Raw genomic sequence first — 55,206 nt, forward strand, 5'->3', positions numbered from 1 at the left:
AGACCGGCGCCGCCATTCGCGGCGTCAACCTGCTCGACGGGACCACCCGGGTCAACCTGTACCGGCCGAGCGGCGTCATCGAGCCCGACCAGAGCCTCCAGCGCGCCTATCGCCTGACCACAATCCTCGGCCCGACCACTGACTGGCCCTCGGTCAACCCGCTCGATCTCGCCGCGGCCGAGCGGTTCGACCCCTACGACGGCAGATTCGCCCTCTATTCCGGCGGAAACGCCGCGACCCCCGGCGGCGCCCCGTCCGGCGAACTCGACATGGGCGCCTCGAACAACGTCTTCCACGCCAGCCTGAACAGCCACGGCGTGACTCACCGCTATTGCACCGGCCCCGGCGCCCACACCTGGGACTTCTTCCGCAACGACTTCACCGACTTCCTGGAATACGCCTACGGCGCACCGCCCGCGACCTGCACCGCCAACACCGACTGGACCAGCAGGCCGACTGTGCCGTGAGCGGGCCGGAACCAGTTCGGCCGGGGCGACATCGAGTCGACCTGCTGGGGAAACAATGGGAATGCTGAGGGGCATCGAGTGAGTGAACCGATTTTCGGGTTCGACGGCGCGCGGACCGAAGGAGAACTGGAGCGGTGGGCGGCGGCCGTGGCCGCGAAAGCCGAGCGTTACCAGGATTTGCAGCAGCAGGTCACCGCTGTCACGGCGACTGAGTCGTCCCGGGACGGGGTCGCCACCGTCACCGTCGACTCCTCGGGCGCCGTGCTGGACTTGCGGATCACCGACCGGGCACGGGATATGTCCGGCGCCGAGGTCGCCACGCTTGTGCTGAGCACGATGCGGAGGGCACAGGCCCGGATCGCCGACGAAGTGGCGCGGATAACGCGGCGCACGGTAGGCGACGACCCGGAGACCGCCGACGCGATCGTGTCGTCCTACCGGCAGCGTTTCCCCGAGCCAGAGCCGGACGCGCCGCAGGGCTACCGCCCCGACCAGGAGCGGCGCATCGGCTATCTCGACGAGGACGAGGAGTGGTGAAATGCCTGACGGATACGACGTTCTGCCGGATGAATTGCGGGCGCACGCCGACCGGTTGGACGGATTGCGCGACCGGTTGGGCACCGCGCTCGACGCCGCCAACCAGGTCGCGCTCGGCGACCAGGCGTACGGCGTGATCTGCCAGTTCTTCGTGCCGATCGTGCACGCGGTGAGCGACCCCGGCGTCGCGGCGCTGCGGCAGGCCACGACCGCCCTGGGCGAGACCGCGGGCGGCGTGCGCGGCTCGGCGACCGACTACGACAACGTCGAGCAGGCCAATACCCGGCCCTTCAGCGGAAGGGGCTGAGCGATGCCGGACGGAAACCCGCTTGTCGCGCCACGGCAGGACTCGACCACCGCGTACAGCGGCATCGGGATCGCCGAGTCCGCCATGGACGTCTACCACGGCGTCGAGAACAAGTCGTGGCTCGAAGGCGGCCTCGGAGTCGTGGGCACCGGCCTGGAGACCCTGTCGCTCGCGCTCGACCCGGTGGGGACACTGCTGCAGTACGCGGTGTCGTGGCTGATGGAACACGTCAAACCGCTGTCCGACGCGCTGGACTGGCTGGCCGGTGACGGCGACCAGATCGCGGCGTACGCGCGGACGTGGAAGAACGTCGGACAGGCCACGAACGTCGTCGCGGGCGACTTCGCCGCCGAGGTGACGAACGGGACCTCGGGCTGGGAAGGGCCCGCGGCCGATGCGTACCGGACATGGGCGAAGGGCCAGCAGGAGCAGATCACGGCTGCGGCCACCGGCGCGAACACCATCGGCACGGTTGTCGAGGTGGTCGGCATGCTGGTCGGTGCCGTCCGCGAGATCGTCCGCGACCTGGTCGCCGAGTGCGTCGCCACCCTCATCGCCCGGATTCCGCAGTGGATCGCCGAGATCGGCGGCACCCTCGGCATCGCCACGCCACACGTGGTGAGCGCGGCGTGCGCGCTGATCGCCAAATGGGTCAACCGAATCAAGGACTTCATCGTCAAGCTCACCCGGTCGCTGGAGAGACTCCGGCCGATCATGCGCAGGCTCGGCGAGATCTGGGACGCGATCCGCAAGGGGCTGTCCAAGGCGCCCGATGGCGCCCCGAGCTCGCCCGATGGGGCGCGACCGGTCAAGTCCACCGACGTCGCCCCGTCGCCGGGAACCGCGAGCCCGAACAGCACGAGCCCGAACAGCACGAGCCCCAGCGGCACGAGCCCGTCCGGCACCACGTCTGTGGACCCGGTCAAGTCCAGCCCGTCAGGCGGGACGAGCCCGGACACGACCAGCCCGGACGTTCCCGGTGGCGCCCCGTCGGTCCGGCCCCCGGGCCAGGGCGGCTGGGGCGGTGGTGGCTACGTGCGCCCGCAGGACTCCACGCCCGAGGCGATGGCCGCCTACGAACGGATCCGGAACTCGCCGCAGGACGTGGCCCGCATCGCCGAGAACACCGGCCTTGACCCGCGGATTCTGGAGGAGGCGCGGCAGAACCTGTTCGTCCGTGAGCATGACGTCGCCTACGGTCCTGGCCAGGAGAACCTCGAACACGGCCGGTTCACCCCGAGCCAGGATTACTCGGACCTGTGGGACGCGGCCAGGAATGGCACCCTCACGACGGATCAGTACCACCAGTTCCGGTCGCTGATGGCGCACGAGTACGTGGAATCACGGCTGATGCGGGAGGCGAATCTCCCCTACCTGTCGTCGTCCCCGAGCGCATGGGGCGATCTCGGCACTCAGTGGGACCCGGACAACCCCGGCGCCCACCTGCTGGCGCCGCGGTCCCTCCAGGCGAATCCAAACGCGGATCTGCTGGGACACTGGCCGCGCTACGGGCTCACCCCGCCGCCCGGCGGTATCGCGCCCGACCTGTCCAACCTGGACGATGTAGTCCGGGCAGCACGAGAAGGTCTCAACCGATGACGCACACCCAGCGAACGCTGCGCCGACTGCTCGCCGTCGACTGGACCGACGAGCAGGCCGCCTTCGACCGGGTCGGGTCCCGCGGCCACCTGTTCGCCGAGTACCTGCGCCGGACCGCGCTGTGGGTCGAGGCGCTGGGCGCGGGCGACGACTGGCCATTCGCCGACGTCGCCGCGCACGTCGCGCCCGGCCTGCGGGCCGACCCCGCCGTGCTCGCCGAACTGTCGGGTATAGCCACCCACATTTCCTGGCCTCCGGTCCGCAGAACTGTCGAGTCGGCCCTGCACTGGGCCACCGTGCTCGACACCCCCGGCGTGCGGCTGCCGGACCTGCCCGACCCCTACGAGCCGCTGCTGCTGATGTTCGAGCGAGGCGGCGCGTTCACCACCGAGCACGGCTTCGTGGATGTGGGTGCGCAGATGATCCCGGTGAAATCCTGGCCGGAACGGGCCAAACCGGACCCCGTGGTCGCGCTCGACCCGGCGACCTTGGACGCGCTGGACGGCTAGGGCCTGTCCGCTCGTCGTCGCGCCTGGCCCCGGCGCGACGACGAGCGGCCGACCCTGGCGAGATCGGCTCGGTCGTGGCCGGACGTCGGTACGATCATGGGGTGATCCGCAGCGTCCTGTTCGGCTCGTCCGGTCCGCCCGCGGGCTTGGCTGAGGCGCCGGAGCCGGAGCATTTCCGCGACCTCAATCTCGACCAGGTCGCCGTCGCCATCGCCAGGGACAACGCCGATCTCCCGCTGACACCGTACTTCCGCCTGGCGCTGCGCGATGTCGGCTTGGTCCGCGCGCGGCAGCAGGTGTTCCGCGATCTTGAGGACGCCGAGACACGGGCGGTGGTCGAGCGGTTCACCTCGGCCATGAGCCGGATGCGGCGGCGGCTGGAGATGCTGGCCAAGGTGCGGCACGCGCCGCAGCGGCAGCGGTGGTTCCTCGATGTCGTGCTCACCCACGTCGAGACGCTCGACGCGTTCGCCGCCGAGACGCACCGGGTCGCGCTCGCGTCCCCGGCGCTGCGCGGGATGCGCGACGACCTCGACGCCCACACCGCCTCCGAGGCGTTCGGGGCGCTGCGGCGGGCCGCCCGGGATCTGCGCGACCGGCTCGACGCGGTGCGCTACGACATGCTCTTGCGCGACGGGCGGGTCACCGTGGCCCCGCATGCGCCCGCCGCCGCCGACTTCACCACCCGCGTGCTGGACACCTTCGCCCGGTTCGGCGGACGCGCGCCGCGCGACTACCGCAAGGACCTGTCCGCCGACCTGGGCCTGGACGAGGTCGAGGCGAGTGTGCTGGACCTGGTGGTCCGGCTGTTCCCGGAGGTGTTCGGCGACCTCGCCGCGTTCGCGGCCGACCACGCCGACTTCGTGGCCGCCGACGTCGCGCGCCTGGACCGGGAGCTGCGGTTCTGTCTGGCCTACCTGTCCTGTCTCACGCCCCTGCGCGCCGCCGGGCTGCCCACCTGCTACCCGGAAGTCTCCGACACCGACAAAGACCTCATGGCCCACGACGTGTTCGACCTCGCGCTGGCCGTCGACCTCGTCGCCCGGGGCGAGCCGGTGGTGTGCAACGACCTGCGGCTGACCGGCGACGAGCGGGTCCTCGTCGTGTCCGGCCCCAACCAGGGCGGCAAGACGACTCTCTCCCGGGCGTTCGGCCAGCTGCATCACCTGGCCGCGTTAGGCGTTCCCGTGCCCGGCAGCCAGGCGCGGGTGTTCCTGCCGGACCGCGTCCTCACCCACTATGAGCGGGCGGAAAGCCTGGACACCCTGTCCGGCAAGCTGGAGGACGAGCTGCGCAGGCTGCGCGTGCTCATCGACCAGGCCACGCCGGACAGCGTCGTCGTCCTCAACGAGATCTTCGCGTCCACGACCTCGCGGGACGCCCAGGCGCTCAGCAAGGCGGTCCTGGACACCCTGGTCGGCTTGGGCGTGCGGTGCCTGTGGGTGAGCTTCGTGGACGAGCTGGCCCAGCTCAACCCGGCCGCGGTGAGCATGGTCAGCCTCCTGGCGAGCGAGGGCGACCTGACCCGCAGCTACCGGGTCGTGCGCGCGCCCGCCGACGGCCGCGCCTACGCCCACGCCGTGGCCGAGCGGCACGGCCTGACCTACGCCCAGCTCAGCGCCCGGATCGCCAGATGAGACCGCACCTGATGTCCCCCGACGGCGACGTCGAGGCGCCGCCCCCGGCCGACCTGGCGGACCTGGTCGAGGACTTGGAGCTGGAGCGGCTGTGGACGGCCATGGCCCGCGGCGACGAGGTGCTGTTCGCCCTGGCCAGGACCGTGACCCTGACCCCAGTCACCGACCCAGCGGTCATCACCCACCGCCAGCGGGTGCTGGACGACTGCCTGCGCAACACCGCGTCCGTGCGCGCCCTCTACGACCTCGCCCGCGACGCGGTCGCCGCCGAGGGCAGGCTGCTGCGCAGCGCGTTCACCGGCCGCCCGGAGCCGCTGCTCAACCGGTCGGTGCAGGCGCTGGAGCTGTTCGGCGGCTTCCTGCGCGCGCTGCGGCGGCTGGCCGAGGAGCATGCGGCAGGCTTCCACTCCGCTGGTTTCACCGCGCTTTTCCGCGCTGTCGGCGCCGAACTGGACGACGGCTACCTCGGCGAGGTGGACGCGCTGCTCGCCCAGTTGCGCTTCGAGCACGGCATCGTGGCCACCGCGCGGCTCGGCCCGGGGAACAAGGGCGTCGACTTCGTGCTGCGCGAACCGCCGGGCAAGGGCCGAGACTCCTATCCGGCCCTGCGCAAGTCCAAGCTGAGCCACACGGTGACCGGCCGCGACGATTCCGCTTACCGCGCGCTGAGCGAACTACGGAACCGCGCGCTCAACGAGGTCGCCAACGCCGCCGCCCAGTCCTCCGACCACGTGCTCGACTTCTTCCGCGCGCTGCGCGACGAACTCGGCTTCTACCTCGGCTGCGTCAACCTGGCCGAGACCCTGGCCGCGTTGGGGGTGCCGTTCTGCTGGCCCGAGCCCCGGGACCCGGCTGAGCGGGCCTGCTCGGCGCGGCGGCTGTCGGAGCCGTGCCTGGCCCTGCGCCTGGGCGACGCGGTGGTGGGCAGCGACATCGACGCGGACGGCCGCGGCCTGATCATGGTCACCGGCCCCAACCAGGGCGGCAAATCCACGTTCCTGCGCGGCGTCGGCATCGCGCACCTGATGATGCAGTGCGGCATGTTCGTCGCCGCCGACCGGTTCCGCGCCTCGGTCGCCCATGGCGTCTTCACGCACTACAAGCGGGAAGAGGACGCCACCATGGCCAGCGGCAAGCTCGATGAGGAGCTGGCCAGGATGAGCGCCATCGCCGACCGGATCACCCCGGGCGCGCTGCTGCTGTGCAACGAGTCCTTCGCCGCCACCAACGAACGCGAGGGTTCCCAGATCGCCGCCGAGATCATCGCGGCCCTAACCGACGCGGGCGTCCGCGTCGTGTTCGTCACCCACCTCTACGACCTGACCACCCGAATACGCGCCGACTACCCGGACCGCTGCCTGTTCCTCCGCGCCAACCGCCGCCCCGACGGCTCCCGCACCTTCCACCTCACCCCAGGCGAGCCGACCCTCACTGCCCACGGCACCGACCTGTACCGACGGCACTTCAGCTGACCCGGCTACGGACGCGGACGAACCCGGGACCAAGATCGCCGCCCACGGGTACGAGTCGCCGCGACGCAGCGCGCGCACAGAACCAGCGGCCGGTCGGTGGTGTCAGCCAACCAACGGGCATCGGCCCACGACACGTGCGGAAACCGATCAAGCCCCGCCCGATGCAATGACACCCCGCACAGCGCCTCATTACGCCCCGGCAACCAGGCGTGCGTGTCACCCCCGGGCTGACGCACCCCATCCTCATCCCGCCACATGCTCGACGCGGCGACTGCCGGCCCCCGGCTCATGGGACTCCGTGAAATGCGTGCTGAATCAAGACGGCCTCCGAACCGAGGGTGCCCACCTGGGCGGGCGCGGACACCCGCCCAGACCGGGTTTTCCGTGCCGTCAACCGGCTAGCGCAGGTTGTCGTTCCGGTTCGATCTCGTGGGGCGGCGTTTGCGGTGCCGGGTCGAGCGACTGCCGGTCCCCGCTCATGGGACCACGTGGAAGGCGTGCTGGGTAAAGGCGGTCTCCGGGCTGGGGTGCCTGCCGGGGCGGGTGCGGATACTCGCTCAGGTCGGGTTTCCGTGTGGTCAACCGGCTAGTGCGGGTTGTTGTTCCGGTTCGACCACCCGGGGCCGCGTTTGCGCGGGCCGGGTGACTGCCGGTCCCCGGCTCGGGGTCACGTGGAAGGCGTGCTGGGTCAAGGTGATCTCAGGGTCGGGGGTGCCCGCCGGGTGGGTGCGGACACCCCTCCAGGCCGGGTTTCTGTGTGGTCAGCCGGCTAGCGCGGGTTGTCGTTCTGGTTCGACTTCGTGGGGCGGCGTTTGCGGTGCCGGGTCGAGCGACTGCCGGTCCCCGGCTCGCGGGTTTCTGTGGGAAGGTGTGCTGGGTCAAGGGGTCTCCGGGCCGGGGACGCCCGCCTGGGCGGGCGTGGACACCCGTCCAGGCCGGGTTTCCGTGCGGTTAACCGGCTAGCGCGGTTGTTTTTCCTGTTCGGCCACCCGGGGCCGCGTTGCCCCACTGGGCCGAGCGACTGCCGGGTCCCCGGCTCGTGGGGTTTATGTGGAAGGCGTGCTGAGTCAAGGCGACCTCCGGACCGGAGGTGCCCGCGACACCCGTCCAGGCCGGTTTTCCGTGTGGTCAGCTGGCCAGTGCGGGTTGTCGTTCTGGTTCAACCACCCGGGGCGCGTCTGCGCGGCCTAGCGACTGCCGGTCCCCGCTCATGGGGCCGCGTGAAAGGATGCTGAGTCAGGTGGCCTCCGGGCTGGGGTGGGCGTGGACACCCGTCCAGGCCGCAGTTTCCGTGCGGTCAGCCGGCTAGCGCGGGTTCTCGTTCTGGTTCGACCACGTGGGGCCGGGTTTGCGGCACCGGGGCGAGCAGTGGATCGGCTTCGGTCAGCAGCCGTTGGGTGGCGCGCAATTCCGCCGCGATGCGCTCGCGCTGTTCCCGTAGTGCGGCCAGTCGGTCACGGGCCTCGGCGAGGATTCGCCCGACGTGTGCCTTGGCGTCGCTGACCAGGCGCTCGGCGTGTGCCTTCGCGGCGGCTTGCTGTTTGGCCATGGCGGCGGTGGCTTCCGCCCTGCGGGCCGCCATCGCCAAGGCGAAGTCTTCTTGGATCTGCTTGCGTCGCGCCTCGGCCTGTTCATCGAGTTCCCGGCGGCGGCGTTCGGCCTCGGCGGCCTCGGCCCGGATCTGTTCGTCCGCGCGGCGCAGCACTTCCTGGTGCTCGGCTTCCATTTCCTGACGGCGCTTGTCGAGCGCGGCGGCCAACTGCTGGTGCCGCCGCAGCAGCCCGGCGGCGGCTTCGTTCGTCGCGGCCCAGTGGTGCTCGGCCGCGGCCCGCGCCCGCGCGGTGATCTCGGCCGCCTCCTCGTGCGCGAGTTCGGCCATCCGCCGCAGCCGGTCGGTGACCGCGTTCGGGTCGATCGGCGCCCGCGAGATCCGGTCCACCTGCTCCCGCAGATTCTGGACGTCGGACCGCGCCGCGTCGAGCTGCCGCGCCAACTCCCGCACCTGCTCGACCGCCGCGTCCCGATCACTGGCGAGCAGCCGCAGGTCGGCTTCGACGCTCTCGACGTAGCGCCGAACCTGGCCCACGTCGTACCCGCGCCACACCACGTCGAAGTCGGTCCGCATCGGCACCAGATCCCCGCGCGTGTCCACCGCAGTCACCCGCGTTCTCCTTTCCTCGCAACAGTCGAGTCCTCTTCTACTACGAACTCGCGCCGAACGGAGTTCCCTTGGCATCCCATGCCACCCATTTGGCCGCAGCTACCCGTGTCGCCCGGATCCGAGGCCCAGTGTGGTGTTCCTCCACACTGGGCGGCGCTCGCCATCGCCACCCCGTCCGGCAGCGGACCCCGTTCGCCAGCGAAAGCGTTGCGGCGCCTCGACGTCGTGAGTGGACAACGGGTTCCCCACGCGGCCCGCTCAGCGCCCGCCGAACGGTCGCACGCCCGCGTCCCGGACCGCGGGCAGGCCGTCGCACCCGAATCCGCGCGTAGGCTCAACCCTTGAGTTCAACCAGCAATTTCCGGGCTTCGCCACGGCACAGCTCGCTCCACCGAGCGAGATTCCCAGCAGTCCTGATCCGGACGTGCCGGGCAACCGCTGAATCGTGCGCGATCTCCCGAGCCACGATGGCCGCGGTTTGCCGGTAATCACGGCGCAACTCAGCAATCCCATCGGCACACCGCAACCGGACGACGGGACCCAACGCGCGGTCATCTGCCATCATCCGCAGCCCGGTCGTTCCTTCGAGAGCCTCGAACTCGCCGATAACCCGAAAAACCTGAATGCGGTGCAAGGGGTTCTCGGCCCTCCGAAGCTCCCGCAAGAGCCGAAGCGCGTCACTCCGAAGGTCGGGCCGCACCCACCCCAACACCCGCATGGCATTGACCCGGGCGAGAACCGGGTGGGTCTCATCCGCGGCGATCCCTTGCAGAGCCGCCACTCCCCACTCCCGCCCCCGAGCACCGAAGTTGGTCAACTCATAAGCCGCCTGCCAACGCAGCGCCGCACGGCAGCCCACGTCGGCGGCGATATCGTTCAGCACGCGCGCACCCGCGGGGTGGTCCTCGGTCGCGTGATCGCGCAGGTACTTGGCGGACGTCCACCGGATGGCCGGTCGCGTCCGCTCGTCGTCGCGGATTGCTCGCGTGAATCGGTATCCTCCCCGTGCCAACGCCAACGAATGGACCATGAACCTCCCCACCATCCACCTGACTCCGAGACAGGTGAGCGCATGACCGCAGCCGAAAGCTGGGATGCCGAGTATCGCCGTGGTCGCTACGCTGCCGATCCGCCAGTGGCGTTGGTCGAGACCACCGTCCGGGAAGCGCGTTCTCGGGCGATCCGGTCGGGCCTGGACGTCGGCTGCGGCAACGGGCGCAACTTCATCCCGCTACGGGACGCGGGCATCGATCTTGTCGGCGTGGACGTGTCCGAGCGAGCGTTGGCGTGCCTGCGCGCCCGCCTGCCTGATCTGCCCCCGGATCGGCTGGTGCGCGGGACCGTTGACGATCTGCCCCAGGACCTGCTGTTTCCCTTGGTCATGGGCATCCAGGTCTTCCAACACGGCGACCGCGCCCAGTGCCACGCCCATCTGGCCGCCGCCGCTGCGCGAGTGCGCCCCGGCGGGTTGTTCTGCGTCCGAGTCAACGCGGTGGGGACGCACTTCTATCCGGACCACGAGATCACCGAGGCACCCGACGACGGCGGCGTGACCATCCGGTACACCGCCGGGCCCAAGCGCGGGCTGGACATCCACTTCTTCAGCCAGGCCGAACTTGAAAGCCTTGTGCCGCTGGAGTTCGAGGCGGTCGTCGGTCCGGTCAAGGTGACCGAGCGTCGGGTGCCGCCCGCACCGGGGCACTGGTGTCAGTGGGAAGCGATCTGGGCGCGCCCAGGCGGTCAGTCCTGTTTGGCGTAGGTGCGGGTGCGGGCGTACGGGCGGAACCCCAGCCCCCGGTACAGGACTTGCGGAATCGGGTACCCGGCGTCGCCGCGGGGGTAGACGATGGCTTGGGTGGCGCCCGCGGCTTTGAGGGCGTGCAGGGCGGCCAGGCAGACGGCGCGGGAGAGGCCACGGCGGCGGTAGGCGGGGGCGGTGCCCACCGGTTCGATCAGGCCGACCTGGTTGGCGGGGTCCAGCCAGATCAGGCAGTTGGCGGCGAAGTCGCCGTCGGGGGATTCGATCACCCAGTCGAGGTCGGCGCGGTAGGGCCAGGCGGCCATGACCTTGCGATACGACTCTGGGGTGACGCGGGTGGAGTTCCATGCCGCCTGGTGGACCGCGACGCGCTGGTCGAGGTCCGGCTCCCCGCGGATCGGGCGGGCGGTGAAGCCCTGGGGCAGCACCGGGTCGGGCAGCGCGCTCAGGTTGTGGCGGTGGTAGGCGAAGAAGGGCGCGTCGTCGCGTGGGCGGTAGCCGTGCGCTATCAGCGTCTCCACCAGGAGAGTCTGCGTGTCCAGCGGGTTGATTTCCCGGAGCCCGCCCTCGGCCAGGTCGTCGAACCAGGCGAGGATTTCCCCGACCAGGTGCGGGTGCGCCGGGTCCACCTGGAGTCGCAGGTCGTCGGGGAGGTTGGCCCACCCCCAGGCCACGACCCGGCCCTCGGCCTCCCACACCGCGATGGGCCAGTCGGCGGTCTCGGTGTGCGACCGCCCCCAGGCGAGGTCGCCCACATGGTGCGGGCTCGTCGCCGACCACACCCGCTGGGTCAGCTCCTGCATGCCCCTCATGCCGCCCAGTCTGCCCGACCGCGAGATCAGTGCTCGCCGACGCCTTCCCGCAACGCCGCGCCCTGCCGCCGCAGTTCGCGTTGGACGGCGGTGGCCGTCACCTCGCGCGGCACATGGCCGCTCTGCACAGCCAGGGCGGCGCACACCCCGGCCGCCTGCCCGGTGGCCATGGCGATCGGCATCACCCGGTAGGACGAGTGCGCCACGTGCGTTCCGCTGATGCACCGCCCGGCGACGAGCATCCGCTCGGTGTCGCGCGGCAGCAGGCAGCGCAGCGGGATGTCGTACGCCTTGCCCTGCGGCACGCGGTGCAGGGTGGTGCCCACGCCCGCCGGGTTGTGGATGTCGACCGGGTAGGCGCCCTGGGCGATGGCGTCGCTGAACGGCCGCGCGGTGAGGATGTCGTCCCCGGTGAGCTGGTAGTCGCCCAGCACCCGGCGGGTCTCCCGGACGCCGATCTGCACGCCGCTCTGCGCCAGGTAGGACTGCTCGAAGCCGGGCACGTGCGTGCGCAGGAAGTGGTCGATCTGCTCCAGCTGCCGCCGGGCCAGGCACTCCGCGCGGCTGAGGTCCCACACGCTGGTGCCGACCAGGCCGGTGACCCGGGTGCTGTTGACGCTCACCTCGCGCTCGTGCGGGGTGGCGAAGAATAGGATGTCCTCGCGCGGCAGCCGCAGCTCGCCCGCCTCGCCCGCCTCCCGGACCAGGTCCCAGAGCCCGTGCACGCCGCGCCACTGGTCCGGGTGCTCCCGGACGTACTCGGCGAACCTCGGCTGCGCGAACTCGACCATGCGGAACATCAGGGTCATCGGCTGGACTAGGCCGTCGTCTGGCCTGCCCACCTCGTACGGCGCCCCGGCCGCGGTGGCGACGTCGCCGTCGCCGGTGCAGTCGATCACCGTGCGCGCCTCGATCACCACCGGCCCCGACTTGCCCTCGAACACCACCTGCCACCCGTCGTCCACCGGCAGCGCGTCGGAGGCGAACGCGTGGAACAGCAGCTTGACCCCGGACTCGTCCAGCAGGTCCAGGGCGACCAGCTTGAACAGCTCCGGGTCGAACGGGACCGTGTAGCCGGTGGCCTGCGACGGCGCGATCGCCCCGTGCCGCCGGATCAGCCGCTCCAGCAGCACCCACAGCGCGCCCGCGACGACCACGTCGCCCTCGCCGTGGTCGGTGGGCAGCAGCCGGGTGTCGTCGCCCGCGACGGCCTGCTTCTTCTCGTTGTGGAACGACATCAGCGGCATGACCAGCGCCGCGGTGGCGTTGCCGCCGAGGAAGCCGTACCGCTCGACCAGCGCCACCTCCGCGCCCGTCTCCGCCGCGCCGAGCGCGGCGCCCAGTCCGGCTGGCCCGCCGCCGACGACCAGCACGTCGACCCGGGCAGCCAGCGGCGCGGCGCGGGGCGGCAGGGTGACCGTCGGCGGGTTGTCGAACGGACGCAGGACTCCCATCACACCTCCGTGGCCGCGGGCGCGGGTTTGCTCACCTGGTCGAGCAGCTTCGCGCACCAGGTGTGGTTGGTCAGCGCCCGCTCCCGCAGGACGCGCACCCGCCGGGCGAGTTCGTCGCGCCGCCCGTCGCGCTCGTCCCACAGCCGGTCGATCTCGGCCATCAGCAGCCCGCACTGCTCGCGGGCGACCCTGGTCAGCGCGGGTGCGCCCGCCGCTCGGGCGAAGTCGAACACCTTGCCCGCGTAGGGCAGCGGCAGGAACGGCACGCCGCTGACCGCGGCGAAGATCAAGAAATGCAGCCGCATCCCCACCGCGAGGTCCAGGTGCCGCATGAGCCCCAGCAGCTGCCGCGGCCGGTAGGAGCCGTTGAGCACCCGCCCCTTTTCCGGCGCGGTCATCTGCGACAGCACCGCGTGCGCGTGCCGCACGTCCTGCCGCTCCATCGGCATGAACACCACGTGCGCGTCCATCCGGCTCACCAGGAAGTCGGCCACGTCGCCCAGCAGCGCGTGGTAGCCGCTCTCGTCGAGTTTCTCCGCCGCCCGCCCCGGCTCGCGCACCGACATGCCGACCAGCCGCACGCCCTCGGGTATCCCCTCGCAGCGCAGCATGTTCTCGGAGAACTCCTCCGGCGTGAGCAGCAGGGCTGGGTCGGCGGTCACCACGATGTCCCGGGTGACGCCGACCTCTTCGAGGATCAGCCGGGACTCCTCGTCCCGCACGATCACGGCCAGCATGTCCGCGAGCGTCTCGCGCACGATCTGCCGGTCGTCGGCGTCGGTCAGCGGCCCGACCCCGACCGCGTAGGCGAAGCTGGGGACGCCGCACTCCCGGGCGGTGCGGACCAGGCGCAGGTACCGGCGCGCCTCGCTGTCGTAGAGCACCCCGCCGCCGCCGAGCATCAGGACGTCCAGCCGGGACAGCACCTCAAGCGACTGCCGCTGGCTCATGCCCTCCCAGCCCACGACCTCGGCCACGTCGTGGTGCGCGCGGGTGTGCTCGGCGTCGCGGCTGAACACCACGACCCGCGCGCCGGGGCACTGGACGCGCAGGCTGTCCAGCACGCAGGTCAGGATCGCCTCGTCGCCCTGGTTGAGGCCGCCGTAGGAGCCCAGCACGCCGATCGCGGGCCGACCAAGCCTGTCCGTCATCACGATGCTCCCAGCTCTTGTGCCGATCCTGGATAGGCCCGCGTCGGTGAGGCACCGATCACCGCATACCCCGTCTCGGGGTCGGCAAACGGACAAGCCGGGCCAGCCACTCGTCCCGGCGACGCGCCGCCGCGGACGGTCGCCTCTCAGCGTGCCGATGCGACCACGCGTTGTTACCTTGCCTGCCAAAGGGGCCATCCGAAGGGCGACGACATGTCCGACGACTTGCTGACCACGGAGTTCGGCGCGGCCGAGTACGGCATCAACGCGGCGAGCGCGCGGGCCATGTACGACTACGGCTGCGCGCTGCTGGCGATCGCGGGCGCGGACGGCGAGGTGTCCCCGGCGGAGTTCGACTGGCTGGCGCGCCACCAGCGCAAGTTCGGCGCGCCAGAGGAAGTCATCGCCGCCTACCGCGACTTCGACTACTCCGCAGCCGATCTGCGCGCGCTGACCACCGGCATCAAGGTCGACGCCGCCACCTGGACGCCCGCGCCCCATCTGATCTACCACGCGATCCAGATGTGCGGCGCGGACGGCGTCTACGGGGAAGCCGAACGGGCGCGGGTCGAGCAGGCCGCGCGGCTGCTGGACGTGGCCGACGACGTCGTGTCCGTCCTGCACGCCTTGGTGGACATGGAGAGCGCCATCGTCCGGATACGCAAAGCGTTGTTCCACACCGACTAGCGCGGCGGATCATCCCGAGGGCGGAGGGGCCTCCGTCGAACGACGGATGGTCCCCGGCGCCGCGCCACCCCTAGCGTTTCCCGCGGAGGAACACGAGGGGGGACGAATGAGTGGTCGGATCACGGCCTTGGACGTGCTGCGCGGTGTGGCGATCCTAGGCACGCTGGGCACCAACATCTGGGTTTTCACCAGCCCGAGAGGCGCGCCGAGTTTCATCGAGGGCTTCGGCTCGGCCGCGTCCGGCAGCGCGGAGTCGGTGTTGCTGGCGCTGAGCAACGGCAAGTTCCTCGCGCTGCTGTCCATTCTGTTCGGCGTCGGACTGGCGTTGCAGCACGGCGCCGCGCTGCGGCGGGGCGCGCGGTGGCCGGGGTGGTACCTGTGGCGCTCGGCGCTGCTGCTGCTCGAAGGGCTGGCGCACTACGTGCTGATCTTCGAGTTCGACGTGCTCATGTGGTACGCCGTCGTCTCGGTGTTCGTGGCCTATCTGGTGGGGCGGCGGGCCCGGGTGATCCGCCGGTGGATGGTCGCCGCGGGTGCCGTGCACCTGGCGTTCGTCGGGTTGGTCACCGCGGGCCTCGTGACCGGGGAGGCTGAGGCGGGCGGCGCGTCGGTGCCGGGGGACACGACGAACTGGCTCGCCCAGATGGCGGCCAGGGTGGAGTTTTTCGGCACCTATCGGGCGGAGGTGTTCTTCGTGCTTCCGTTGAGCACCCTGCTTTTCCTGGCCGGCGCGGCGCTGCTGCGGGCGGGCGCGCTGGAGGACTCCGACCGGGGACGGCGGCTGCGGGCGCGGCTGATCGGGTGGGGACTCGGCGCGGGCGTGCCGATGACCGCCGCGGCCGGGGTGGCGGGCGGGGACTGGTTCCTGTTCGACCGCTATGTGTGCGCCCCGGTCGTCGCGTTTGGCCTGCTGGGGCTGGTCACCAGCCTGGTGCTCGGGATGCGGTCCGCCCCGGGCCTGGTGCGGCGCGGGCTCACCTCGGTCGGCCGGATGGCGCTGACCTGCTACATCGCCCAGAACCTGATCGCGTCGATCGTATTCTACCAGTGGGGTTTCGGCCTGGCCGCCCACCTCGGCTCGAACGTTCCACTGTGGACGGCGGTGGGCTGGCTGCTGATCTCGGCCCTGCTGACGGTCGCCGCGTCCTGGTGGCTGCGCCGCTTCTCCCGGGGGCCGGTGGAAGCGTTCTGGCAGTGGGCTTACCAGGCGCCGCAGCGCCGACGGGAACCGCAACCCGTCCAGTGAGCCGATCCGTGCGGGCGGGGTGGCGTGGCCGCCCCGCCCGCACGGTGTCACTGCTCGACGTGCTGGGTCACCAGGCCGCGGACGAAATACCGTTGGGCGAGCAGGAAAAGCAGGATCATCGGCGCGGTGGCGATCACACTGGCGGCCAGCACGATCTCCCACTCGGCCTCCCCGCCCTGGCCGAACTGGTCGAGGATTGTCTTGAGGCCGCGGGGAAGCGTGAAGAACCGCGACTCGCGCAGGTAGATCAACGGCTTGACGAGATCGGTCCACGCCGCCCGCAGCTCGAAGACGAACACCACGATCATTGCCGGGCGGGCCAGCGGCAGCGCGATCGCGGTGAACGAGCGCAGGTGCCCGGCGCCGTCGACGCGGGCGGCGTCGAACACCTCGCCGGGGAGGCCGAGAAAGAACTGGCGCAGCAGGAAGATGTAGAACGCCGAGCCGAATAGGTTCTGCGCCCACAGCGGGATTTGCGTGGTGGCCAGTCCGACCGCGTGCCATTCCAGGTAGACCGGCACCATCGTGACCGCGCCGGGCAGCATCATCGTCGCCAGCACCAGGCCGAACAGCAGGTTCCGCCCGCGGAAGCGGAACCGGGCGAAACCGTAGGCCACCAGGGCGCTCGACACGGTCGCCGCCGCGGCCGCGGCGAGCCCGACCGCGATGCTGTTGCCGATCCAGACGAGCAGCGGCGCGGCCTCCCACACCGCGACGAAGTTCTCCGGCGCGAACGGCCGGGGGAGCAGGGCGTTGTCGAACACGTGCGCGCGCGGCTTGAGCGACGCGCTCACCAGCCACACGAACGGGGACACGAACGCGACGCCGACCACGCCCAGCGCCACCAGGCACGCCACCCGCCCCGGCCGGGTCACCGCGGCTCGCCCTCGTAGTGGACCAGGCGTCTGCTCACCCGAACCTGGACGACGGTGATCACGGCGATGACCAGGAACAGCATCCACGCCAGCGCCGACGCGTACCCCATCCGCAGCGAGCCGAACGCCTGCTGGAACAGGTAGATGACGTAGAACAGGGCCGTGTCGTCGCGGCCAGCGGCGGTCTCGCTGTTGCCGTAGAACATCACATACGCCTCGGTGAAGACTTGGAGCGAGGCGATGGTGTTGACGATGACCGTGAAGTACACCGTGCCGCTGATCATCGGCAGGGTGACGTGCCGGAACTGCCGCCACGGGCTCGCGCCGTCGAGTCGAGCGGCCTCGTAGAGTTCCGGCGGCACCCGGGTGAGCGCGGCGAGGTAGATGACCGCGGTGCCGCCGACCGTCCACAGGCTCATCAGCACCAGCCCCGGCTTCACCCACACCGGATCGGTCGTCCAGTTCGGCCCGGTGAAGCCGAACCAGCCGAGCACGTCGTTGATCGCGCCGGTCTGCCCGTTGAGCAGCAACAGGAACAGCGCGGCCAACGCGACCGGCGGCGTCATCACCGGCAGGTAGAGCACGGTGCGGAAAAACCCGCCCGCCCGGCCGGCCCGCCGCAGCAGGCTCGCCAGCGCCAGCCCCAGCGCGATCTGCAGCGGCACGTGCAGGACGGTGAAGAACAGCGTGTTGTACAGCGCTGTCGCGACTTTCGGGTCGGCGAACAGCTCGCGGTAGTTGTCCGCGCCGACGTAGACCGGCGGCTTGAGCATGTCGTAGTTGGTGAGCGACAGCCAGAGGCTGACGAGCATCGGACCCGCGGTGAACACCAGGAACCCGATCACCCAGGGGGCCAGGAAACCCCACGCCGCCCTGTTCTCGGCCTTGGCCACCGGCTTACCTCCCGACGATTCGGTCGACGGCCTGGTCGGCTTCCCGCTGCGCCTGCCGCAGGGCCTCCTCGGGGGTCTGGTCGCCGGTGAGCACGCGGGTGGCCGCCGACTGCCACGCCCGGACCAGGTCGCCGCCCGCCGGGCTCGGCGGCAGCGCGAAAGCCTTCTCCTGCAGGCCGAGCACGATCGGCACGCCTTGGTCGAGAATGCGATTGCCCTGCGGGGCGTAGACCGTGGCGAAGATGGCCTCGTCGGCGGCCCGGTTGGCGGTGAACGTGCCGCCGTAGGGCTTGCCCTGTTTGGCGAGCGCGTCGCGGCGGGCTCTGGCCGCGGTGACCCAGGTGTCCTTGGCGGTCATCGTGACCAGGAAGTCGCAGGCGTGCTCCGGATGCCGTGCCCCTTTGGGGATCGCCCAGGCTTGGCCGCCGAGTTCGGTCGTGGGCACGCCACGCCGGTCGGTGAACGGCGCGACCGTCACGTCGACGCCGGGGGAGTGGGTGGCCAAAGTGTTGAGGTAGAACGATTCCATCGGCATCACGGCCAACTGTTCCCTGGCGTACTGGTTGCCCGCGCCGAACTCGTCGAAGCTGTCCCGGAACGCCTTGAACGACGCCCACCCGCCCTGTCGCTTCACCAAATCGGTGGTGAACCGCAGCGCTTCCACCACGGCCGGGTCGTCCAGCCGCGCCCGCCCGTCCGCGCCGATCAGCTCGACGCCGTTCGCCTTGGCCCACAGCGGAAGGAAGTCCGGCAGCTTCGGATCGACCCCGATCCGCCGAAACCGGCCGCCGTCGCGCGCGACCAGCTTCCCCGCCTGCTCGGCGAGCACCGACCAGTCCGTTGTGGACAGCCGGGCCGGATCGATCCCCGCCGCCCGAACCGGCCCGTTGTTGACGATCAGCACCCGCACCGTGGCGAACTCGGGCACCCCGTACACCCGACCGTCGTAACTCACCTGCCGCACAGCGGCGGCCCGATAATCCGCCAACGCCACCCCACGCGACCGCAGGCAGTCGTCAATCGGCTGCACCGCCCCGCGAGCCGCGTAACTGCCCAACTTCAACCGATCGGCGTACACCAGGTCCGGCGGCTCCCCACTGGCCACGGCCGAGAGGAACTGCTGCTCGTCAAAGGCCCCCTCGGTGATCCGCAGATCGATCCCCGGGTACTTCCCCCGAAACACCGCCACCCGCGCCGTGGCGTGCTCGTCCGGCAGCCCGAACCCCATGGTCGTCAGCACATCCGGCCGATCCGCCACCGAGGCGCCCAACCCGCCGCACCCCACCACCGCACCAGCGACAACCGCGAGAACGCCTGCCCGAACCACCCCGCCCGACCCCATAGCGCCCTCCCGAAGACGGAAAGTCACTACCCACTGAGAAGTGCGACCAAACCACCCGGGTTTGGCTGTCGAGCGGGCCGAACCGTGATCAGTCGTTCGCCTGCGGTGGTCCGAAGGCCAGCAAGAAAGTGTGCACCGCGGCCTTGGCGATCTGGCGCAGCTCGGCGTCGGGAATCGGTCTGGTGCCGAACCGGGAGCGGCTTTCCAGGGGACCGGTGAGCAGGGCGGCGAACTGCTCCGCGGCGCGCTCGGGGTCGTCGGTTCGCAGGCGGCCGGTGACGGACAGGCGGGCCAGTCGGTCGGCGAGCGCTTCCAGCACCTGCTCGGTCGTCCGCCGCCACACGCTGTCGAGCAGGTCGGGGTGGCGGGTGGGCTCGGCGTGCAGCAGCCTGCGCAGGGCCTGGGCGCGGTCGTCGCAGTGGCATTGGGCCAGGCGGTGGGCGAGGTCCTCCAGCATGGCCCGCAGGTCGCCGCCGCGGTCGCGGAGCCGGGCAATGGCGGCGAGGTTCTTGGCCAGTGCTCGGTCCGCGTCTGCCGAGACCACCTCGCGGAACAGGTTTTCCTTGTGGCCGAAGTGGTTGTAGACAGTGTGCTTGGCCACGCCCGCCTCGGCCGCGATCACGTCCACCCCGGCCTGGGCGTAGCCCTCGCGGGCGAACACCGCGAACGCGGCGTCGAGGATCGCCGCCCGCTTGTCGATGCGGCCTCGGCCGAGCGGTGCCGTCGCCTTGCTCGCGCTCACCGGGTGATCGTAGCCAACGGCACGTGCCTGGTGGGTAAGATGCACTAGTCAGTGCAGTTTGACGGACTGGAGAGTGCATATGAGCGGGTACGTGATAGTCGAGGTCGACGTGCTGGACGACTCGCGGGTGGCGGAATACCGGGCGCTGGCGGTGCCGTCGATCGAGCAATACGGCGGCAGCTACCTGGTGCAGACCACCGACGTGACCGCGGCCGAGGGCACGTGGTCGCCGTCGCGGCGCCTGGTCGTGCTGGAGTTCCCCGACCTGGACCAGGCCAAGCGGTGGTACTCCTCGCCCGAGTACACGAAGGCGATCGAGGTGCGCGCGGGCACGATGGACCTGCGGATGCTTTTCGCCGAAGGCGTTCCCGGGTGACCCGCTTCGATCACCACCCGCCATGACCGCCGTGCGGCGCGGGGCTTGCGCCGGGTGACAGAGGGCTGTTCACGGCGGTTTCAGAATGGCCGTCCGCACCCGGGTGCGGTGATCGCAGCGCTGTTTGGGGCGGAACCGGGTCAGCCGCGCCAGGCGGGGGTGTGGCGGGACTGCTTGGCCGCGCGGGCGGAGATGGCGCGCTGGGAGACCGCGGCGATCGCGATGGTGGGGATGATCAGCCAGACGGGCCAGAAGTGGACGTCGTCCTCGAACTGGAAGCGGACGAGCGCCCACACGGCCAGGTTGATGACCAGGGTGACCGTCCACCACGTCCAGACGATGCGGACCCACTTCGGCACCGACGAGCGGGCGGCCGGGGCCGCCGCCGGGGCGGCGGGCAGGTCGGCGAACAGGGCCGCGACCTCGCCGTAGGTGACCGCGCGGTTGACCGCGTCGAGCCTGCTGTCGAACTCGGCGAGGCTGAGCCTGCCCTGGCTGTGCGCGGCCCGCAGTTCCTCGGCCGCGGCGCGCCGGTCGGCGTCCGAGACGCGCATGTCCCGTTGGTGAGCCATGACTTCTCACTTCTCCTGTCGAGCCCCGCGAAGCAATCTGACACTACGCCGTGTCACTCCGTCTAAGGTAAGACAATGCCAACAAGACCTGGGGATGGTCAAGTGCCCTCGGCCCGAGCCGAGGGCGACGGCCGCCGGTACGGCGGGCGCGACGCGCGGCAGCGCCAAGCCGAGCGGCGGGCCCGGCTGATCGAGGCGGGCCTGGACGTGTTCGGCGGCGACGGGTACGCCGCGTCGTCGGTTGACCTGGTCTGCGAGCGCGCCGGACTGACCAAGCGCTACTTCTACGAGTCCTTCGCCGACCGCGAGCGGCTGCTGGCGACCGTGTTCGACCACCAGGCCGCCATTGTCCGCGCCGCCGTGGCCGAGGCGGTCTCCGCGGCGGGCGAGCCGATCGAGGACAAGATCCGGGCTGGCCTCACCGCGCTCATCGACACCATCGGCGCCGATCCGCGCCGGGCCCGGGTGCTGCTCATCGAGATCGTCGGCGTCAGCCCCGCCCTGGAGGCCCGCCGCCGCGAGGTCATGCACCAGTTCGTCGACTACATCGCCGCCCTGGTGCCGACCGAGGCTGGCGCGCTGCCCGAGGACGTCCTGGGCATCGGCGTCATGGTCCTCGTCGGCGGGGTCACCGAGGTCATGGTCGACCAGACCCTGGGCTACCGCCGCGCCACCACCGCCAGCCTGGTCGAGATCATCACCGCGCTTTTCATGGGCGGGTACCGGGCGCTGGCCCACGCCGCGCGACGGTCGGGAAAGCTACCCAGGTGACATAGCGGTTGGTCCCGGCGGGTGAATCGATCATCGTTCGAGTGCTCTCGGCTGCGTTCGGGTCGGGGCGTGGCTAGCTTGGGTCCCGTGCATCTGTCACCCCAGGAGCGGGACAAACTCCTCGTCCACGTGGCCGCCGACCTCGCCCGCAGGCGCCTGGAACGCGGTCTGCGGATGAACTACCCCGAAGCGGTCGCGCTGATCACCGCGTTCGTGCTCGAAGGCGCGCGGGACGGGCGGCCCGTGGCCGAACTGGCCGCCACCGGCCGCACCGTGCTGCGCAAGGACCAGGTTCTCGACGGCGTGGCCGATCTGGTCGACATGGTCCAGGTCGAGGCGACCTTCCCGGACGGCACGAAACTCGTGACCGTGCACGACCCGATCCACTAGCCGATCCCCGTTCCACCAGCCGACTAGCTGCGGAGGCGCGCGTGCGTCCAGGCGAGATCATCCCGGCCGACGAGCCGATTCCGCTCAACCCCGGCAGGCCGCGCGTGCGGGTGCGGGTCCGCAACGTCGCGGACCGCCCGGTGCAGGTCGGCTCGCACTATCACTTCGCCGCGGTCAACCCCGGCCTGGAGTTCGACCGCGCCACGGCGTGGGGGCACCGGCTCGACATCGCGGCGGGCACCGCGGTGCGGTTCGAGCCCAACGTGCCGCGTGAGGTCTCGCTGGTGCCGATCGAGGGCAGGCGGTTCATTCCGGGCCTGCGCTGGGAGTACGCGGGCAAACTGGACAACCGGGGCCCTGAGCCGACCGACCCGGAGCCGACCGACCCCGGGCAGGGCGCCTGATGAGCGGCGAGGACGAGATCAAGCGGCGCCGGTACGCCGAGCTGTTCGGCCCGACCGTCGGCGACCGGGTCCGCCTGGCCGACACCAACCTGCTGATCCAGGTGACCGAGGACCGCGCCATGGGTCCGAGGGGCTCGGGCGACGAGGTAGTCTTCGGCGGCGGCAAGGTCATCCGCGAGTCGATGGGCCAGGCGCTGACCACCCGCGCGCAGGGCGCCCCGGATGTGGTGATCACCGGGGTCGTGGTGCTCGACCACTGGGGCGTGGTCAAGGCGGACGTGGGCATCCGGGACGGCAAGATCGTCGGCATCGGCAAGGCGGGCAACCCGGACACGATGGACGGCGTGGACGAGGCCCTGGTCATCGGGCCGGGCACGGAGATCATCGCGGGCAACGGCAAGATCCTCACCGCGGGCGGCGTCGACTGCCACGTCCACTTCATCTGCCCGCAGCTGGTCGACACCGCGCTCGCCAGCGGCCTGACCACGCTCATCGGCGGCGGCAGCGGCCCGGCGGACGGCAGCAGGGCCACCACCGTGACCCCCGGCCCGTGGAACCTCGACCTGATGTTCCGCGCCATGGACGGCTTGCCGGTGAACATCTTGCAGCTGGGCAAGGGAAGCGTCGCGCGCCCGGACGGGCTGTGGGAGCAGCTGCGCGCGGGCGCGGGCGGGTTCAAGATCCACGAGGACTGGGGCGCGACGCCCGCGGTGATCGACATGGCCCTGCGGGTGGCCGCCGACAGCGGCGTGCAGATCGCCATCCACACCGACACCCTCAACGAGGCCGGGTTCCTTGAGTCCACTTTGGACGCCATTGGCGGGCGGTCCATCAACGCCTACCACACCGAGGGCGCGGGCGGCGGGCACGCGCCGGACATCATCCGCGTGGTCGGCCAGGACAACGTGCTGCCGTCCTCGACCAACCCGACCCGGCCGCACACCGTCAACACCTTCGACGAGCACCTCGACATGCTGATGGTGTGCCACCATCTGAAGCGGTCGATCCCGGAGGACATCGCCTTCGCCAACAGCCGCATCCGGCCGAGCACCATCGCCGCCGAGGACGTGCTGCACGACCTCGGCGCCATCTCGATGATCAGCTCCGACTCCCAGGCCATGGGCCGCATCGGCGAGGTCGTCCTGCGCACCTGGCAGACCGCGCACGTGATGAAGGCCAAGCGCGGCGCGCTGGCCGACGACGACGGACAGCCCGCCGACAATCAGCGGGCCCGGCGCTACGTCGCCAAGTACACGATCAACCCGGCCATCGCGCACGGCATCGACCACGTCGTGGGCTCCGTCGAGGTGGGCAAGCTCGCCGACCTGGTGCTGTGGGACCCGAAGTTCTTCGGCGTCCGCCCGCACCTGGTGCTCAAGGGCGGGTTCGTCGCCTGGGCGCAGCTGGGCGACCCGAACGCCTCGATCCCGACGCCGCAACCGGTGTGGGGCAGGCCCATGTACGGCTCCCTGCCCAAGGTGGCCGCGGACCGCAGCGTCCACTTCGTCGCCCAAGCCGCCCTGGACGACCACCTGCCCGAGCGGGTGCCCACCACGACCGAGATGGTGGCGATCGCCGACACCCGCGGCCGGGGCAAGGCCGACATGCTGCTCAACAAGGCGCTGCCGGATGTCGTCGTGCGCCCGGACAACTTCGCCGTCTACATCGACGGCGACCTGGTCGAGCCCGATCCGGTGGGCGAACTGCCCATGGCGCAGCGCTATTTCCTGTTCTGATGGACGGCCTCGACGCGGCGGGCGCCGCCGCCATTCTGTCCCTTGTGGACTCCCGGTTCCCCGGCGGCGGCCACGCCCACTCGGGCGGGCTGGAAGAGGCGGCCGCCCGCGGCCTCGTCGCCGACCCGTCGACCCTGGCCGGGTTCCTGCGCGGCAGGCTGCGCACCGCGGGCGCGCTCGCCGCCGTCTTCGCCGCTGCCGCCGCCCACACCGCGCGCGGCCAACTCGGCACGCCCGCCGCCCGCCGCACGGACACCAACGGCGCGCGTGCCAACGGCACGGGCGCGAATGGGTTGGGCGCCGACGACATGGGTGCCAACGGCTCGGGTGACGTCGGCGCGGACGCGGGTGACGTCGGCGTGGGCGACGCCTGCCAGGCGGACGTCTCCCGCGGCGCTGCCGTGCGCGCCACCGCGGGCGGCGACACCGACATGGGGCACGGCTCGGCCGGTCGGCGCTGGGCCGAACTCGACGCCGAACTGGACGCCCGCACCCCCTCGCCCGCCCAGCGGGCGGCCTCCCGGGCGCAGGGCGGCGGCATGGCCCGCGCCGGGCGGGTCGCCTGGCCGTCGCCGGTGCTGGACGACCTGCTGGCGGCCACCCCGCGCCCGCACCAGCCGGTGCTGCTCGGCGCCCTGGCCGGGATCGCGGGCGCGAGTCCGACCCAGGCCGCGCTCGCCGCCGTCTACCTGGCGGTCAGCGGACCGGCGAGCGCCAGCACCCGCCTGTTGGGGCTCGACCCGTTCGAGGTGAACGCCGCCGTGGTGGCCCTGTCCGCGCCGATGAGCGAGATCGCCGCCCGCGCGGCGGAGACCTGTCACCTGCTGCCAGCCGACCTGCCCGCGCCCAGCGCGCCCGCCCTCGACCTCATGGCCGAGGCCCACGACCGAACCCACCGCATGGAGGTGCGTCTCTTTGCCAGCTGACCCCACGACCGGGCACGGCCACACCCACCCGGTCAGCTTCGACCCCACCGCCACAGCTCCCGACCCGCACACCGGGCGGGCCGGGACCGGGCGCGCGTACCGCATCGGCATCGGCGGTCCGGTCGGCTGCGGCAAGACCGCCCTGGTCGCCGCGCTGTGCCGGGCGCTGGGCGACGAGGTGGCGCTGGCCGTGGTGACCAACGACATCTACACGACCGAGGACGCCGACTTCCTGCGCCGGGCGGGCGTGCTCGACCCCGAGCGGATCGAGGCCGTGCAGACCGGGGCGTGCCCGCACACCGCGATCCGCGACGACATCACCGCCAACCTCGACGCCGTCGAGCGGCTGGAGCAGCGCTACCCCGGCCTGGCGCTGGTGGTCATCGAGAGCGGCGGCGACAACCTCACCGCCACGTTCAGCCGCGGCTTGGTCGACGCCCAGGTCTTCGTCGTGGACGTCTCCGGCGGCGACAAGGTCCCGCGCAAGGGCGGGCCCGGGGTCACCACCGCCGACCTGCTCGTCATCAACAAGACCGACCTCGCCCGGCACGTCGGCGCGGACCTGGGGGTCATGGTGGCCGACGCCCACCGGATGCGGCGGCACCGCCTGCCGGTGATCACCCAGTCCCTGGTGGAGACCCCCGACGCGCCCGAAGTGGCCGCCTGGGTGCGCGCCCGGCTCGCCGACGCCGCCCCCTCCGGCGCGGCATGAAGGCCAGCGCCCGTCTGGTGGTGGAACACGACGACGACGGCGCGAGCGTGGTGCGGGAACTGCGGTCGATGTCGCCGCTCACGCTGCTGCCCTGCCCGCCGAGCAGGCACGACGGCGACCCGGACACCGCCTTGGTGCACCTGGCAGGCTCGGCGGCGACCCCGCTGGGCGGGGACGTGCTCGACCTCGACATCGTCGTCGGCCCCGGCGCGCGGCTGCGGCTAGTCGGCGTCGGGGCGACCATCGCCCTGCCCGGCCAGCACCCCGGCCCCAGCGCCATGTCCGTGACGATCGAGGTCGGCGCGGCGGGCAGCCTGGAGTACCTGACCGAGCCCACCATTGTCGCCTCGGCCGCCGACCACCACGCCGACCTGCGCGCTGACCTCGCCGAGGACGCCCGGCTGCGCTGCCGCGAGGTCGTCGTGCTCGGCCGCAGCGGCGAGCGCCCCGGCGCCTTCCACAGCGACATCCGACTGCGCCGAGACGGCACGACCCTGCTCCGCCAGCGGCTTGACCTCGGCGGGGCACTGGACACCACCCCCACCCACCTCGCGGGCCACCCGGTGATCGCCACCGAACTGCTCGTCTGGGGCGCCGACCCCGCCGAGGCCGCCGTCGGCGACTGGTGGTCGCTGGTCCCGCTCGCGCACGGCGGCTCCCTCGCCACCGTCCTGGCCGAGGACACCATCACCGCCTACCGGCTCCTCGACACCGCGACCGCGGCGCACCCCGGCCTCGCCGAGCGGGCCGGGGCGGAGCCGGTCAGCGGGTGAGCCCGCCCGAGGGGCCGTGCGGGCGCGGGCTCTTGTCGTCGTCGAAGGCGACCGAGGCGAACACCTCGGCCAGGTTGGCGTATTCGACCGGCGGGATGGCGCGCAGCGCGCGGATCGTGCTGCCGTCCCCACGCTCGTCCGCCGCGGTCAGCAGGTCGTCCTTGCTCGCGGGGAAGTCGACCTCGTTGAGGGCTTCCTTGAGTCGGTCCCGGGTCGTGGACGCGGACATCATCACTCCTTCGGGTTCACCAGTGCCCTGGCGTTACCCGGTGGCCCGGCCCTGAAACACTCAACCTTGATGACGTGTCAACCACTGCGCTAGGCTCCGCCGAATGACCCCGCCGCGCTGGCTGGACGAGTCGGAGGCCCGGCTGTGGCGGGCGTACCTCGCCCTCACCCGGGACCTGCGGCGGGCGTTCGAGCGGCAGTTGGAGCGTGACGCCGGGCTGTCCGGCGCCGACTACGCGGTGCTGGTTCCCCTGTCGGAGGCGGAAACCGGCGTGCTGCGGATGCGTGAGCTGGGCCGGTCGGTCGACTGGGACCGCAGCAGGCTCTCGCACCAGGTGCGGCGGATGGAGAAGCGCGGCCTGGTCGCCCGCGAGGACTGCGCGGAGGACGCCCGCGGCTCGATGGTCCGGCTGACCGACGCGGGGCGGGCCGCCATCGAGGCGGCCGCGCCCGAGCACGTGGCGACGGTGCGCCGGTACTTCATCGACCTGCTTTCCGAAGACGAGCGCGCGGTGCTCACCGAGGTGTTCGAGCGCCTGAACCAGCGGCTCGACCGCGACGGCGCGGTGTGACGGCGTTCAGGCGCGCGCTGCCCTGACCTTGGCCAGTGCCTCGGGGGTGACCGCGCGCCGGATGTCCTGGTGCTCGCCGTGCTTGGTGAGGTACGCCGCGACCAGCGGGCACACCGCCACCACATGCATCCCCGCCACCCGCACGTCGGCGAGGGCGTCGCCGATGAGGACCCCGCTGAGGCCGCGTCCGCCGAAGGCCGGGTCGATTTCGGTGTGGTAGAAGATTCGGTCGTCCGCGTCGTCGAGGTACGCGGTGAACCCGGCGAGCGCGCCGTCCACCCGGATCTCGTACCGGTGCGCCTCGTCGTCGCGGCGGACGGTCACATCGCTCACCGGGCCACCTCACTAGTTCGGTGGCCCCGCACGCCTACGCACTGTGTCGAGCGCTCGCTCGCAAGCTCGCTCACCGGGCCACCTCACAAGTTCGGTGCCCCCGCGCGCCCACGCGCTGTGTCGATTGTTCGCTCGCAAGCTCGCACTGTGTCGATGATTCGCTCGCAAGCTCGCTCATGGGTTCTCCACTCGGGTCGCGGCCGCGCCGCGCGGGGTGAGCCGGGCGTGCGGCAGGGGTGGGGCAGGCAGCCGCCGGGGCGGGCCCGGGTAGCCGACGACCTCGCCGAACCGGTCGGACTCGGCCTCCCACGCCGCGCGGAAGGCGACGATCTCGTCATGGTCGCGGCCGACGAAGTTCCACCACATGACGATCTCCTCGGCGAACGGCGGGCCGCCGAGCAGCAGGGACCGGGCGGGCCGGTCGGCGGGGTTGGCCAGGCTCAACGTCGTCGCTCCGGGGGCCAGGTAGCCGAGTTCGCCCGGCGCGAGCGCGGCGCCCGCGACCGTCACCGACCCGGTGTCCAGCAGCACGCCATGCTCGAAGGCGGGGTCGACCGCGAGGTCGAGTTCCGCGCCCGGCGCGAGCACGAGTTCGGCGCCGAGCAGCGGCGTGAACGTGGCGACCGGCGACGTCTCGCCCGCCAGCGAGCCGAGGAAGACGCGCAGCGTGGCGTCGCCGAGGTCCCGGGGCGCGGGCCGGTGGTGCCGGAAGTCGCGGGCGGCGTCCCGGTGCGCGTCGGGCAGCGCCACCCACAGCTGCACGCCGTGCAGGACCGTGGTGTCCGGTGTGGACACTTCGGAGTGGCAGATGCCGTGCCCGCCGGTCATCAGGTTCAGCTCGCCCGGCCGGATCACGGCGTGCGAGCCGAGGCTGTCGCGGTGCTCGATCTCGCCGCTGAACAGCCAGCTCACGGTTTGCAGCCCGGTGTGCGGGTGCGGCGGGACGGCCATCGGTCCGCTGGTCGCGACGTCGACCGGGCCGTAGTGGTCGGCGAAGCACCACGCGCCGATCAGCGACCGCGCGCGCTGCGGCAGCGTGCGGCGCACCGACAGCGCCCGGGGCCCGCCGAGTGGCACCTCGCGGGCGGTCAGCACCTGCGCCGCGCCCGGGTCGGGGCCCGCCCGGCAGACCAGCGCCGGGGACGCCGCTTCGGTGTTGCTCATGGTGGCGCCCTCGTCTCCTGCTTCCGGCGGGCCGGACCAGCCCGGCCACCGCGATTGTTGTTGTGTCATCATTTCCTTGTCAAGGCGAGCGGGGACGAGGGGCGGCGATGACGGACGTGGCTGGTCAGGACGCGGTGTTCATCGACAAGCAGGCCCCGCACGCCTACCAGGCGCTGCGTGAGGTGGCCAAGGCCGTGCGGACAGCGGCCCGGGAAGCCGGGCTGGACCGGCGGCTCATGGAACTGGTCAACCTGCGCGTCTCCCAGCTCAACGGCTGCGCCTACTGCCTCGACCTGCACACCCAGGCCGCCCTGGCCGCGGGCGAGACCCAGCGCAGACTGGCCGTGCTGTCGGCCTGGCGCGCCACCGAGCTGTTCTCGCCCGTCGAACGGGCGGCCCTGCGGCTGGCCGAGTCGGTGACGACCCTGCCCGACCCCGACGCCCGAGTCGACGACTACGCCGCCGCCCGCGCGGTCCTCACCGAAGCGCAACTGTCCACTGTGGTCTGGGCGGCCATCACGATGAACGCGTTCAACCGGGTCTCGATCATGAGCGGCCACCCCGTGCGCCCCGACAGCGCCTAGCAGTCCTCGGGTCCCGCGCCCGCCGGGACGAACTGGATGCGGACCTGGTCGGTGCGCGGGAGCACTATCGCGGCGCCGTTGGTCGACGTCCACGTCGCGGGCAGCAGCACGTACTGGTTTCCGGACTGGAGCAGGAGTTTGAGACCGTCGTACCGGTAGCGGTAGGCGGAATCGGGCCGCCCGCAGTCGACCTCGCGGACACTGGTGAGAGCGAGACTGCGCTCGCTGAACACCAGCGCGTCCGGCATCGCGGGCACCCGGGCCTCGACCTCGAACGCCCGGCGCACCCCGACCGCGCCCGAGTAGTCGCTGACCGCCCAGAACAGGCCGATGCTCACCAGGACGAACGTGATCACCCATTCCGCGACGGCGGTGCCCGCCACCCGGTCCGGCAGCCCGGACTTCGACACCACCTGTCGCCAGGCGAAAACCAGCAGCAGGACGCCCGCCGAGAAAGCCACGCCCGGCAGACCCGCGTGCTCCCGAAACGGCGCCGGGTCGATCGCGACCACCACGGCGCCGCAGACCAGGACGGCTCCCACCCCGGCGGCGATCGGGGTGCACACCCGCAGCAGGGCGAGCCAGGCGCCAGTGCGCAGCCGGGCGCGCAGATACCGGACCGCGCACATCGCCAGCAGCGTCGTCGCCGCGATCACCGCGAGCGGGAGGTACATGCCGTCCGCGCCCCGGGCGAGGATTTCCTCCGTGGTCTGGCCGAGCAGGGTGTAGTGCACCCGGAAATGCGCGAAGAACACCTGGGTGTAGAGGAATCCGAAGTGGAACACCAGGGCGGTGAGCAGGGTGGCGTTGGCGACGGCCGAGCCGACCAGTTTGAGCGCCCGCGCCTGCCCCGAGCCCCGGCTGTCGTCCGCTGAGGCCGGATCGGCGGAATACCCGCCCCGCGCCCGCCTGGCGGACAGCCCCCGCGCCGGACGGCGGCGGCGCTCGCGCGTGCCCGGCACGGTCACTCGCCGCCCGAGTCCGTTGTGGTGGTGGTCGTCGTTGTGGTGGAGGTCGTTGTGGTTGTGGTCCGTGGTCCGGTTTTGTTTTCCGAGCACGGGTTCCACACCTCGATGGTGATCGTCATGCCGCGCCGGGGCGGTGTGGGCCAGTGCGCGTCCTTGATCATGCAGTCCTTGCCGGTCGGGTCGGTCGGGTCGTGATAGGTCGCGCGGATCGTGACGTCGCACCCGTCGCGGCACTCGTCGGCGAGCAGGCGGCGGTAGTAGTCGCGCTGCTTGCTGAGCGTGTCGTGCGCCTGCGTTGGGTCGAAATTGATCGGACTGCCCGGCGCGCCCGGCGGATTCCCCTTGGTAGTGGTCCGAGTCGGCCGCGGCATCGTCTGGGGCGCGTCGCCGCCGGTGTCGGGAGCCGCTGTGGGTTCGGCGCTCGGTCTGCTCTCACCGCCGCGTTCTTCTGTGGACCGGGGAGCGCCCGGAGCGGTCGGCTCGCCGGGCACGGGACGGCTGCCGCATCCGGCAGCGAGGGCCGCGACGATCACCAGCGGACAGGCCATTCGTTGCCACCGCATTGTTCTCACCTCCGAGGGTTGAAACCCCCATGTGGAGAAGGAGCCGCCCGGCTCCCGGGAGATACCGGCTCGCCGCTCACTATCCGGACACGGCTGGACAAGCGGCGGGCCGGGCCTAGGCTTTCGGTTCCGGACAAGGGAAGGCGGTCGGCGTGAGCGACCAGTGGCACAGCCCGCTGCGGCACGTGCGCGGCGCGGAGTTGTCCGAGGACACCGGGCAGACCCCGGGGATGCGGCGGCTGGCGGCGGTGTCGGGGGAGACCACCGGGTCGCGGAAGCTGTGGATGGGGCAGACGCACGTCGCGCCCGCGACGAACTCCGGCGACCACCACCACGGCGACACCGAGACCGCTATCTTCGTGAAATCCGGCAACCCGGTGTTCGTCTTCGCCGAGGGCGACCGCGAGGTCAGGCTGGAAACCGAGCCGGGCGACTACATCTTCGTCCCGCCCTACACCCCGCACCGGGAGGAGAACCCGGGCGAGACCGAGGCGGTGGTGGTGATCGCGCGCAGCAGCCAGGAGGCGGTCGTGGTGAACCTGCCCAGCCTGTGGGCTCCGGTCGAGCCGCCCCCTGGCTGAGCGCGCGTCACAGCCGGGTGGCCAGCAGCCCGCCGTCGACCGGGAGGACGACGCCGTTGACGTAGGACGACCGGTCGCTGAGCAGCCAGGCCGCCGCTTCCGCCACCTCGTGCGGCTCGCCCGCGCGGCGCAGCGGCGTGTGGTCCTCGAATCTCGCCCGCACCGCGGGGGCGGCGGCGAAGTCCGCGGCGACCTTGTCGGTGAGGATGGCGCCCGGGGCGATCGTGTTGACCCGCACCCCCTTCGGCGAGAACTCCGCCGCCGCGGCCCGTACCAGGCCGACGACGCCGAGCTTCGCGGCCTGGTACGCCGCGTCGCCGATGCCCCCGGCCAGCCCGGCCACGCTGCCCGCGACCACGACCGACCCGCCGCGGGCCTCGGCCATGCGCGGCAGCACGGCGCGCAGCGTGCGCCAGACGCTCTTGAGGGTCAGGTCGTGGATCTCGTCCCACTGCCCCTCGGTCACCTCGTCCAGCGTCCCGGCGTCCGCGTGGCCCACCGCGGCGTTGAGGTACACCCCGTCGACGCGGCCGTGCCTGCGCAGGGTGGCCGCGACGATCCGCTCGACACCCTCCTGGGTCGCCAGGTCGCCGGGCACGGCCAGCGCGGCGTCGCCGATGCCGCCCGCCACCCCCTTGAGCCGGTCCGCGTCGCGCGCCCCGAGCACGACCTGCGCGCCCTCGTCGGCGAACAGGGCCGCCGCGACCGCCCCGATGCCCCGGCTCGCCCCGGTGACGATCACAACCTTGTCAGCGAGAAGACTCATCCGGCCACCTCACCTGTTAGGTGGTCCCTTGCGTCTACGCACTGTGTCAATGATTCGCTCGCAAGCTCGCTCATGCCGTTCACCGCCGTGATTCCGTCGATCAGCATCTTGATCAGCCGGGCGCTGTGGTCGTGCTCGGGCGGGGAGTTCTCCCGGGTCCAAGCCGCTGAGGTGATCACCGCGAACAGCTCGTCGGAGGTGACGTCCGAGCGGACGTGGCCGGAGCGCTGGGCCCGGCCGAGCAGGTTTCCGCCCGCGGCGTGCATGTCCACACAGGACTGGTGCAGCGGCGTGCCGTCGTCGTAGGTGCTCGCCGCGAGGAAGCCGACCAGGCCGCGGTAGGTGCTGCAGTGCGCCACGGCCTCGTGGATCCAGTCGGTCAGCGCGGCCACCGGGTCTTCGGCGGCGGCCAGTGCCTGCGCCTTGGCCCGTAGCCGGTCGAGGCCGTCGCGCATGGACGCCTCGATGAGGGTCTCGCGCGTCGGGAAATGCCGGTAGAGCGTGCCGATCGCGACCCCGGCCGTGCGGGCGATGTCCTCAAGCGAGGTGTCGGTGCCGTGCTCGTCGAACGCCACCCGGGCGGCGTCGAGGATGCCGTCGTAGTTGCGGCGGCCGTCGGCCCGCTTGGGCCGCTGGGCGAAGTAGACCGCTGCTGCCGAGCCGCTCACGTCGGTGCCCCTTTCGGTGGTCGGACGCCGCGGACGAGGTTACCGACCTCGCCCGCGGCTTGCGGGAACGATCGCTGCTCAGGCCTGGGCGGCGGCTGGGACTGGCTTGCGCGCGCCGGGGCCGAACCAGAACGCCAGCGCCACGAGCAGGCCCGCGACGGCGAGACCGGTGCTCCAGGTGAACACCGACGAGATCGTGTCGCCGACCGCGCCCGTGCCGGAGGTGAACGGGAGCAGCAGCACGGCCAGGCCGATCGCGCCGCCGACGGTGAGCGCGGTCTGCAGGATGCCCGCGGTGACTCCGGTGTCGGCCGGGTCGGTGGTGGTGAGCACGATCATGTTGAACGGGATGATCGCCAGGCCGACGCCGACGCCGAGGATGACGATCTGCGGCAGCACGCCGGTGACGTACGCGCTGTCGCCGTCCAGCCTGCTCAGCCAGCCGAACCCGACGATCACCAGCGCCAGGCCAACGACCGCGCGGACCTCCAGCCGCAGCGTCGCCACATATTTGGTGAGGAACTGGGTGGTGACCAGCAGCGCGAGGCCGAACGGCAGGATCGCCAGGCCGGTCCGCAGCGGGCTGTAGCCCAGCGCGACGGCCAGGTACTGCGAGGTGTAGAACAGGAAGCCGGTCAGCACCGCGGCGAGCAGCAGCAGGTTGGCGAACGCGCCGACGCGGGCGCGGTTGGCGAAGACGCGCAGCGGGAGCAGCGGCTCGGTGGCGCGGGCGTCCACGGCGATGAGCGCGCCGATGAGCACGACCGCGGCGAGCAGCGGAACCAGCGTCCAGGTCTGGCCCCAGCCGAACTCCGCGGCGCGGACCAGGCCGAACACGCCCGCGGTGAGGGCGGCGGTGACCAGCAGCGAACTCGGCAGCCCCAGCGACCGGGTGCTGGTGTCGCCGTCGCGCGTGCCGACCGCGCGCAGGCCGACCGCGATGATCAGCACGCCGATCGGGACGTTGACCAGCAGGCTCCAGCGCCAGTCGCCCGCCGAGGTGAGCAGACCGCCCAGGATCATGCCCGAGGCCGCGCCGAGGCCGGTGACGGTGGAGTACAGGCCGAACGCCTTGGCCTGCCGCTCGCCCTCGAACAGGATCGCCAGCAGCGCCAGCCCGGTCGGCCCGGCGATCGCCGCGCCGGCGCCCTGCAGGACCCGGCCGACGATCAGCACCTCGAAGCTCGGGGCCAGGCCCGCGACCAGGGACGCGAGCGTGACCAGGCCGATGCCCGCGAAGAAGACCTTGCGGTGGCCCAGGACGTCGCCGAGGCGGCCCGCCAGCAGCAGCAGGCCGCCGAAGGCGACGAAGAACCCGTTCATCACCCACGACGCGGCCGCGATGTCCACGCCCAGGTCGGCGCGCAGGGAGGGCAGCGCGACGTTCATGATCGTGCCGTCAAGCTGCAGGAGGAACTCGGCGCCGACGATCGCGGCGAGGGCAAGGCCCCACAGCGACGTGCCGCGCTGGTCGCGCACCTCGGTACTCATCGCAAAAACCTCCGGACGACTCTCAACCTGAGACCACCTCAGGTTGATTCCGGATCAAACTGAGGCAGCCTCCGGATGTCAAGTCGGGTCCACAGGGTGAACACCCCCTAGATCGGCTTTAGAACCCGCTGTGACGCTTCGGCCCGCGCCTCGATCGAAGCGCGGCGATGCGACGGACAGGAGTGCTCGTGCCCCCGGACCACCCTCGGCCCGACCGCCGTGAACTGCACCTCAACGTGCATCCCGTCGCGGCCGGGAACCATCCCGGCGCCTGGCGGTGGCCAGGGGCCGACCCGGTCGCGTTCGCCGCGATCGAGGGCTATCTCGACGTCGCCCGGGTCGCCGAGCGCGGCAAGCTGGACGCGATCTTCCTCGCCGACGTGCCCGGCCTGCACGCCGACATCACCGACTACCCCATCGTCAACGGCCTTGAGCCGACCCTCATCCTCACCGCGATGGCCGTGGTGACCGAGCGGATCGGGCTGGTGGGCACCGCGTCGACCACCTTCAACGAGCCCTACAACGTCGCCCGCCGCTTCCGCGCGCTCGACCTGATCAGCCACGGCCGCGCGGGCTGGAACGCGGTCACCACCTCCGGCCCGCGCGTCGCGGCGAACTTCGTCGCGCACGAGCCGACCAGCCGCGCGCGCTACGACCGCGCGGAAGAGTTCGTGGCCGTGGTCAAGAAGCTCTGGGACAGCTGGGGCCCCGACGGGCTGGTGCTCGACGCCGCGGCCGGGGTGTACGCGGACATGGCCGCCATCGCCCCGATCGACCACCACGGCAGGCACTTCGACGTGCGCGGCCCGATCACCCTGCCGCCCTCGCCCCAGGGGCACCCGGTGATCTACCACGCCGGGGTGTCCGACGACGTGCGGACGCTCACCGCCCGCACCGCCGAGGCGATGTTCACCGCGGCGGTCGACGTGGACGCCGCCGCGGCCGACGCCGCCGACATCCGCGCCCGCGCGGTGCGGTTCGGCCGGTCGGCGGACTCGTTCCTGTTCCTGCCCGGCCTGGTCACCACCATCGGCGGGACCGAGGCCGAGGCGCTGCGCCGCCGCCGCGACCTGGACGAGCTCGCCAACGTCGAGGAGTCGGTCGGCTGGGTGGCCGCCCGCCTAGGCCTGCCGCCGGGCGTGCTGGAACTCGACCGCCCGGTGCCCCAGGCGCTGCGCGAGGCGCTGCCGGTGGTCCCCGGGCACGGGAAGCACACCATCCTGCTGGCCAAGTCCGGCATCACCGTCCGCGACATCATCGCCCGCGGCGGCGGCAGCGGGCACGTGCTCGCCGTGGGCGCGCCGGAGCAGGTCGCCGACCTGATCGAGACCTGGCACCGCGCGGGCGCGGTCGACGGCTTCACCCTCATGCCCGACGTGACCTTCGACGGCCTGCCCGCCTTCGTCGACCACGTCGTCCCGATCCTCCAGCGCCGCGGCCTGTTCCGCACCGAGTACCGGGGCCGGACCCTGCGCGAGCACCACGGCCTGCCCCTTCCCGCGACCGCGACGACGCGGCCGGACTTCGACACGGCAGGGGTGTGAGATGGTCGCGCTGTCCTTTGTAGACCAAGGTCCGGTCTCGGTGGAGACGCCGCCGTCGCAGACGCTGCGGCACACCGTCGAGCTCGCCCGGCTCGCCGACGAGATCGGCTACACCCGGTACTGGCTCGCCGAGCACCACGGCGTGCGCAACATGGGCATCGCCGCGCCGGAAATCCTCATCGGGCACATCGCCGACCGCACCAGCCGGATCCGGGTCGGCTCCGGCGGGGTCATGCTGCCCAACCACGCGCCGCTGCACGTCGCCGAGCAGTTCCGCACCCTGGAGGCGCTGCACCCCGGGCGGATCGACCTCGGCGTCGGCCGCTCGACCGGCACCGGCGACGAGCCGACCAAGGACGCGCTGCTGCGCACCCCGCACGGGCTCCGCGACTTCGGCCACCACCTCGCGCAGCTCCTCGGCGTCGGCGGGCTGCGCGCCATCGACCCGGGCGACCCCTACGCGCCGCTGACCGCGTCGCCATCGGATGTGCTGCTGCCCAACGTGTTCGTGCTCGGCTCCAGCGTCGGCAGCGCCGAAGCGGCGGCCCGCGCGGGCCTGGGCTACGCGTTCTTCACCGTGTACCAGGCGCCTGAGTCCGCGGTGGTGGCGCTGCGCCGCTACCGCGAGCTGTTCACCCCCGCCGCGCCCGGCGACCGTCCACACGCGATCGTCGCCTCGCGGGTCTGGGTCGGCGAGGACGCCGAGCACGCGCACGCGCTGGCCGCGTCCGAACGGCTGGCCGTGCTGGACTACCTCACCGGGACCCCCGCCGCGCTGGAGCCGATGGAGCGCGCGCTCGCCCGAACGCTGACGCCCGCGCAGATCGCCGTGCGCGACACCCTCGACCCGCGGTCCGACGTCGTCGGCGACACCGACACCGTCGCGGCCCGGCTCGCCGACCTCGTCGCCGCCACCGGCGCGGACGAGGTGATGGCCGTGGCCAACATCCACGACCCGGCCGAGCGCAGGCAATCCCTGCGCCGCCTCGCCGACGCGGTCGCGCCGCGACCGGTCCCGGTGAGCTAACCGGGAACCCTCTTCTCTTCTTCTTTTCAGGCACCACAGCACAACGGGCCCGACGACGGGCCCAGCAGGACGGAGCACCACGATGCACTCCCGGCTTTCCCGCAGACGATTCCTCGGCACGGCGGTCGCCCTCTCCGGCGTCGCCGCCCTCGGCCTGGCGGGCTGCGCGGGCGGGGCGGCTGACCCGGCGGCCGGGGACACCCCTCGGCGCGGCGGCGCGATCACCTTCGGCACCACCGGCGAACCCGACAGCTGGGACCTGCACGTGTCGGTGTCGAGCCTGTCCGCGCTCGCCCTGCGGCCGGTCTACGACTCGCTGGTCCACCAGAAGGCGGACGGCTCGTTCGAGCCGTGGCTGGCCAAGTCCTGGGAGGTCTCCGAGGACGGCCTGCGCTACACCTTCACCTTGCGCGAGGACGTGACCTTCAGCGACGGCACGCGGTTCGACGCCGAGGCCGTCAAGGTCAACTTCGACCACATCGTCGACCCGGCCACCAAGTCGCGCAACGCCAAGACCATCATTGGCCCGTACGCCAAGACCGAGGTCGCTGGCCCGTTCACCGCCGTGGTGCACTTCTCCGCGCCGTTCTCCCCGTTCCTGGGCGCGGCGTCCTCGCCCTATCTCGGATTCCACTCGCCCAAGGCGCTCGCGGGCAACCGCGACGCCATCGCCGCAGGCGGGCAGGCCGTGGTGAGCACCGGTCCGTTCGTGTTCTCCGCGCTCAAAGCCGGGCAGGAGGCGGTGTTCACCCGGCGGCCCGGCTACCGCTGGGCGCCGCCGTCCGCCCCGAACCAAGGCGAGTCCTATTTGGACTCCTACAGCGTGCGGTTTCTCGCCGACGACGCCGCCCGCGTCGGCGCGCTGTCCTCCGGGCAGCTCGACGTCGCCGACCAGGTCCCCGCGACCCGGCTCGCCGAGCTGCGCGGCCAGGGCCGAGTCTCCCTGCGCGACCGCGACAACGTGGGCGCGCCGTTCACCTACAACCTCAACGTGACCAAGGCGCCCTTCGACAACCGCGACGTCCGGCTCGCCATTCAGTCCGCTGTGGACACCGAGTCGATCACCAAGGGCCTGTTCCAGGGCGAGTACAGCCGCGCCTGGTCGGTGCTGACCGCGTCGACTCCCGGCTACGCCAAGGAAGTCGAGGGAACCTGGGGCTACGACCAGGCGAAGGCCAAGCGCTTGCTCGACTCCGCCGGATACGCCGCGACCGACGGCGAGGGATACCGCACCAGGGAAGGGAAGCGGCTGGCGCTGGAGCTGGCCTACGCGGCCGAGTTCACCACCAAGGAACAGCTGACCTACCACACCGCGCTCAAGGACTCGCTCAAGCAGATCGGCGTCGAGCTGGTCCTGCGGCCGCTGGACACGCCCTCGATCGTGAAAGCCTTCGGCGGCGGCGACTACCACCTGGGCGCGTTCTCCTTCAGCGCCCCGGACGGCTCGCTGCTGCGCACGGCCTTCCACTCCAAGAGCCTGCCCTCGGCAGGCGGGTCCAACGTCTCCCGGGTCAGCGACCCCGAGATCGACGGCTGGCTCGACGAGGCGCTGCGCACCCGCGACATCGCGGGCCAGAACGCCCTTTACGCCAAAGTGCAGCGCAAGGTGCTCGCCGAGGGGTTGATCCTGCCGACCTTCGTGGCCAAGCGCAGCTTCGGCGCGCAGCCCCGGGTGCGCGGCTTCGAGCTGGACACCCAGAACCTGCCCCGGCTCGAACGGGTCTGGGTGAGCTGAGCGTGGCCCGCTTCCTCCTGACCCGCGCCCTGTCCGGCCTGGCGGTCCTGTGGGGCGCGGTCACCGTGACCTTCCTCGCGGTCGCGGCGACCGGCGACCAGGTGGACGCGATCATCGGCCCGGACGCGGCTGGCCAGCCCGGACTGCGCGCGCAGGTCGCCGCCCAGTACGGGCTGGACCGGCCGCTGGCCGTGCAATACCTCGACCGGCTGGGGTCCCTGCTCACCGGGGACCTCGGCTGGTCCTACCAGCGCGCCCAGCCGGTCGGCGCGCTGCTCGGCGACCAGGTGCTGCCGACCGTGACCCTCGCGGCGAGCGCCGCCGTCCTCGGCGTGCTCCTCGCGGTGCTGCTCGCGGTCGTGACCGCGGGCCGGGGGAAGGCGGTGCGCCGGGGCGCGTCGCTGGCCGAGCTGCTGGCGGTGTCCGTGCCGCCGTTCTGGCTGGGAATCGTGCTGCTGTCGGTGTTCTCGTTCTCGCTGCGCTGGTTCCCCGCCTTCGGCGCGGATGGCGTGGGCAGCCTGGTCCTGCCGACCCTGGCGCTGGCGCTGCCGATCGCGGGCGTCCTGGCCCAGGTGATGCGCCAGGAGCTGGAACTGGCCGAGTCGAAGCCGTTCGCCCTGAGCGCGCGGGCACGTGGCCTCAGCGAGCGCGGGCTGCTGCTGCGGCACACCCTGCGGCACGCGCTGCTGCCGGTGGTCACGCTCTCGGCGTGGGCGATCGGCGCCCTGGTCGGGGGCGCGGTCCTGGTCGAGCAGGTGTTCTCCCGGCCGGGTCTGGGCCGGGTGCTGGTCGAGGCGGTGAAGCACCGGGACACGCCGGTGGTCTCCGCCGTGGTGATCCTGGCGGCGGTGGTGTTCGTCATCGCCAACACCGCGGCCGACGCCCTCTACCCGGTCATCGACGCCCGACTGCGCGAGGAGACGACATGATCGGCCCGGCAGAGCGTGTCGACCGGCGGGTTTCGCGTGGTGGGCGGAAGCCGTTGTGCGTGGGTGGCCACCGAACCGGCGAGGTGGCCGGATGAGCCTGCTGATGGCACGGCGGCGGACTGGCCGCCTCTCCCGGGTCTCGCTGGTTTCGGCCGCGCTGGCGGTCGGGGTGATCGCGGCGGCGCTGGCGTTCCCGTCGTGGTTCGCCACGCATTCCCCGGAGACCAACGACGTGCTGAACGCGTTCGCCCCGCCCGGCGGCGACCACCTCCTGGGCACCGACCAGCTCGGGCGCGACGTGTACTCGCGGCTGGTGCACGGCGCCCGCGTGTCGGTGGTCATCGGGCTGGTCGCGACCCTGATCGGGGTGGCGCTCGGCGCGGTGCTGGGCCTGTGCGCCGCGGTGGGCGGGCGGTGGGCCGACACCATCGTCATGCGGCTGACCGACGTGTGGCTCGCGTTCCCCGAAGTCCTGCTCGCCCTGCTGATCATCGCGCTGATCGGACCGGGCGCGGCCAACGTGGCGGTCGCGATCGGGGTCGCCGCCGCCCCTTACTACGGCAGACTCGTGCGCGGCCAGGCGCTGGCGGTCGCCCGCGCCGAATACGTCGAGGCGGCCCGCGTTTTGGGCGTCCCCCCGGTGCGCGCCGCGCTGCGGCACGTGCTGCCCAACATCGGCGGCCCGGTCGTGGTCCTGGCTTCCCTGGGCACCGGCAGCGCGGTCGTGGCCGCGGCCGGACTGAGCCTGCTTGGTTTGGGACCGCTGCCGCCGACCCCGGAATGGGGCGCGATGCTCGCCGAAGGGCAGAGCTATCTCGCCACCGCTTGGTGGATCGCGGTGTTCCCCGGCGTCGCGCTGGTCGTGGTCGTTCTCGCGGTGACCGTCCTGGGCCGCGCCGTGCAGTCGAGGAGCATCCGGTGAGCCTGGTCGAGGTCGAGGGTCTGCGCGTCGCGTTCGGCGACCAGGCCGTGGTGCGCGAGGTGTCCTTTACGGTCCAGGCGGGGGAGTGCCTGGCCCTGGTCGGTGAATCGGGGTCGGGCAAGAGCCTCACCGCGCGGGCGTTGCTGGGGCTCACCAAGGCGACGGTGAGCGCCCGGGTGCTGCGGGTCGGCGGGCGGGACGCCCTGGCGTTCGGTGAACGGGACTGGCAGCGGGTGCGCGGCGCCGAGGTCGGGATGGTCTCGCAGGACGCCCTGGTGTCGCTGGACCCGTTGCGGCGCGTGGGGGACGAGGTGGTCGAGTCGCTGCGGTTGCACCGGCCGGGGGACCGGGCGCGGTGGCCCGCGCGGGTGGTCGAGGTGCTGGCCGAGGTCGGGGTGCCCGACCCGGCGGTGCGCGCCCGGCAGTACCCGCACCAGCTTTCCGGCGGCCTGCGCCAGCGCGCCCTGATCGCGGCGGCACTGGCCGCGCGGCCCGCGCTGCTGGTCGCCGACGAGCCGACGACCGCGCTGGACGTGGTGGTGCAGCGGCAGATCCTGGGTCTGCTCGCCGAGATCAAGGCGGCTGGCCGCGGTCTGCTGCTGATCAGCCACGACCTGGCCGTGGTCGCCGCCTTGGCCGACCGGGTGGCCGTCATGCGCGACGGCGAGATCGTCGAGACCGGCCCCACCGGCCACGTGCTCCGCGACCCGCGGCACGCCTACACCCGGATGCTGATCGCCGCGGCGAGCCCCGCCCGCCCGGACCGGCCGCCGGTGCCGGACGCCGCGCCGGTGATCGAGGTCGACGCCGTCGGCAAGTCCTTCGGCTCCCACCGCGCGGTGGACGCCGTGTCCCTCACGGTCCGTCCAGGTGAGACAGTCGGCGTCGTGGGCCAGTCCGGCTCAGGCAAGAGCACCCTGGCCCGAATGATCATGGGCTTGGCCGAGCCGGACGAGGGAACGGTCCGGCTCCGCGGCGAGCCCTGGTCCGGAGTGCCCGAGCGCGCCCGCCGCCGCCGCAGGCGCGACCTCCAACTCATCAACCAGAACCCACACGCCGCGTTCGACCCCCGACACACCGTCACCAAGATCATCGGCGAGGCCCTGCCCACCCTGCGCGGCCCCGCCCGCCGCGACCGCGTCCACGAACTCCTGGCCCTGGTCGGCCTAGACCCGACCCACGCCACCCGCCGCCCCCACCAGCTCTCCGGCGGCCAACGCCAACGGGTCGCCATCGCCCGCGCCCTAGCCACCACCCCCTCCATCCTGATCTGCGACGAACCAGTCTCCGCCCTCGACGTCTCGGTCCAAGCCCAGGTCCTAACCCTCCTGGCCGACGTCCAGGCCCGCACCGGCGTGGCCCTGCTGTTCATCACCCACGACCTAGGCGTAGTCCACCAGATCAGCGACCGACTCCTGATCATGAAAGACGGCCAGGTGGTCGAGGAAGGCCCCACCCCCGCCGTCTTCGAGAACCCAACCCACCCCTACACCCGCGAACTGCTCGCAGCCGCCCCCCGCCTCCCCACCGCCACCGAACCCGTGACGGCCTAGCCAACGACCGCGCGGAACCTATACTCCGGGCTGTCGTGATCTTCTTGGGCGGAGTTCCGGAGGGCTGCCATGGCCAACATCGAGTTCCGCGTCGTCGACGAGTCGATGGACGCCGCCGAGCTGGACGATGCGATCGCCGATCTGCGTGACGAGCTGCTGGCCCTCGACGTCGACCTCGTGCGCGGACCGGCCGAGGTCCCGTCCGGCCACTCCCGGGGCACGGAACTGGTGGAGACCGCGATGGTGGCCGTCCAGGCCGCCGTCGACTCGGGCCTGGCGAAGGCGATCGCCGACCGGGTGCGCGACTGGCTCGGCCGCACCCGGGTCGCCCGGGTCGAGGTGACCGTCGGCGGAGCGAGCATCGCCCTCGACGCCGCCACCCCGGACCAGCAGGAGCGGCTGGTCGAGCACTTCCTGAGTGTCACCCGCCACGGCGGCTGACCCATGCGCAAGTCGGCTCTCGTCGTGGCCAACCAGGACTACGACGATCCGCGGTTCGTGAGCCTGCCGGGCGCGGGCGGCGACGCCCGGGAACTCGCCGACGTCCTCGGGTCGCGCGCGATCGGCTCATTCGACGTCCGGGTCGTCGCCGAGCAGCCCGCCCGGGAAGTGCGTAGGCAGATCGAGACGTTTTTCCGCGCGGCCAAACGGGACGACTTGCTCCTGCTGCACCTGTCCTGCCACGGCAAACGCGACGACCGCAGCCGGGAGCTGCACTTCGTCGCCCGGGACACCGAGCACGACTACCTGGCCGCCACCGGGATCTCGGCGCAGTTCATCAACGACCGCATCGAGCAGTCCCGCAGCAGGCGGGTCGTGCTGATCCTCGACTGCTGCTACAGCGGCAGCTTCGTCAAGGGCTTCAAGCCGCGCGCGGACACCGCCGCCAAGATCGAGCTGGAAGAGCAGTTCCAGGGCCAGGGCAAAGTCGTGATCACCGCCTGCTCCGCCCTGCAGTTCGCCTACGAGTCGACGCTGTTGAGCAAGCAGCCGGGCGAGCCGTCGGTGTTCACCTCGACCCTGGTCCACGGGCTGCGTACGGGGGAGGCCGACGGCGACTCCGACGGGTTCATCAGCGTGGACGACCTCTACCAGTACGTGCGCGCGCGGGTGCCCAAGATCGTGCCGAGCCAGACCCCGGAGCTGTCCGTCGACCGGCTCAGCGGCTCGCTCTACCTCGCCCGCAACATCCAGTCGCTCTACCTTGGGGCCGACACCGCGCAGCGGCTCCCCGAGGGCCTGCACCACGCGGTGGTCGACGGCGCCGACTGGCAGCGCTTCGGCGCCACGCTCGCGTTGGAGCGGCTGCTGGACGACCCGAACGCGGGCATCCGCGAGGCGGCGCGGGAGACACTGATCCCGCTGACCCGCGACCCCGAGCCGATGGTGTCCGGCCGCGCGATTGAGGTGTGGCAGCGCAAGGTCCGCAGGCCGGTGCCAATCGGGACAGGGCCGGTCGGCGCGGCGGCCGACTTCGGCGAGTCGGCGGGCAGCCGGGTCGTCGGCATCGACTTCGGCACCACGAACTCGACTGTCGCGGTGCTGTTCGACGGCGTGCCGACGGTCGTCCCCAACGTCTTCGGCGACATCCTCACTCCGAGCGTGGTCGGGTTCGCCGGACGCGGGAAAGTGCACGTCGGCGAGATCGCCCGCCGCCAAGCGGTCTCGCAGCCCACCCGGACGGTGTCGCAGGTCAAGCGGCAGATCGGCACCGACTTCACGGTCCGGATCGACGGCGAGTCCTATGCCGCGGAGAACGTCGCGGCCTTCGTGCTCGAACGGCTGCGGCTGGACGCGGAGACCTTCCTCGACCAGCCGGTCGACGCCGCGGTGATCACGGTGCCGTCCCACTTCGGCGTCATCGAGCGGGAAGCGCTCAAGCAGGCCGCCGGGCTGGCCGGGATCAAGGCGGTCCGGATGCTCAACGAGCCCAGCGCCGCTGCCCTCGCCTACGCCTACGCCCTGGTCAAGGTGCCCGACCGGCTCGACGGCCACCAGATCGTGGTTTTCGACCTCGGCGGCGGCACACTGGACGTCTCGCTGCTCGTCATCGACGAAGGCATCGTCGAGGTGCGCGCCACCGCCGGGGACGACCGGCTCGGCGGCGTGGACTGGGACCAGCGTGTCTACGACTGGCTGGTGGAGCGGGTCGACGCGGATCGGAGGGCGGACCTGGTCGGCGACCCGACCGCGACCCAGCGGCTGCGCGCGGCCGCCGAACAGGCCAAGATCGACTTATCGAGCGTGCCGAGCGCGCGGGTGCACCTGCCGTACCTGCTCACCGGAGAGCGGCCGGTGCACTTGGACGTCGTGCTGGCGCGGGCGGAGTTCGAACGGATCACCGCCGACCTGCTGGCGCGCTGCCGCGTCCCGATCGAGTCCGCGCTGCGGTACGTCAAGTGGGGCCCCGAGGACGTGCACGACGTGGTCCTGGCGGGCGGCGCGTCGGTGATGCCCGCGGTGGTCGACCTGGTTCGCGGGCTGACCGGCGGCCGGGACCCGGCCGCCGTTGTCGACCCGCGCGCGGCGATCGCCGCTGGGGCCGCGTTGCAGGCCGGGGTAATGCGCGGCGAGGTCAAGGACTTCCTGCTGCTCGATGTGACCCCGCTGTCGCTGGGCATCGAGACCAAGGGCGGGGTGTTCACCAAGCTCATCGAGCGCAACACCACGATTCCTGTCAAGCGCTCGGAGATCTTCTCCACCGCCGACGACAACCAGACCGCCGTGGGCATCCAGGTGTACCAGGGCGAGCACGAGCGCGCCGCCAAGAACAAGAAGCTGGGCACGTTCGATCTGGTCGGCCTGTCGCCCGCGCCCCGGGGCGTGCCGCAGATCGAGGTCACCTTCGACATCGATGCCAACGGCATCGTCCACGTCAGCGCGAAGGATTTGGATACCGGCAAGGAAATCAGCGTCACCGTGTCCCGGGAGTCGTTTGTCGAGACCGCGGGCGCCGACTCCGACGAGGTGGCCCAGCGCGTCGACCCCGGGGAAGACGAGGACGATGATGACTAGCCCGGTCGGCCGTCGCCGCGATCAGTCGAGATAGCCCAACCGAGCCCAGATCGCGCGTTCCGTGCGGGTCAGGGGAGTGCCTGCCAGCGACTCCGGATGACCCGGGACAGGTGTCCGGGGCGCGAGGTCCGGGCACGGGCACAGCGCCCGCCCGAGTGTCATGGCGCAGCGCAGGGCGAACGCGGCCAGTCGGCGGACGTGCACGGGTCAGACCACCGGGTGGAAGCGCCCATAGGCGCCGCGCAGGAAGACCAGTGGGCCGCCGTCGTGGGCGTGGTCGATGTGGTCGACGGCGGCGACGACGATAGTGTGGTCGCCCGCTGGGTGCTCGGCGACCACGGTGGCCTCCAGCCAGGCGGGGACGCCCGCGATGACCAGGGCGCCGCCGTCGGAGCGGGTCCAGGCGATGTCGGCGAACTTGTCCTGGCCGCGGGCCGCCAAGCGGGCGGACACCTGCCGCTGGTTTTCGCCGAGAATGTTGATGCCGATGCGGGCCGCGGTGCGCAGGCGTGGCCAGGTGGTGCTGGTGTGCGCGACGCAGAAGGCGACCAGGGGTGGGGCCAGCGAGACGGAGGTGAACGAGTTCACCGCGAGGCCGACCGGGGCGCCGGTCCCGGCCTCGAAGCCGGTCACCGCGACGACGCCGGTCGGGTACCGGCCGAACAGGTCACGCAGGCGGCGGGCGCCGAGGTCGACGGGCTGGCTGGCGGCACGGGTCATGGGGGCAGGCTCCTTCAGGCTGGTCGAACGTCGGTGGAACCGCGGTCAGCGGCCGACGGCGATGGCGTAGATGCGTTCCAGGCTGGGGGCTTCCAGCACCTCGGCCAGGGAGATCGGCTTCCCGGTCTCGCGCTCCAGGGCGGTCAGCAGGGCCAGCAGCAGCACCGAGTCCCACCCGGCGACCTGGTCGAGGTGGCGGGAGACGTCCTCCCGGGTGACAGCGAGGCCCAGTTCGTCGCCGACGAGGGTGACGAAGTCGTCGATGGTCTTCACACGGTGCTCCATTCCAGGTCCGCGGTGAGCGTCACGTGCTCGGGCGGCGGGGCGATGTCGGTCAGGTCGTGCCGGAAGGTGGCGGTCGCGCCGTCGTCGGTGACGGTCGCGAAACCGAGGCTGGGATAGAAGTCGCGGACCTTGGCGTTCTTCGCGGTCCGGCGGTAGTCGCCGACGACGGCGGTCACGCCGGTGTCGCGGGCGTGCGCGAGCAGCGCGGACAGCGCGGCCTGCTCGACGCCGCGGGCGAACACCCGGCAGCTCAGCAGCACGTTGTCCAGCCGCAGCAGGTCGTCCTCGCGCCGGGCCAGCACGACGCCGACCAGGCCGTTGTCGCCGAAGCGGTCGCCGGAGCTGACGGCGAGGACGTAGGCGTCCGGGTCGCGGCTGAGCGCGAGCACGTCGGCGAGCCCCAATCGCTGGGTGGTGAGGTTGAACTGGTTGGTGCGCAAGGTGATCTGCGAGACGCGGGCCAGTTCGTCCTGGCCAGCCCTGGCCACCCGCACCCGAACGTCCAACTCCCGCAGATAGTCCTGAATGGAGTCGAACGACCGCAGGAAATCCTGCCGCCCGAACTCTTCCTGGTAGCGCGCGGGCCGCGCCGCGTCCTCCTCGGTCAGCTCCACGGTGTCGAACCAGCCCTCGCGCAGGAGGCGGTCGACGTGCAGCGCGGGCTCGTCGTCCACCGCGACCACGGTCACCTCGGGCAGCTCCCGCTCGACCAGGCCGCGCTCGTACGGGCTGTCGTCCACGAACACCACGCTGTCCACGCCCAGGTTCAGCGCGGCGGCGAGATCGGCGAGGTTGTCGTGCTTGGGCCGCCAGTTCGCCACGATCCGCACGAAGTCCTGCTCGCGCACGGTGATCCGCGGATGCGCGCGCAGCGCCTCCCGCACCGGGTCCAGGTCGTTCTTGCTCACCGCCGCCAGCAGCACGCCCTGCGCGGCGAGTTGGCGCAGCGTGGTCTGGAACGCGCGGAACGCCTCGCCCCGGTAGCTGTCGGCGACCTCGATGCCGTCCACCCCGTCGTCGCCGAGGACCCCGCCCCACACGGTGTTGTCGAGATCCACCGCCAGCACCTTCTTCGTCCGCCCGGTCACCGCGCGCGCCAGGTGCCCGACCTCGCGGGCGTAGGCGTGCAGCAGCTCGGGCGACAGGTGCGCCTTGGCGTAGACGCTGAGCCGGGGGTCGCGCACCGCGATCCCGTCCGCGGCCAGCGTGTCGCTGTCGAGCACGACGACCGAGGGGTGGTCGTCGGACAGGCGCAGCAGCCGGGCGTTGGCCTCCCGCCACAGCGCGCCCAGCCGGGCGCGGGAGCGGTGATCGACCAGCCGCGCCGCGTAGGCGCGGGGGAGGGGGATCGTGGTGAGCACCAGCGTGCCGCGCGCGGTCTCGGCGAAGCGGGACACCAGCTTCTCGATCAGCGCGGTCTGCTCCGCCAGCGCCCGCCCCACGTCCTCGGCCCGCCAGGGCGTGGCGACCTTGTCGAACACGGCGGCGGCGTCCAGCAGGACCAGGGTCAGGTCGGCGGCCGGGTCCGGGTCGGCCAGGTCGGTCACGTACCCGCCGAAGTCGCCGACGCCGATCAGCGGCAGGAACCCGTGCCGCGCCAGCTCACCGGTCAACGGCGCCACGATCCCGGTCACCGTCGCGCTGCCGGTGACCGCCACCCGCACGCTCGGCGTGCCCGGATGCGCCAGCGCCACCTCGTCCGGGTCGACCCGCGACAGCAGCTGCCCCGCCCGCCGCACCCCCTCCTGGTCAAGCCCGGCGAGCAGTCCGCGCACCCTCGGAAAGTGCTCGGCCAGCGTCCCCGCCCGCTGCAGGGCGCGAAGTTCGTCCACCGCGGTGTCCATGCGGCCATCGTGGACATCGGACCTGAAGCCGGTCTAAGCCCACGCTGTCCCGCATGGTGGACGTATGTAGTTTCTCCGATGTGGGCCCTACCCGCCCCGCGCGAGACTCGACCCCAGTCATTCGGTCCCGATGTCGCGACCGGAACCGAAAACCATTGTCATGGGGGTCGTAGTTGACTTATCAGATTCTGGGCGCCTTACGGGTCGTGAACGACGGAACCGTCGCCTTTCCCGGCGCCCACAAAGTGAAGACACTGCTGGCAACCCTGCTCATCCGAGCCAACCAGGTGGTCTCAACCGACCAACTCCTCCAAGAACTCTGGGGCGAACACCCACCCCGCCGCGCCACGGCAGGACTGCATGTCTACGTCTCGCAGCTGCGCAAGTTCCTGGCCGAAGCCCTCCCCGGCGAAGACCGCCTGGTGACCAGGTCCCCCGGCTACCTGATTCAGGTGGGCAGCGACGAACTCGACCTCCTGGTCTTCCGCCGCCTTGTCCACAAAGGACGAGCCAACATGCGCGCCCGCCGATACGAGGAAGCCGCCACCGCCTTCACCCAGGCCCTGGACCTCTGGCGCGGCCCAGTCCTGGACGACCTGCGCGACGGCGAGATCATCCCCCGTTTCGTGGCCTGGATAGAAGAGTTGCGCCTGGAATGCACGGAGATGTCCGTGGAGTGCGATTTCATCCTCGGCAGACACCGAGAACTGATCGGCTTCCTCCACGACCTAGTGGCGGAACACCCCCTACACGAGGCATTCCACCGCCAACTGATGCTGGCCCTCTACCGCAGCGACCGCCGCGCCGACGCCCTGGCCGTCTACCACGCCGCAAGAGAGACCATCACCACCGAACTGGGCTTAGAACCCTGCCGCGCCATGCGCGAACTACACCACGCCATCCTCCTAGGCGAAGACGAACGCCTGGCCGTCTGACAACGCTGGTGGTCTGACAACACCTCACCGTCTGACAACGCCTGACCATCGGACAACGCCTGACCATCCGACAACGGCTGGCGGTTTGACAACGGCGGGTCTTCTGCCCCAAACAGCTCGCAAACAGACACCAGCACCACCACCGAACACCACGACCGCCGAGAACCTCCCGACGAGCAGGTGTTCGGCTTTATCTGGGGTGAGAAGGCGCTAAACTGGCCTAGTGCGTGGGTGGATTCCTTCCCCCACCCGCATTACCCACGGCGCCTTCTCAGGGGTCCCCAGATCAAGCCGAACACCGTCCCCCGCGACGACACAGCACCCCGACGGCAGCGGAGCCACCAAAATCACCCCAACGACGACATCAACCGCACCAACTCAGCCCGAGAACTCACCCCGAGCTTCCGATAAATCCGAGTCAGGTGCAGATCCACCGTCCGAGGGCTGACCCGCAACTCGGCCGCGATCTCCCGAGTCCGCTTTCCCATGGCGGCGATCCGGGCGATCTCGTTCTCCCGCTTGGTCAACGGCGAAAGATCCACCCCGCGCCGATCCCCCAGTTGATGCCGAGACCGGTCGGCGTCCTCGTACACCACCGTCGCCCCCACCCGCCGCGCCAACTCCCGCGCCAGCAGCAGATCCGCCCCGGCCTCCGCTGGCCGTCCAGCCGCGCTGGAGCACTCCGCGGCGTGGTTCAACGCCCGGATCTGCGCGCCCGGCATCGTGATCCGCGCGAACAGCCCGGCGGCCTCCCGGTACAGCGAAGCCGCCGCCCCGTTCGCCCCGTCCAGCCGCAGCGCGTGCGCACGGGCCAGCAGCGCGAACGCCCGATGGTTGGGCTGCCCCACCGCCTCGGCCGCGACCGCGGCCAGTCGAGCCCACTCCGCCGCCCCGGGGTCCTTGCGGTCGGCGGCCATGCCCGCCAACTGCTCGTAGCACCACGGTCGAATCATCGGTGACACGAACGGCAGGTCGGGCCCGCCGCCCGCGGTCAGGATCACCGCGGCGCTCCGGTCCGGCTCGCCTTCCAGGCTCAATGTCGAGGCCAAGAGCAGCAGCCCGTTGGTGCTGAACCACCAGTTCCTGGGCAACCGGGCAGGCTCGGCCCGGACCGCGCCTTGGCCGTCGCCGCGGCTGGTCCACGCCTGGTAGGCCGATTCCAGCATCTCGGCCATGTCGGCGACGTGCGTGGCGCCAAGGCAGCGGGCGACCTCGCGTGCCTCCGCGGCGGTGCGCTGGGTGTCTTCGAGTCGGGCGGCGCAGTGCTGCGCCCAGCTCAGCCCCATCAGCACGATCGGCAGCAGGCAGGCGGTCGGGCCTTGGCGCAGCAGCGAAAGCTGGCGTTCGAGGTGGCGTTGGGCGTCGTCCAGGCGGGCGATGATGGTCTCCGCCCAGCCGAGGACGGTCAGGTAGTCGGGGTGGGCGGCGAGGTCGGCGTCGGACAGGGTGTCCACGAGCGCGGCGCAGGCGGTGATCAGGTCGTGGGCGCTGCTCACCGCCCCGGTGTGCGCCGCGCACAGCCCGCGCAGGGCCAGGGCGCCGACCGCGGTCACCCGGTCGGCGGCGGCGGGGTCGACGTGGGCGATCCGCTCGATCTGCGCGGGGTCGGGCAGATCGCCGTCGAAGAGGCCGACGATCGCGCACCGCACGACTAGGCGCACCACGTTCTCGGGGGCGGTCGTGGCGGCCAGTTCGGTCGAGAGCAGGGTGTTCGCCTCGGTGTAGTGGCCGAGGAAGCACTCGACCAGCGACCGCTCCGCGACGAGTTCGGCCCGGTCTGGTCCGTTGGCGGCGGCGGCCTCGGCGAGCACGTCGCGGGCCTCAGCGAGTTCGCCCTCGGCGACGAGCACCTGGGCCAGCAGGGCGCGGGCGGGCGCGGCCCCCGGCGGGGCCAGTGTCGCGGCCAGCCGGAGCCAGCGGGCGGCGTCGGCCGGGGCGCTCACGGCGGCCTGTCGCGCGGCCTCGACCAGCACCGGGACGTCTTCGGCGGTGGCCGTCTGTTCCAAGTGGACGGCGCGGTCGCGGGCGGGCGCGCGCCGCGCGGTGAGGGCGGCCAGGGCCTTGCGGTGGGCGCCGCGCCGCAGGCACGGGTCGGCGCGGCGGTACACGACCTCGCGCAGGACCCGGTGCCGGAAAGCCAGAATCCCCGCCTCGGCGGTCTCCCGGACCAGGTCGCGGCGCAGCAGCGCGCTGGTGGCCGCGCACAGGGCGGACTGGCCCAACCCGGTGATCTCGCCGACCGCGGCCATCGGGAACCGGTCGCCGAGCACCGCGCCCGCGGCCAGCACCGCGTCCTCCGGCGCGGCGAGCCCGGTCAGCTCGCCCGCGAGCAGCGCCGTGAGCCGGTCGGACTCGTCCGGACAGGACGACGCGAGCAGGTAGAGCGGGTTGCCGTCGCTGTCGCGGTGGGCGTCGCGCACCCAGCGGTCCTCCGGCGCCGCGCCAAGCAGGCGGGCGGCCTGCTCGACGCTGAGCGGCCCCAGGGTGATCCGCTCGGCCGTGCCAGCGTCGACCCCCTGGCTGAGCGCGCGCCGCAGCGCCGCGCACGCCTGGCGGGGACGCTGGGCGACGACGAGCAGCAGCGGCGCGGGAACCGGGTAGCGGGTCAGGTACTCCACGAACCGCACGGAGCGGCCGTCGGCGAGGTGGAAGTCGTCCAGCACCAGGAGGGTGGGGCGCTCGGCGGCCAGGGTGGTCATCAGGGCGCGCAGCGCCGGGTTGGCCTGGCTGGGTCCCCCGCCCGCCCGCGCGTGCAGGTCCGCCGCGACGGCCGGGTCGAGCGCCTGGCTGAGCGAGTGGAAGTCGACGCCGCGGTCGAACTCGCCGCTGCGCCCCTGGAAGACCCGCAGCCCCCGCGCGCGGGCCCGGGCGGCCAGATTCCCGAGCAGCCGGGTCTTCCCGCTACCCGGATCGCCCGCCAGCTCGATGACGCCGCCCCGCCCCTCCGTCAGCGCGCCCAGGGCGCCGTCGAGCCGAGCGAACTCGGCGGCGCGGACGGAGGTGGGCTCCCGGTCGTCGCAATCTTGTGCATTGCCCACAACTTCACACTACCGAGTGAATGGCCCGCGACCGCTCCGTGCGCACCACGTGACTACTGAGTGGACGCCCCGCGTGTCGACCTTGACGGCGACCGACCCGCGTGCCTGCTCCACCCGGGGTTAAGGCTTTCTTTGGCCGCACCCCGCACGATGACGATCACCGTGACCGCCGCCCCCAGGGAGTGCCCGTGGACCCGCGCGACCCCCGCCAGCGCCTCACCCGCCTAGTGGACCCCGAGTCGCTGACCCCGCTGCACGATTCCGACGGGGTGGCCGTGGTCGTGGCCCGCGCCCGCGTGGACGGCGCCAAGGCCATCGTGTTCTGCACCGACGCCACCATCAAGGGCGGCGCCTTCGGCCGAGCCGAGTGCGACCGCATCGCCGACGCCATCGACCTGGCCCACGCCGAGAGCGCCCCGGTGATCGGCGTGTGGCACTCCGGCGGCGCCAAGCTCGCCGACGGCGTGGAATCCATGGACGGCATCGGCCGTGTGTTCGCCGCGATGGTCAGGGCTTCGGGAAAGGTGCCCCAGCTGTCCGTCGTGCTGGGCCCCGCCGCGGGCGGCGCGGCCTACGGCCCCGCTTTGACCGACATCGTAGTGACGGCCCCCGAGGCCCGCATCTTCGTCACCGGCCCCGACGTGGTTCGCACCGTGACCGGCGAGCAGATCGACATGGCCGGACTCGGCGGCCCGGACCCGCACTCCCGCAAGTCCGGAGTGGTTCACGTGGCGGCGTCATCCGAGTCCGACGCCTTCGCCCGCGTCCGCGCACTGGCCAGATTGCTGGGCGCGCCCGGAACCTTCACGTCCCCAGTTCAGTCCATAGTGGACCTGCGAAGTCTGCTCCCGGAGTCCCCACGCCGCGCCTATGACGTGCGCCCCCTCCTACGGGCGCTGCTGGACGACGGCCCGGACGGTTTCGAGGAACTTCAGGCCAAGTGGGCGCCGAACATGGTGATCGGCCTGGCCAGGCTGGGCGGCGGCACAGTGGGAGTGATCGCGAACAACCCGTTGCGCAAGGGCGGCTGCTTGGACTCGTTGTCGGCGGAGAAGGCGGCTAGATTCGTGCGGATGTGTGACAGCTTCGGCGTGCCGTTGCTGGTGGTCGTGGACGTGCCCGGTTACCTGCCCGGCGTCGGTCAGGAGTGGGAGGGCGTGGTGCGGCGTGGCGCGAAGCTGCTGCACGCGTTCGCCGAGGCGGTGGTGCCGCGGGTGACGCTGGTGACCCGCAAGTCCTACGGCGGCGCGTATATCGCGATGAACTCGCGTTCGCTCGGTGCCACGGCGGTGTTCGCGTGGCCGGAGGCGGAGGTCGCGGTGATGGGCGCGAAGGCGGCGGTCGGGATCTTGCACCGTAAGAAGCTCGCCGCGGCCCCTGAGGAGGAGCGCGAGGCCCTGCACGCGCGTCTGACCGCCGAACACGAGCGCATCGCGGGCGGCGTGGACCGGGCGATGGCCATCGGCGTGGTGGACGAGGTCGTCGACCCCGCCCGAACCCGCGAGCGCCTGATAGCCGCCTTCGCCGCCGCCCCACCCCGCCGTGGCGACCACGGCAATATCCCGCTGTGACGCCACCTCGCGCCGCCCGTGTGCCCCGAAGGCACGCCTCCGGGGCACACGGACCTCAGCGATCGACGAATTGCAGGCTGAACTCGGTCAGCTTGGCGCCGCGCACCTCGCTGGCGGGCAGCGCTTCCGTCACGGCGCGAAGGTCCGATTCGGACAGTGCGACGCTGACCGCGCCGAGGTTTTCCACCAGGTGCTCAACCCGCCGAGTGCCGGGAATTGGCACCACATCCGATCCTTGATGCAGCAGCCAGGCCAGCGCGAGCTGCGCCGCGGTTACCCCCAGATCACCCGCCACCGCCTCGAACCGGCTCACCAGGGCCAGGTTCGCGGCGAAGTTCTCCGCACTGAGCCGAGGTTGCGCGACATAGCGGAAATCAGTGGGATCGAACACGTCCCGAGACCGGTACTTCCCGGTCAGGAACCCCCGCCCCAACGGCGCGTTCGGCACGATGGCGATGCCCAGCTCCCGGGCCGTCGGAGCGACTTCCGGCTCGATCTCCCGAGACCACACCGACCACTCGGTCTGCAAAGCCGCGATTGGATGCACGGCGTGCGCCCGCCGAATGGTTCCAGACGCGGCCTCGGACAACCCGATGTGCCGAACCTTCCCTTCGGCGACCAACTCCGCCAACGCCCCCACGGTCTCCTCGATGGGAACCGACGTGTCCACCCGCGCCTGGTAATACAGGTCGATGTGGTCGACCCCAAGGCGCCGCAGGGAAGCCTCGGCGGCGGACCGGACATAGGCGGCGTCGCCCCGAACCTCCTGCCCGATGCCGTTGTCAGCCCGCCGCACCCCGAACTTCGTCGCGATCGCCACCCGATCACGACGACCAGCCAGGGCTTTGCCCAGCAGCTCCTCACCCGAGCCGTGCCCGTAGACGTCCGCGGTGTCGAACAGGGTCACGCCGAGATCGACGGCCCGCTGGATAGTGGCCGTCGACTGGGCGTCATCGGTCGGGCCGTAGAACTCGGCGACGCCGAGGCCGCCGAGGCCCAGCGCGCTGACGTCGAGGTCACCGAGCCTGCGGGTAGGCAGGTCGCTCATCAGGAACTCCATTTCCAGAGCGGACAAGGTCTCCCGCAGCGTCGCGGCCCCGGCTAAAGGGCTCCTAGTCGTGGGACGGGACTAGGGGCGCTCTAGAAGGGGTTCAGAGCCGGTCCCTAGCGTCGCCGGAAGCAGTTCCGACCAGACAAGGGGACGTCATGCCTGTGAGAACAAGGAGTTCGGTGGCCTCGGCGCTGTCCACCTGGGCCATCACCCGGTTCGCGACGCCGCCGTTCGCGCCGTCGGCGAAGGACCCGCTGGTGGCCGATCCGAAGAACGCGCTGCAGCTGTTCGACCTCAGCGAGCGGGTGCTGGCCTACGAGTCCAACAACGACGACCCCAACGGCGAGAACCCGACCATCGACGACGCCGCGTCGGTCGCCTACGAGCTGTTCGACGCCGAGGGCAAATCGGTTGGCCGCACCAAGGGCGTCGGCCGCATGCTCTACCAGCGCGACGACGGCGCCTTCGTCGCCTACTTCTCCGAAGAGATCACCCTGACCGACGGCACCGTCGTGCGCACCGGCGGCCTGGTGGACGACACCAAGCTCACCAAGGGCGAGCAGGCCACCATCCAGGCGGTCGCGGTCGCCGGGCCGTTCAAGGGCGCGGTGGGCTTTCGCCAGTTCCGGCCGCTGGTCCCGCACAAGGAGTACGTCTCCAACATCGTCCTGTACCGCCGGTAAACCCCGTCCGCGACAAGTCGACGTGTCCGGTCGCCAGGCCCGGTTCTCGGACCGCCCATGGCGGCAGGTGGTCGGAGAACCGGGCCGGGTCCCTCCGCCTGCATCGTCACCAGTCCGCGACGAGAC

General features: G+C 71.8%; 55 protein-coding genes and 2 pseudogenes (1 of these 57 running past the window's edge). 33 read left to right on the forward strand and 24 right to left on the reverse strand.

Going from position 1 to position 55,206, the window contains the following annotated elements:
- The 7 genes from ACZ6SD_RS01165 to ACZ6SD_RS01195 all read left to right on the forward strand — a co-directional run.
- Positions 1-467: the 3' portion of an alpha/beta hydrolase gene (locus tag ACZ6SD_RS01165; protein ID WP_465314854.1), read on the forward strand. 703 nt of this gene lie to the left of the window's left edge; 467 of the gene's 1,170 nt are visible here — the last part of the coding sequence; the start codon falls outside the window, past its left edge; its stop codon occupies positions 465-467.
- A 78-nt stretch (positions 468-545) separates the two neighbouring features.
- Positions 546-1,004: a YbaB/EbfC family nucleoid-associated protein gene (locus tag ACZ6SD_RS01170; protein ID WP_465314855.1), complete on the forward strand. Its 459-nt coding sequence runs from the start codon at positions 546-548 to the stop codon at positions 1,002-1,004.
- A 1-nt stretch (position 1,005) separates the two neighbouring features.
- On the forward strand, positions 1,006-1,311 hold the full coding sequence (locus tag ACZ6SD_RS01175) for a type VII secretion target (protein WP_465314856.1): 306 nt from the start codon (positions 1,006-1,008) through the stop codon (positions 1,309-1,311).
- A gap of 3 nt (positions 1,312-1,314) precedes the next feature.
- Complete coding sequence (locus ACZ6SD_RS01180) at positions 1,315-2,910, forward strand: WXG100 family type VII secretion target (protein ID WP_465314857.1); 1,596 nt, start codon at positions 1,315-1,317, stop codon at positions 2,908-2,910.
- Positions 2,907-3,419 carry a hypothetical protein gene (locus ACZ6SD_RS01185; RefSeq protein ID WP_465314858.1) on the forward strand — a complete coding sequence of 171 codons (513 nt, stop codon included), beginning with the start codon at positions 2,907-2,909 and terminating at the stop codon, positions 3,417-3,419. The genes ACZ6SD_RS01180 and ACZ6SD_RS01185 overlap by 4 nt, the downstream gene beginning before the upstream one ends.
- A gap of 101 nt (positions 3,420-3,520) precedes the next feature.
- Positions 3,521-5,056, forward strand: a complete 1,536-nt coding sequence (locus tag ACZ6SD_RS01190; RefSeq protein WP_465314859.1) for a MutS-related protein — start codon at positions 3,521-3,523, stop codon at positions 5,054-5,056.
- Positions 5,053-6,528: a MutS-related protein gene (locus ACZ6SD_RS01195; RefSeq protein WP_465314860.1), complete on the forward strand. Its 1,476-nt coding sequence runs from the start codon at positions 5,053-5,055 to the stop codon at positions 6,526-6,528. Before ACZ6SD_RS01190 ends, ACZ6SD_RS01195 begins: the two co-directional genes overlap by 4 nt.
- 1,297 nt (positions 6,529-7,825) lie before the next feature.
- Here the strand turns inward: ACZ6SD_RS01195 and ACZ6SD_RS01200 are convergent.
- Both ACZ6SD_RS01200 and ACZ6SD_RS01205 read right to left on the reverse strand, forming a co-directional pair.
- Positions 7,826-8,689: a metallopeptidase gene (locus ACZ6SD_RS01200; RefSeq protein ID WP_465314861.1), complete on the reverse strand. Its 864-nt coding sequence runs from the start codon at positions 8,687-8,689 to the stop codon at positions 7,826-7,828.
- Positions 8,690-9,023: 334 nt separating this feature from the next.
- Positions 9,024-9,572 (reverse strand): hypothetical protein, encoded by a 549-nt coding sequence (locus ACZ6SD_RS01205; RefSeq protein ID WP_465314862.1) that lies wholly within the window; start codon positions 9,570-9,572, stop codon positions 9,024-9,026.
- Positions 9,573-9,761: 189 nt separating this feature from the next.
- Here ACZ6SD_RS01205 and ACZ6SD_RS01210 point away from each other — a divergent pair, with 189 nt between their 5' ends.
- Entirely contained in the window at positions 9,762-10,448 is a 687-nt protein-coding gene (locus tag ACZ6SD_RS01210; protein ID WP_465314863.1) for a methyltransferase domain-containing protein, read from the forward strand.
- Here ACZ6SD_RS01210 and ACZ6SD_RS01215 read toward each other — a convergent pair.
- Genes ACZ6SD_RS01215 through ACZ6SD_RS01225 form a run of 3 tightly spaced genes read right to left on the reverse strand, consistent with a single transcriptional unit; the run spans position 10,430 to position 13,865 of the window.
- A complete protein-coding gene (locus ACZ6SD_RS01215; protein WP_465314864.1) occupies positions 10,430-11,260 on the reverse strand; it encodes a GNAT family N-acetyltransferase in 831 nt (276 codons plus the stop codon). The two genes, ACZ6SD_RS01210 and ACZ6SD_RS01215, sit on opposite strands and share 19 nt — an antisense overlap.
- 26 nt (positions 11,261-11,286) lie before the next feature.
- Positions 11,287-12,714 (reverse strand): FAD-dependent oxidoreductase, encoded by a 1,428-nt coding sequence (locus tag ACZ6SD_RS01220; protein ID WP_465314865.1) that lies wholly within the window; start codon positions 12,712-12,714, stop codon positions 11,287-11,289.
- The gene (locus ACZ6SD_RS01225) at positions 12,714-13,865 is read right to left on the reverse strand and encodes a polysaccharide pyruvyl transferase family protein (RefSeq protein ID WP_465314866.1); all 1,152 of its coding nucleotides are present in this window, start codon (positions 13,863-13,865) and stop codon (positions 12,714-12,716) included. The genes ACZ6SD_RS01220 and ACZ6SD_RS01225 overlap by 1 nt, the downstream gene beginning before the upstream one ends.
- 213 nt (positions 13,866-14,078) lie before the next feature.
- Between ACZ6SD_RS01225 and ACZ6SD_RS01230 the strand changes: the two genes are divergently transcribed.
- Both ACZ6SD_RS01230 and ACZ6SD_RS01235 read left to right on the forward strand, forming a co-directional pair.
- Entirely contained in the window at positions 14,079-14,552 is a 474-nt protein-coding gene (locus tag ACZ6SD_RS01230) for a TerB family tellurite resistance protein (protein WP_465314867.1), read from the forward strand.
- Positions 14,553-14,658: 106 nt separating this feature from the next.
- Positions 14,659-15,798: a DUF418 domain-containing protein gene (locus ACZ6SD_RS01235; protein WP_465314868.1), complete on the forward strand. Its 1,140-nt coding sequence runs from the start codon at positions 14,659-14,661 to the stop codon at positions 15,796-15,798.
- Between the two features lie 47 nt (positions 15,799-15,845).
- Here ACZ6SD_RS01235 and ACZ6SD_RS01240 read toward each other — a convergent pair whose 3' ends face one another.
- From ACZ6SD_RS01240 to ACZ6SD_RS01255, 4 genes are all read right to left on the reverse strand, one after another.
- The gene (locus tag ACZ6SD_RS01240; protein WP_465314869.1) at positions 15,846-16,673 is read right to left on the reverse strand and encodes a carbohydrate ABC transporter permease; all 828 of its coding nucleotides are present in this window, start codon (positions 16,671-16,673) and stop codon (positions 15,846-15,848) included.
- Complete coding sequence (locus tag ACZ6SD_RS01245; protein WP_465314870.1) at positions 16,670-17,566, reverse strand: carbohydrate ABC transporter permease; 897 nt, start codon at positions 17,564-17,566, stop codon at positions 16,670-16,672. Before ACZ6SD_RS01245 ends, ACZ6SD_RS01240 begins: the two co-directional genes overlap by 4 nt.
- Positions 17,567-17,570: 4 nt before the next feature.
- Entirely contained in the window at positions 17,571-18,794 is a 1,224-nt protein-coding gene (locus ACZ6SD_RS01250) for an extracellular solute-binding protein (RefSeq protein ID WP_465314871.1), read from the reverse strand.
- Positions 18,795-18,996: 202 nt separating this feature from the next.
- The gene (locus ACZ6SD_RS01255; RefSeq protein ID WP_465314872.1) at positions 18,997-19,650 is read right to left on the reverse strand and encodes a TetR/AcrR family transcriptional regulator; all 654 of its coding nucleotides are present in this window, start codon (positions 19,648-19,650) and stop codon (positions 18,997-18,999) included.
- A gap of 79 nt (positions 19,651-19,729) precedes the next feature.
- Between ACZ6SD_RS01255 and ACZ6SD_RS01260 the strand changes: the two genes are divergently transcribed.
- Entirely contained in the window at positions 19,730-20,026 is a 297-nt protein-coding gene (locus tag ACZ6SD_RS01260) for a DUF1330 domain-containing protein (protein WP_465314873.1), read from the forward strand.
- A gap of 140 nt (positions 20,027-20,166) precedes the next feature.
- Here the strand turns inward: ACZ6SD_RS01260 and ACZ6SD_RS01265 are convergent, their stop codons facing one another.
- On the reverse strand, positions 20,167-20,598 hold the full coding sequence (locus ACZ6SD_RS01265; protein WP_465314874.1) for a DUF1707 SHOCT-like domain-containing protein: 432 nt from the start codon (positions 20,596-20,598) through the stop codon (positions 20,167-20,169).
- Between the two features lie 102 nt (positions 20,599-20,700).
- Between ACZ6SD_RS01265 and ACZ6SD_RS01270 the strand changes: the two genes are divergently transcribed.
- The 8 genes and pseudogenes from ACZ6SD_RS01270 to ACZ6SD_RS01305 all read left to right on the forward strand — a co-directional run bounded on the left by ACZ6SD_RS01270 (position 20,701) and on the right by ACZ6SD_RS01305 (position 26,310).
- The gene (locus ACZ6SD_RS01270) at positions 20,701-21,369 is read left to right on the forward strand and encodes a TetR/AcrR family transcriptional regulator (RefSeq protein WP_465314875.1); all 669 of its coding nucleotides are present in this window, start codon (positions 20,701-20,703) and stop codon (positions 21,367-21,369) included.
- Positions 21,370-21,456: 87 nt separating this feature from the next.
- A complete protein-coding gene (locus tag ACZ6SD_RS01275) occupies positions 21,457-21,759 on the forward strand; it encodes an urease subunit gamma (protein ID WP_465314876.1) in 303 nt (100 codons plus the stop codon).
- A gap of 41 nt (positions 21,760-21,800) precedes the next feature.
- Entirely contained in the window at positions 21,801-22,163 is a 363-nt protein-coding gene (locus ACZ6SD_RS01280; RefSeq protein WP_465314877.1) for an urease subunit beta, read from the forward strand.
- Positions 22,163-23,899, forward strand: coding sequence for an urease subunit alpha (locus ACZ6SD_RS01285; protein ID WP_465314878.1), 1,737 nt, complete (start codon positions 22,163-22,165; stop codon positions 23,897-23,899). Before ACZ6SD_RS01280 ends, ACZ6SD_RS01285 begins: the two co-directional genes overlap by 1 nt.
- A pseudogene (locus ACZ6SD_RS01290) lies at positions 23,899-24,114 on the forward strand (hypothetical protein); the annotation flags it as partial. The gene ACZ6SD_RS01285 and the pseudogene ACZ6SD_RS01290, both read left to right, overlap by 1 nt.
- Positions 24,115-24,294: 180 nt before the next feature.
- Positions 24,295-24,825, forward strand: a pseudogene (locus tag ACZ6SD_RS01295) (urease accessory protein UreF); the annotation flags it as partial.
- On the forward strand, positions 24,815-25,537 hold the full coding sequence (gene ureG, locus ACZ6SD_RS01300) for an urease accessory protein UreG (protein WP_465314879.1): 723 nt from the start codon (positions 24,815-24,817) through the stop codon (positions 25,535-25,537). The pseudogene ACZ6SD_RS01295 and the gene ureG, both read left to right, overlap by 11 nt.
- Positions 25,534-26,310, forward strand: coding sequence for an urease accessory protein UreD (locus ACZ6SD_RS01305; protein ID WP_465314880.1), 777 nt, complete (start codon positions 25,534-25,536; stop codon positions 26,308-26,310). The genes ureG and ACZ6SD_RS01305 overlap by 4 nt, the downstream gene beginning before the upstream one ends.
- Here the strand turns inward: ACZ6SD_RS01305 and ACZ6SD_RS01310 are convergent.
- Complete coding sequence (locus ACZ6SD_RS01310) at positions 26,300-26,539, reverse strand: DUF2795 domain-containing protein (protein ID WP_465314881.1); 240 nt, start codon at positions 26,537-26,539, stop codon at positions 26,300-26,302. The two genes, ACZ6SD_RS01305 and ACZ6SD_RS01310, sit on opposite strands and share 11 nt — an antisense overlap.
- Positions 26,540-26,642: 103 nt before the next feature.
- On the opposite strand from ACZ6SD_RS01310, the gene ACZ6SD_RS01315 reads away from it, so the two are divergent.
- Positions 26,643-27,110: a MarR family winged helix-turn-helix transcriptional regulator gene (locus tag ACZ6SD_RS01315; RefSeq protein ID WP_465314882.1), complete on the forward strand. Its 468-nt coding sequence runs from the start codon at positions 26,643-26,645 to the stop codon at positions 27,108-27,110.
- A gap of 6 nt (positions 27,111-27,116) precedes the next feature.
- Here ACZ6SD_RS01315 and ACZ6SD_RS01320 read toward each other — a convergent pair whose 3' ends face one another.
- Together ACZ6SD_RS01320 and ACZ6SD_RS01325 are read right to left on the reverse strand one after the other, a co-directional pair.
- A complete protein-coding gene (locus ACZ6SD_RS01320; RefSeq protein ID WP_465314883.1) occupies positions 27,117-27,443 on the reverse strand; it encodes a GNAT family N-acetyltransferase in 327 nt (108 codons plus the stop codon).
- 174 nt (positions 27,444-27,617) lie between these two features.
- Positions 27,618-28,607, reverse strand: a complete 990-nt coding sequence (locus ACZ6SD_RS01325) for a pirin family protein (protein ID WP_465314884.1) — start codon at positions 28,605-28,607, stop codon at positions 27,618-27,620.
- Between the two features lie 107 nt (positions 28,608-28,714).
- Here ACZ6SD_RS01325 and ACZ6SD_RS01330 point away from each other — a divergent pair, with 107 nt between their 5' ends.
- Complete coding sequence (locus ACZ6SD_RS01330) at positions 28,715-29,191, forward strand: carboxymuconolactone decarboxylase family protein (RefSeq protein ID WP_465314885.1); 477 nt, start codon at positions 28,715-28,717, stop codon at positions 29,189-29,191.
- On the opposite strand, the gene ACZ6SD_RS01335 is transcribed toward ACZ6SD_RS01330, so the two are convergent.
- Both ACZ6SD_RS01335 and ACZ6SD_RS01340 read right to left on the reverse strand, forming a co-directional pair.
- Positions 29,188-30,249, reverse strand: coding sequence for a hypothetical protein (locus ACZ6SD_RS01335; RefSeq protein WP_465314886.1), 1,062 nt, complete (start codon positions 30,247-30,249; stop codon positions 29,188-29,190). The two genes, ACZ6SD_RS01330 and ACZ6SD_RS01335, sit on opposite strands and share 4 nt — an antisense overlap.
- Positions 30,156-30,722 carry a hypothetical protein gene (locus tag ACZ6SD_RS01340; protein ID WP_465314887.1) on the reverse strand — a complete coding sequence of 189 codons (567 nt, stop codon included), beginning with the start codon at positions 30,720-30,722 and terminating at the stop codon, positions 30,156-30,158. Before ACZ6SD_RS01340 ends, ACZ6SD_RS01335 begins: the two co-directional genes overlap by 94 nt.
- 152 nt (positions 30,723-30,874) lie before the next feature.
- On the opposite strand from ACZ6SD_RS01340, the gene ACZ6SD_RS01345 reads away from it, so the two are divergent.
- Positions 30,875-31,303 carry a cupin domain-containing protein gene (locus tag ACZ6SD_RS01345; protein ID WP_465314888.1) on the forward strand — a complete coding sequence of 143 codons (429 nt, stop codon included), beginning with the start codon at positions 30,875-30,877 and terminating at the stop codon, positions 31,301-31,303.
- Positions 31,304-31,310: 7 nt separating this feature from the next.
- Here ACZ6SD_RS01345 and ACZ6SD_RS01350 read toward each other — a convergent pair whose 3' ends face one another.
- The 3 genes from ACZ6SD_RS01350 to ACZ6SD_RS01360 all read right to left on the reverse strand — a co-directional run bounded on the left by ACZ6SD_RS01350 (position 31,311) and on the right by ACZ6SD_RS01360 (position 34,228).
- On the reverse strand, positions 31,311-32,069 hold the full coding sequence (locus ACZ6SD_RS01350; RefSeq protein WP_465314889.1) for an SDR family NAD(P)-dependent oxidoreductase: 759 nt from the start codon (positions 32,067-32,069) through the stop codon (positions 31,311-31,313).
- Positions 32,066-32,737 (reverse strand): TetR/AcrR family transcriptional regulator, encoded by a 672-nt coding sequence (locus ACZ6SD_RS01355; protein ID WP_465314890.1) that lies wholly within the window; start codon positions 32,735-32,737, stop codon positions 32,066-32,068. Before ACZ6SD_RS01355 ends, ACZ6SD_RS01350 begins: the two co-directional genes overlap by 4 nt.
- Before the next feature lie 78 nt (positions 32,738-32,815).
- Positions 32,816-34,228, reverse strand: a complete 1,413-nt coding sequence (locus ACZ6SD_RS01360; protein ID WP_465314891.1) for an MFS transporter — start codon at positions 34,226-34,228, stop codon at positions 32,816-32,818.
- Positions 34,229-34,395: 167 nt separating this feature from the next.
- Here ACZ6SD_RS01360 and ACZ6SD_RS01365 point away from each other — a divergent pair, with 167 nt between their 5' ends.
- The 8 genes from ACZ6SD_RS01365 to ACZ6SD_RS01400 all read left to right on the forward strand — a co-directional run bounded on the left by ACZ6SD_RS01365 (position 34,396) and on the right by ACZ6SD_RS01400 (position 44,953).
- Positions 34,396-35,772 (forward strand): NtaA/DmoA family FMN-dependent monooxygenase, encoded by a 1,377-nt coding sequence (locus tag ACZ6SD_RS01365; RefSeq protein WP_465314892.1) that lies wholly within the window; start codon positions 34,396-34,398, stop codon positions 35,770-35,772.
- Position 35,773: 1 nt separating this feature from the next.
- Complete coding sequence (locus ACZ6SD_RS01370; protein WP_465314893.1) at positions 35,774-36,799, forward strand: LLM class flavin-dependent oxidoreductase; 1,026 nt, start codon at positions 35,774-35,776, stop codon at positions 36,797-36,799.
- 82 nt (positions 36,800-36,881) lie between these two features.
- On the forward strand, positions 36,882-38,534 hold the full coding sequence (locus ACZ6SD_RS01375) for an ABC transporter substrate-binding protein (protein ID WP_465314894.1): 1,653 nt from the start codon (positions 36,882-36,884) through the stop codon (positions 38,532-38,534).
- A 2-nt stretch (positions 38,535-38,536) separates the two neighbouring features.
- A complete protein-coding gene (locus ACZ6SD_RS01380; protein ID WP_465314895.1) occupies positions 38,537-39,463 on the forward strand; it encodes an ABC transporter permease in 927 nt (308 codons plus the stop codon).
- Positions 39,464-39,554: 91 nt separating this feature from the next.
- Positions 39,555-40,385, forward strand: coding sequence for an ABC transporter permease (locus tag ACZ6SD_RS01385; RefSeq protein ID WP_465314896.1), 831 nt, complete (start codon positions 39,555-39,557; stop codon positions 40,383-40,385).
- A complete protein-coding gene (locus ACZ6SD_RS01390) occupies positions 40,382-41,938 on the forward strand; it encodes a dipeptide ABC transporter ATP-binding protein (protein WP_465314897.1) in 1,557 nt (518 codons plus the stop codon). Before ACZ6SD_RS01385 ends, ACZ6SD_RS01390 begins: the two co-directional genes overlap by 4 nt.
- A gap of 69 nt (positions 41,939-42,007) precedes the next feature.
- Positions 42,008-42,379: a hypothetical protein gene (locus tag ACZ6SD_RS01395; protein ID WP_465314898.1), complete on the forward strand. Its 372-nt coding sequence runs from the start codon at positions 42,008-42,010 to the stop codon at positions 42,377-42,379.
- 3 nt (positions 42,380-42,382) lie between these two features.
- Complete coding sequence (locus ACZ6SD_RS01400; protein ID WP_465314899.1) at positions 42,383-44,953, forward strand: caspase, EACC1-associated type; 2,571 nt, start codon at positions 42,383-42,385, stop codon at positions 44,951-44,953.
- Between the two features lie 21 nt (positions 44,954-44,974).
- Here ACZ6SD_RS01400 and ACZ6SD_RS01405 read toward each other — a convergent pair whose 3' ends face one another.
- From ACZ6SD_RS01405 to ACZ6SD_RS01420, 4 genes are read right to left on the reverse strand one after another with little or no spacing between them, the layout of a single operon-like run.
- Positions 44,975-45,157: a DUF6059 family protein gene (locus ACZ6SD_RS01405; protein ID WP_465314900.1), complete on the reverse strand. Its 183-nt coding sequence runs from the start codon at positions 45,155-45,157 to the stop codon at positions 44,975-44,977.
- Positions 45,158-45,160: 3 nt separating this feature from the next.
- On the reverse strand, positions 45,161-45,673 hold the full coding sequence (locus tag ACZ6SD_RS01410; protein WP_465314901.1) for a flavin reductase family protein: 513 nt from the start codon (positions 45,671-45,673) through the stop codon (positions 45,161-45,163).
- A gap of 45 nt (positions 45,674-45,718) precedes the next feature.
- Positions 45,719-45,946, reverse strand: coding sequence for a phosphopantetheine-binding protein (locus ACZ6SD_RS01415; protein WP_465314902.1), 228 nt, complete (start codon positions 45,944-45,946; stop codon positions 45,719-45,721).
- A complete protein-coding gene (locus ACZ6SD_RS01420; protein ID WP_465314903.1) occupies positions 45,943-47,802 on the reverse strand; it encodes an HAD-IIIC family phosphatase in 1,860 nt (619 codons plus the stop codon). The genes ACZ6SD_RS01415 and ACZ6SD_RS01420 overlap by 4 nt, the downstream gene beginning before the upstream one ends.
- Positions 47,803-48,008: 206 nt before the next feature.
- Here ACZ6SD_RS01420 and ACZ6SD_RS01425 point away from each other — a divergent pair, with 206 nt between their 5' ends.
- A complete protein-coding gene (locus ACZ6SD_RS01425; protein WP_465314904.1) occupies positions 48,009-48,737 on the forward strand; it encodes an AfsR/SARP family transcriptional regulator in 729 nt (242 codons plus the stop codon).
- A 347-nt stretch (positions 48,738-49,084) separates the two neighbouring features.
- Here the strand turns inward: ACZ6SD_RS01425 and ACZ6SD_RS01430 are convergent, their stop codons facing one another.
- On the reverse strand, positions 49,085-51,775 hold the full coding sequence (locus ACZ6SD_RS01430; protein WP_465314905.1) for a LuxR C-terminal-related transcriptional regulator: 2,691 nt from the start codon (positions 51,773-51,775) through the stop codon (positions 49,085-49,087).
- A 188-nt stretch (positions 51,776-51,963) separates the two neighbouring features.
- Between ACZ6SD_RS01430 and ACZ6SD_RS01435 the strand changes: the two genes are divergently transcribed.
- Positions 51,964-53,346, forward strand: coding sequence for an acyl-CoA carboxylase subunit beta (locus ACZ6SD_RS01435; protein ID WP_465314906.1), 1,383 nt, complete (start codon positions 51,964-51,966; stop codon positions 53,344-53,346).
- A gap of 55 nt (positions 53,347-53,401) precedes the next feature.
- Here the strand turns inward: ACZ6SD_RS01435 and ACZ6SD_RS01440 are convergent, their stop codons facing one another.
- Complete coding sequence (locus ACZ6SD_RS01440) at positions 53,402-54,394, reverse strand: aldo/keto reductase (RefSeq protein ID WP_465314907.1); 993 nt, start codon at positions 54,392-54,394, stop codon at positions 53,402-53,404.
- A 182-nt stretch (positions 54,395-54,576) separates the two neighbouring features.
- On the opposite strand from ACZ6SD_RS01440, the gene ACZ6SD_RS01445 reads away from it, so the two are divergent.
- Positions 54,577-55,080, forward strand: a complete 504-nt coding sequence (locus tag ACZ6SD_RS01445) for an allene oxide cyclase barrel-like domain-containing protein (protein ID WP_465314908.1) — start codon at positions 54,577-54,579, stop codon at positions 55,078-55,080.
- Positions 55,081-55,206: the final 126 nt, after the last annotated feature.

It is taken from the genome of Actinokineospora sp. NPDC051303 (genome assembly GCF_055586285.1).

Bases quoted from the DNA above. Each gene is read 5' to 3' on its own strand.
- ACZ6SD_RS01440 (WP_465314907.1), bottom strand. From the start codon at position 54,394: ATGAGCGACCTGCCTACCCGCAGGCTCGGTGACCTCGACGTCAGCGCG.
- ACZ6SD_RS01350 (WP_465314889.1), bottom strand. From the start codon at position 32,069: ATGAGTCTTCTCGCTGACAAGGTTGTGATCGTCACCGGGGCGAGCCGG.
- ACZ6SD_RS01180 (WP_465314857.1), top strand. From the start codon at position 1,315: ATGCCGGACGGAAACCCGCTTGTCGCGCCACGGCAGGACTCGACCACC.
- ACZ6SD_RS01175 (WP_465314856.1), top strand. From the start codon at position 1,006: ATGCCTGACGGATACGACGTTCTGCCGGATGAATTGCGGGCGCACGCC.
- ACZ6SD_RS01395 (WP_465314898.1), top strand. From the start codon at position 42,008: ATGGCCAACATCGAGTTCCGCGTCGTCGACGAGTCGATGGACGCCGCC.
- ACZ6SD_RS01250 (WP_465314871.1), bottom strand. From the start codon at position 18,794: ATGGGGTTCGGGCTGCCGGACGAGCACGCCACGGCGCGGGTGGCGGTG.
- ACZ6SD_RS01195 (WP_465314860.1), top strand. From the start codon at position 5,053: ATGAGACCGCACCTGATGTCCCCCGACGGCGACGTCGAGGCGCCGCCC.
- ACZ6SD_RS01285 (WP_465314878.1), top strand. From the start codon at position 22,163: ATGAGCGGCGAGGACGAGATCAAGCGGCGCCGGTACGCCGAGCTGTTC.
- ACZ6SD_RS01410 (WP_465314901.1), bottom strand. From the start codon at position 45,673: ATGACCCGTGCCGCCAGCCAGCCCGTCGACCTCGGCGCCCGCCGCCTG.
- ACZ6SD_RS01225 (WP_465314866.1), bottom strand. From the start codon at position 13,865: ATGACGGACAGGCTTGGTCGGCCCGCGATCGGCGTGCTGGGCTCCTAC.
- ACZ6SD_RS01330 (WP_465314885.1), top strand. From the start codon at position 28,715: ATGACGGACGTGGCTGGTCAGGACGCGGTGTTCATCGACAAGCAGGCC.
- ACZ6SD_RS01210 (WP_465314863.1), top strand. From the start codon at position 9,762: ATGACCGCAGCCGAAAGCTGGGATGCCGAGTATCGCCGTGGTCGCTAC.
- ACZ6SD_RS01230 (WP_465314867.1), top strand. From the start codon at position 14,079: ATGTCCGACGACTTGCTGACCACGGAGTTCGGCGCGGCCGAGTACGGC.
- ACZ6SD_RS01265 (WP_465314874.1), bottom strand. From the start codon at position 20,598: ATGGCTCACCAACGGGACATGCGCGTCTCGGACGCCGACCGGCGCGCC.
- ACZ6SD_RS01305 (WP_465314880.1), top strand. From the start codon at position 25,534: ATGAAGGCCAGCGCCCGTCTGGTGGTGGAACACGACGACGACGGCGCG.
- ACZ6SD_RS01340 (WP_465314887.1), bottom strand. From the start codon at position 30,722: ATGCGGTGGCAACGAATGGCCTGTCCGCTGGTGATCGTCGCGGCCCTC.
- ACZ6SD_RS01325 (WP_465314884.1), bottom strand. From the start codon at position 28,607: ATGAGCAACACCGAAGCGGCGTCCCCGGCGCTGGTCTGCCGGGCGGGC.
- ACZ6SD_RS01215 (WP_465314864.1), bottom strand. From the start codon at position 11,260: ATGAGGGGCATGCAGGAGCTGACCCAGCGGGTGTGGTCGGCGACGAGC.
- ACZ6SD_RS01385 (WP_465314896.1), top strand. From the start codon at position 39,555: ATGAGCCTGCTGATGGCACGGCGGCGGACTGGCCGCCTCTCCCGGGTC.
- ACZ6SD_RS01420 (WP_465314903.1), bottom strand. From the start codon at position 47,802: ATGGACACCGCGGTGGACGAACTTCGCGCCCTGCAGCGGGCGGGGACG.
- ACZ6SD_RS01185 (WP_465314858.1), top strand. From the start codon at position 2,907: ATGACGCACACCCAGCGAACGCTGCGCCGACTGCTCGCCGTCGACTGG.
- ACZ6SD_RS01370 (WP_465314893.1), top strand. From the start codon at position 35,774: ATGGTCGCGCTGTCCTTTGTAGACCAAGGTCCGGTCTCGGTGGAGACG.
- ACZ6SD_RS01220 (WP_465314865.1), bottom strand. From the start codon at position 12,714: ATGGGAGTCCTGCGTCCGTTCGACAACCCGCCGACGGTCACCCTGCCG.
- ACZ6SD_RS01315 (WP_465314882.1), top strand. From the start codon at position 26,643: ATGACCCCGCCGCGCTGGCTGGACGAGTCGGAGGCCCGGCTGTGGCGG.
- ACZ6SD_RS01375 (WP_465314894.1), top strand. From the start codon at position 36,882: ATGCACTCCCGGCTTTCCCGCAGACGATTCCTCGGCACGGCGGTCGCC.
- ACZ6SD_RS01260 (WP_465314873.1), top strand. From the start codon at position 19,730: ATGAGCGGGTACGTGATAGTCGAGGTCGACGTGCTGGACGACTCGCGG.
- ACZ6SD_RS01310 (WP_465314881.1), bottom strand. From the start codon at position 26,539: ATGTCCGCGTCCACGACCCGGGACCGACTCAAGGAAGCCCTCAACGAG.
- ACZ6SD_RS01360 (WP_465314891.1), bottom strand. From the start codon at position 34,228: ATGAGTACCGAGGTGCGCGACCAGCGCGGCACGTCGCTGTGGGGCCTT.
- ACZ6SD_RS01365 (WP_465314892.1), top strand. From the start codon at position 34,396: ATGCGACGGACAGGAGTGCTCGTGCCCCCGGACCACCCTCGGCCCGAC.
- ACZ6SD_RS01235 (WP_465314868.1), top strand. From the start codon at position 14,659: ATGAGTGGTCGGATCACGGCCTTGGACGTGCTGCGCGGTGTGGCGATC.
- ACZ6SD_RS01400 (WP_465314899.1), top strand. From the start codon at position 42,383: ATGCGCAAGTCGGCTCTCGTCGTGGCCAACCAGGACTACGACGATCCG.